Raw genomic sequence first — 57,671 nt, 5'->3', positions numbered from 1 at the left:
TCCTTTTCTTCAGTTCCCGGACCTCTTCGGCCAGTTTCGGCAGCCGCCGGTACCACACCGTCGAGCGCTTTTCCGCCGCAATTTCCTGCGCCGGAGTTCCCCAGACCTGACAGCCCGGTGCAACATCTTCAATAACAACTGCGGCCGCTCCGACTATCGCTCCGGACCCCACCGTAATATGGTCTGCGACCCCCGACCCTCCGGCCATCACAACCCCATCCCCGAGCACCGCACTGCCCGCCAGCCCGACCTGTCCGGCCAGCAGACACATCCGGCCGATGCGCACATTATGCCCGACCTGCACCAAATTATCAATCTTTGTACCGGCCCCGACAACGGTCTGGCCGAATTTCGCCCGGTCCACACAGCTGTTGGCCCCGATTTCCACCCCATCCTCCAGAATCACCCCGCCGTTGTGCGGAATCAGCTGATGCCGGCCGTCCACAAACGCATACCCAAACCCCGTCGCCCCTATCGTGCAGTGCGACTGCAGGATGCAGAAGTTCCCGATGCGGCAGTCGTGATACACCACCACATTGCTGTCCAGCCGGCAGCGTGAACCGATTTGCGTCCGCTCTCCGATGCTGCAGTTGGCCCCGATAACCGTATAGGCCCCGATGCGGACCTGATGACCGATATAGGTATTCGGACCGATGCCGACCCCCTCTTCGAGAACCGCATCCGGTTCCACAACCGCCGTCGGGTGCACTCCCTTCCAGACCGTCAGCGGCGGAGCAAACAGTTTCAGCGCCTCAATCAGCGCCTTCTGCACGCTGCCGACTACAATCTGCGCCGCACGGCAGCCCGCTGCCTCCTGCGAAACCAAAACCGCCGCCGCCCGGCAGTCCGCCAGCAGCGGACGCTGCTTTTCCTCCGTCAGGAAACTCACTTCCTCCGGCGACGCATCCCGAAGCGTATTGACGCCGCAGACAATCGGATGCCCCGGACCGCACAGCCGCCCCCCCAGCCGTTCGGTCAGCTCTGCAACGGTCATTTTCCGAACCGAAGCCCCGTTTGCTTCCATCCGCAAAGCCCCATCCCATCCGGTTAATTGCTCAGCTTATCCAGCGCTGCCAGCACCTCATCCGTAATATCCAGCTCCTGCCGGCTGTACAGCACCTTCTGCGTCTTGACGCTCAGCATAAAATCCCGCAGCGTCGGCGCCGGCATCTCCAGACTTTCCTTGCCCAGCACAATATCCAGACCCTTTTCCTGGGCCACCATCGCTGTCACCTTCACAAAATCGCTGTACAGCGCCTCCATCCACTGCTGCATCTCCTGGGTGAATTTGTTCTCATAAAACGAATTGCGTCCCTCCATCAGGGCCCGCTTTTCCTCATACTCACCCATCAGCGCAAAATAATCGCTGCTGCCGGGCCGGCGCTGCTTGATATTGGCCTGCAGGGCCTCCAGCTCTCGCCGCATCTGCTGAAACTCCGCCTGCACCCGGCTGCGGTCCGCCTCCGCCTTCTCCTGCCACTGTTTATTCTTTTTGCAGTTTTCCAGAATCTTCGTCACATCCACAATCCCGACCCGAACCGGAGCATATCTCTCCTGAGCCGCCGCAAATCCCTGCTGATAAATCAGCCACGCCGCTCCGCACGCCAGCACTGCCGGCACAATCCATCCGTGTCTTTTCTGTCCGTTCATTTCATTCGCCTTTCCGAATCTTAAAAAAGTGCTCTTTCCGTTATGCATCTTCCCGGCTAAAACAGCGCACCAACCGAGAAACTGAAGGCCTGCGTCTTATCGTCATCATCTTTCGTAATCGGAGCCCCCAGTTCAAACCGCATCGGAACCGGTCCGAAAATCTGCGGAATCAAAATCTGAATCCCTGTGCCGACTGACGTGCGTATCGGCCCGCTGTCAAAAAAGCCGGCATCCGTAAACAGCAGCCACGAAAATGTCTCGCTGCCCAGCGGAATCGCCACCTCCGCGCTGGCCTGTGCCATCCAGTCGCTGCCGATGGGATCGCCGTTTTCTCCGCGGGGACTGATGCCGCGATACCGAAAGCCCCGAATCGACCCGATGCCGCCGCCGTAGAACCGGTCATACATAGGAGCACTGCCGACGACTGTTCCGCCGAACAATTTGGTCTCCAAAATCGTTTTGTGTTCCGCCAAATCCTCATACAGCGTCTTGTACCACCGCTGCGTGGCCGTCAGAAGACCGTACGTATGGTCCCCCAGCACCTGTTCATAGCCCGCATCAAAATTATACCCCTTGCTGGGCCGAAACCGGCTGTCCGTCTTGTCCAGTCCGACCCAGAACCGCGTCCCCAGCCGCAGATTGTCGCCCGCCACATCCCGGACGTCCGACGGCACAACCGGGTCCAGATTCTCAATGCTCACATTTTCAAAGCGGAATGAAATGCCTCTCCGCCAGTGATCCGGATAGCGCCGCGTCAGGCCCAGACTCGGTCCGGTCCGCTTTTCATCATACGATTCCCGAAGCCGCGTAAAGCCGGCAAATCCTGCATCCAGCGCCAGCGGCCGGTCATACAGATACGGCTCCGTAAAACTGACCGAATAGCTCGTCCACCGGCGGCCCGGACTGTACATCGCCCGAAACCGCTGCCCGGCCCCGCGAAACGCCCTGCCCGACAGCAAATCCGAAAAACTCGTCGGCCAGTCCGTGATATCAAAGTTTCGCTGGTCCAGCGAAATCTGACCGATCAGACCGCTGTCGCTGGCAATTCCCGCCCCCAGCATAATCGTGCCCGTCTGGCCTTCAGCAATCTGCACCAGCGCATCCCGCCGCTGCGGCTCCGTACCGCTGGGCACAATCGTCACCGACTGCGCCGCCGTCGTCTGCTGGACAATCCGCTCCAGCTCCCCTTTGCCGTCCCCCTGAGCCGCCGCTCCGTCATACCAGGCCCCCGGACGGAAGCCCTCCTCATCCAGCACACGACGGATGGCGGTATCTTTGATCATCCGGTTGCCGGTAATCGTCACCTCGCCGATACGGTAGCGCGGCCCTTCCGCAATTTTCTGCTCCACAGCCACTCGGTGTCCATCCAGCTCCCGCCGAACCGTCTCCACCTGCACATCCAGATACCCTTCCGATCGATATCGGCTGCGAATCTTCTTGACGTCATACTCCAGACGGTCCGGACTGAACGGCGCATCGGGCTTAAGCTTCAGCTCCGACCGAAGGGCCTCTTCGTCCTCAAACAAATAGCCGCTCAGGGTCATCGAATCGACCGTATACTGCGGCCCTTCCGTCACCCGAAATGTCACCTCCGCCGTTTTGCGGTCTTCGCTGAACGAAACCGAAGACTCCGCCTTGATATCCAGATACCCCTGCCGGCGGTAAAAATCCAGCAGCTGCTGCTGATCCTTCGTCATCTGCTCCTGGTCCCAGTACACCGGAAAAATCAGAAACTTCCTCGGACGCGTCTTGACGGCCCTGAGCAGCTGCTCATCCGAAAACGCCTGATTGTTTTCAAAAATCACTTTCCGAACCTTGGTCCGCGGCCCCTCGTCAATCGCAAAAATCACCTGGCCGACAATCAGACGGCTTTCATCCAGGGTAATTTTCGCCTGCGAATAGCCCTTCTTCCGGTAGTACTCCTTCAGCTTCTCCACCCCCGCTTTGACCTGAAACTGGTCCAGATAATCCCCCTGCTTGATTCCCAGCTCATTGAGCAGACGTGAATCGCTGACCTTCTTGTTGCCCTGAAGAACAATCGAACGGATCAGGTTCTTTTCGACAATCACATAGGTGAGTACGACCTTGCCGTCAACAACCTTTGCGTTGTAATAGGCCGTATCCACGCCCTCCAGGGCGGCCAGACGCTTGACGTCTTCGGCGGCCTGTTCCGCCCGAAAGACATGCCCGACGCGGGTCCGCACCGTGGACAGCACCTGCGCACGCGTAATCGTCACGGTGCCGGCCGTCTCAATCGAACCGATGACAAGTCCCTCCGGCTGCTCCTCCTGCGCCTGCACGAAGGAAACCGCCGTCAGCCATCCCGCCAAAACCATCCCGATCAGCCATCCTGTTCTCATTCGGCAACCTCCTGTCTGGTCTCCCGTGGGTCTGTCCTCAAATCGGCGGCTCGCGATAGTCTTCCGGCACGAAGCCCCGATGTTTGTTCCGAAACCGCGTACAGGCCCCGTCAAACACCAGTTCCACTGTGCCGGTCGGCCCGTTGCGCTGCTTGGCCACAATCACTTCAGCGGTATTGTCCTCGGCGGCATCCTCCCCGTCCGAACGCCGATAATACGACTCCCGATGCAGCAGCAGAATCACATCCGCATCCTGCTCGATGCTGCCGCTTTCCCGCAGGTCGCTCATCCGCGGACGATGGTCCTCGCGCCCTTCCGGAGCCCGGTTCAGCTGGCTGAGCACCACCACCGGCACCGCCAGTTCACGGGCCAGCGACTTGATATACCGCGAGATGGTGCTGATTTCCTGCTGGCGTGATTCCACCTTGCCCCCCAGACTCATCAGCTGCAGGTAATCAATAAACACTGCCTGAATCTGATACTGACTTTTCAGCCGACGGCACTTGGCCCGAATCATCAGCGGCGTCAGACCCGGCGTGTCATCAATAAAAATCGGTTTTTCCGACAGCCGAGCCCCTTCCTCCACCAGCTGCTGATGCTGCTCGGTGCTGATTAACCCCTTGCGGAGCATCTGCAGATTCAGGCCCGTCCGGCTGCACAAAAACCGCTCCGTCAGCTGCTGCTTGCTCATTTCCAGAGAAAAAATCACCACCGGAAGGTCCGCATCCGCCCCGATGTATTCGGCGATATTCAGCGCAAAACTGGTCTTGCCCATGCTCGGACGGCCCGCCACGACTATCATATCGCCGTACTGAAGCCCCCCGAGCAGATCATCCAGCTCCCGAAACCCCGTCGGCACTCCCGTGACGCCGGTTCCCCCTTTGCGGGCGTCAATCGCCTCAAACGCCTGATAAATCAGATTGCGAATCGGCTCGGCTGTGCCGCTGATTTTCCGCTCCGTCACCTGGAAAATCTTCTTTTCCGCCTCATCCAGCTTTTCATCGCTTTCCCCCGTCGGGTCGCAGACCTCCTGCAGAATCTCCTGGCAGACATACGCCAAATCCCGCAGGATCGACTTCTGCTGGACAATCTGCATATAGTATTCATAGTTGGCGGCGGTCGGCACCGACTCCGTCAGCCGAATCAGATACTCCACGCCCCCCACGGCCGCCAGATGCCCCCGCTTTTCCAGCTCATCCTTGAGCGTCACCAAATCGACTTCCCGCCGCTCTTCAAACAGGCGCACCAGCGCTTCAAACACCAGCTGATGCTCCGGCAGCGAAAACGATTCCGCCTTCAGATGCTCCACCACCCGGCCGATGCACAGCGGGTCCAGAATCATCGAACCGAGCAGAGCCGCCTCCGCCTCCGGAGAAGCCGGAATCTTCCGAATCCCCAGCCCCTCCGCAGCTTCCTTCGGGCGGCCCTCGGAACGGCTATTGGCTGCTGGTTTCTTCGTCTGCGCCAAGGACGGTTCCCTCTGCGGCCACGATGACACGCACCGTCGCCCTCAAATCCGACGCCGCCTTGATGACGACATCGCGCGTCCCCACTTCCTTGATATGGGCTTCCAGATGCACCATCTCCGCCGTCACGGCAAACCCTTTCCGCTGCAGCGCCTCGGCAATGTCCGATTCCGTCACCGAACCGAACAGATGCCCCTGCTCGTTCGCCTTGGCTGTCAGGGAGATTTCCACCCCTTCCAGCGAAGCGCTCAGCCGCTCTTTTTCCTGGCGGGCCAGACGACGCGCTTCCGCACGCCGCGCCTTTTCCTCCGCCAGCGACCGAATCGCCGCTTCCGTCGGTATCACCGCCAGGCCCTGCGGAAGCAGATAATTCCGGGCATATCCGTCTTTGACCTCCACAATATCGCCCAGCCACCCCAGTTTGGCTACATCTTCACACAATAACACTTTCATCGATTGACTCCTGTCATTCTGCTGGTTGACACTCTCTCAAACAGACCGCTTTCGTCCGGCGGAGGTGCTCCTTAGGCCGTAAACGGAAGCAGCGCCATAAACCGGGCCCGCTTAATCGCCAGCTTGACCTTCCGCTGACAGCCGGCACAGTTGCCGCTGCGCTTCCGCGAGAAAATCTTGCCCCGATTGGTCAGCAGCTTCTGCAGCGCCTCCACATCTTTGTAGTCGATGTACCGCCGGCCTTCCCGGCAGAACCGGCACTGCGTCTGTTCCCGAAGAGTGGTCAGAAATTTCTTTTTCTTCTTGCTGGGTCCTGTTTCTTTCGCCATCGTTTGGGTTCCTGATTTCAAAAGTTCTTAAAACGGTATATCATCGCTCGGCGGCGGGGAAAACGCATCCGGCATATCCGGCAGGTCCGTCTCCTCGACTCCGCCGGCGCCGGCCGCACCTCCGCCCCGGCCGATAAACTCAAAATTCTCCACAAACACCCGCAGCCGGCTGCGCTTGCTGCCGTCCTGGGCCTGCCACTGGTCCAGCTTCAGACGCCCCTCCACAAACAGCGGGTCGCCTTTTTTGACATACTTGGCCAGCGCCTCCGCACGTCGCCCGAACATCTGGCAGTCCACAAAGCAGGTTTCTTTGCCCTCTGTGCCGTCCTGCTTTTTGAACACCCGATTGACCGCCAGACCAAACTCCGCCACCGCCGTCTGACTGGGCAGATACGTCACCTGAGGGTCCCGCGTCAGATTCCCCATCAGCAGCACCTTATTCAAATTGGCCATGGTTCGTTCTCCTGTCCCGAGTGCCGAAACCGGCCCGAACGGCCGCTTCTGCACAGCCGGGCTTTATTCAGAGGCCGCCGCTTCCTCATCCGCCGCCTCGACGGCCGACGCATCCGCCACGCTGTCTTCCGGCTCCGACGGTTCCGTGACCGGCATCGAGCTGCCTTCCGGGTGCAGTTCCGCCGGTGTGGGCTTTTCCATGTCCTCCCGGCTCATCCGGTCCGCACGGAGAATCAGCACACGCAGCACCCGCTCCGACAGATTCACATCCCGCTCGATTCCGTGCACCCGCGACGGCTCGCAGTGGAAGTACGTCAAAATGTACGTCCCGCGGCTTTTGCCGTCCACCTCATAGGCCAGCCGGCGGTCATCCCATTTCCTCAGACTCACAATGTCCGCTCCGGCCCGTTCCAGAAACTTGCGAATGGTGCCCAGCACACCGTCCCAGTCCGACGCCGCCAGCGCCGAATCCACCAGGAACAACCCTTCATACAATCGTTTGACTGCTGTCTTCAAATTCAGACCTCCCATGACTTAAGGATTTTTCATTTCGTCCGGCTTTGTCTGTCCGTTCGTCTTCGGGGCCGCTTCATTCGGCGAACCGCTCCGGTCCCGACTGTTGTATCGAGTCATCGCGGCGTCTATCCCGTCCCGAACCCAGCAGAGCACCGCTTCCGCCGCCAGCTTCACCGCCTGCTCCAGCAGGGCCTGCTCCCCGGCCGACGGACGAGACAGAACATAATCCGCCATCACAGCACCCGGGCAGGAACCGATTCCCACCCGAAGCCGGGCAAATGCTTCACTGTTCACTTTTTCTATAATATCCGCCAGGCCCTTATGCCCGCCCGACGAGCCTTTCGCCCGAAGCCGAATCCGTCCCGGCTCCAGCGCCGCATCATCCGTGACCACCAGCAGCCGCTCCAGACCCAGCCGATAAAACCCCAGCACCGTCGCCACCGCCTGACCGCTGCGGTTCATAAAGGTCTGCGGCTTGACCAGCAGAAGCTTTCGGCCTTCCGCCTGCGCCTCCCGGACCAGCGAACCGAACTTCTTCTTTTCCGCCGAGGCCCCCAGCATCTCCGCCAGCCGGTCAATCACCTCAAAGCCCACATTATGCCGCGTCTTTTCGTAAGCCGCTCCCGGATTGCCCAGACCCGCCACCACATACAGCTCCGTACCCGACGGCTCGTCCGTCCGTCCGTCCGCGGTTCCCAGACAATTCCGCAACCTCTTCCAGACTCCATCCGACACGGCGGTCTCCGAGGCCGTACATCAGGCCGATTCGCCTTCTTCTTCCGTCGGCTTGCGCTCCGTAATAACTTCCGGCTCCTGAATCCCTTCCGCCGGGGCGGCCGCTTCTTCCGCTTCCTTGACCTTCGGCAGATGGCACAGGCAAATCAGGGCATCCGGATTGGTCTTCAAAACCACTCCCGCCGGCAGCGCCACATCCCGGGCATGAATCATCTGACCCAGACCCAGCTCCTTGATGGACACCCCAATCACCTCCGGAATGTCCGTAACGGCGCACTCCACTTCCAGATGGTCCAGCATCTGGTCCACAATCCCGCCCTCGTGCGAGCCCTTGGCCGTCCCGCGAAGCTCCAGCGGCACCGTCACCGTCACCCGCTCGCTCAAATCCACACGCATCAGGTCCGCATGGATAATCTGCTTGCCCAGATGGTCATACTGCAAGTCCTTCACCAGAAGGGTCTGTTTTCCTTCGGGCAGCTTCACTTCAAAAATCCGGTGCCCGTGATGCAGGGCCTCCACAAAATCGTGCGCATTGAGCGAAATACAGACCGGCTCCTGTCCGTGCCCGTACACAATCGCCGGCAGTTTGCCGACCTTCCGGTCCCGAAGCCGTCGGGCTGCTTTGCTGCCTTTCTGCTGCCGAATTTCCGCCTCTAACGTCATCAACTCTGCCATACATGTCCTCTCTGTCTTTGCCGGCAGGCAGGATCGCTTTGCCGCTTCCCGCCCGCCTCTGTCTTACTCGATTCCGTTAAACAAACCGCTGACGGACAGATTCAGATGAATTCGCCGGACCGCTTCCCCCAGCAGGTCCGCCACACTCAGCACCGTCAGATTCTTCAGCACACTTCCTTTGGTCCCCAGCGGAACGCTGTCGGTCACAATCACCTCATCCAGCGGCGCCTTCGGCAGACGCTCCATCGCCGGCTCCGCCAGAACTCCATGCGTCGCCCCGGCGATAATCCGGCAGGCCCCGCGCTGCTTAAGCAGCTCCGCCGCCCCGCAAATCGTTCCGCCCGTTGTAATCATATCATCGCACATCACAATATTCCGCCCTTCCACCTCCCCGATAATCTCCCCGCAGACAATCTCCGAACCGCTCACGCGGCGCTTGTGAATAATCGCCAAATCCGCCCCCAGCTTCTGAGCATACCGCGCCGCTTTCTTCATATTTCCCACATCCGGTGCTACAACCGTCAGGTTGTCCAGCTGCTTGCCCTTAAGATATTTGGCAATCACCGGCTCGGCCGTCAGATGGTCCACCGGAATATCAAAAAACCCCTGCAGCTGGGCCGCATGCAGGTCCAGCGTCAGCACGCGGTTGGCCCCGGCGGCCACAATCAGATTGGCCACCAGTTTGGCCGTAATCGGTACGCGCCCTTCATCTTTGCGGTCCTGACGGGCGTATCCGAAATACGGTATCACCGCCGTCACACGGGCCGCACTGGCCCGGCGCAGGCAGTCCAGAAAAATCAGCAGCTCCATCAGATTCTCATCCACCGGCTTGCAGACTGACTGCACCACAAAACAGTCCGTCCCCCGAACATCCGTTTCCAGCTTGATAATCTTTTCGCTGTCCGGAAACCGCCAGATGCGCGCCCTGCCCGGCTCCTGCTGAAGATACCGGCAAATCCCTTCCGTCAATTCCGGATGACTGGTCCCGCCGAAAACAAGCAGCGGATGATGAATCATCTCTGTCCCTCCATGGCCGCACACCGATTGACCTGACCCAACGTGGTAAAAGCTTCCACCCGCTCCCCGTCGCCCACCTGAGCGCCTTCGCCCACAAACGCAAACGGCCCAATCCGGCAGCCCGACCCAATCCGAACCGCCCCGCGGATACACGTAAACGGCTCAATCACCGTATCCTGACCGATCTGCGCCCGGTCATCAATCCACGTATTCGGCGGGTCCACAATCGTCACCCCCGAGGCCATCAGCCGATTCTGAATCCGCTGCTGCATAATCTTGCCCACAACGGCCAGCTGGGCACGGCTGTTGACGCCCATTGCATCTTCTTCCGCCACCGCCGTCACCGCCGTCGCCTTGTACCCTTCCGCCAGCAGAACATGCAGCACATCCGTCAGGTAATACTCCCCTTTGACGTTGTTCGGGCGAATCTTCTCCAGTCCCTTCAGCAGCAGCGGCGTCTGATAGCAGAAATACCCGGTGTTCACTTCCTGAATCTTCCGCTGCTCTTCGGTGCAGTCATTGTGCTCCACAATCCCCTGAATATTCCCGTAGGCATCCCGCACAATCCGTCCGTAGCCGCTCGGGTCCTTCAGAACCGCCGTCGCCACCGTCACCGCCGACTTCTCCGAGAGGTGCTTGTTCAGCAGAATCTCCAGCGTCTCTTTGCGAATCAGCGGCGCATCCCCGCACAGGACCAGCGTATGCCCGTTAAAGCCCTCCAGATGCTTCCGGCAGCACATCACCGCATGCCCCGTTCCGCGCTGCTCGGGCTGCTCGACAAACTCCAAATCCGCCTGTCCCTGATACCGACGGAGAATCTGTTCCTTTCCGTAGCCGACTACGACATAAATCCGGCGCACCCCCACGCCGCGGCAGGCGTCCAGCACATAATCCAGCATCGGACGTCCGCACACCTCATGCAGCACCTTCGGCAGACGGGTGTTCATCCGGGTGCTCTGCCCCGCCGCCAAAATTATCGCCGCATATTCCGCTTTCTGGTTCACTTTTTGTTCAGCCTTCTCTCTATTACTAACAAATTCCCTTCTCATCCCCGGGCAGCTCTTGTCATTCTCGCGCAAACCCGTCATTCCCGCACAAACGCGTCATTCCCGCACAAACCCGTGTCATTCCCGCGCAGGCGGGAATCCATCCCCCCCGCGACCTGTCCTTCGAAGCTTTTCGCGAAGGAGAAAGGCGGGACTCCATAATCATCTTGTCCGTCACTGTTGCCTTTCCAACCTACCCGGCCTGGACTCGAACCAGGAATAAGAGGACCAAAACCTCTTGTGTTACCGATTACACCACCGGGTATCGCCCGCACACGGCAAAATTATACCTCGCCTGCCGTTTCGAAAAAAGAAAAGTCCTCTTCAGACACCGAAGCCGTTCATGTAAGTCGCAGTATCCGCCTTCGAAGCGGACCGACCGGACCCTGCCACGGGCTTGAGCTGACCATGCTGCGAACCTGTCAGCCCCACGTTTCCGCCTTCCGGCCTTTCGGGAAAGACCTTCCCAGGCGGTTCTACCTACCCACCAGGCAGGGCATTAAAGAAAAACACTATACATTTCCTTTTCTTTTTTTCAAGACCAAAGAGAAAAATTTTTCTATACTATATAGACACAGAATGTCTTGTGTTTCCATCTCAAGATTATCACGACTGGTTATCAAAAGGGTTCACAACGTAAGAAAAACAGAACCCGTCCCTCTGGGCAGACTTTTATCAGACGTTCCAATATTTCTGCAATAAACCCCCCTTCAAAAACATCTATGGAGATGTCGGAATGGAAACCAACATCGAAAATTTTTTTGAAAGGAACTGTTTTATGAAAAAAACACTCACAGCCCTGACACTTCTAACAATTGTTGCCCTTTTTGCCGTCCCGTCTTTTTCCCAGCAGGGTCAAGGCCAGGGGCCGGAAGGCAGAGGCCAGCGCCGAGGCGGTCCGGCAGGCCAGATGGAAGCCGGCCCGGCGGGCGGCCCCGGACAGCAGATGGGAGCCAGAGACCCCGAACAGATGCGCCAGATGCTCCAGGAAAGACAAATGCAGCGCGTCAGACAAGCCCTCAATCCAACCGATGAACAGTGGGCCAAAATTGAACCCCCGCTCAAGAAAGTCATTACGCTCACCCAGCAAACCAACATGGCTGGGTTCCCCGGACAGGCCTTCGGCAGAGCCCAGCGGCAGGAAGGACAAGCCGAGCAGGAAGAAGACCAGACCGCCCTTGCCAAGGCCCGTCGGGAACTCCGCACCGCAATTAACAGCGGAAATGCCGACACAATCAAGGCCAAACTCGAGGCCTTCCGCAAAGCCCGTGAAGAAGTCCTCAAGCAGCTGGCCGATGCCAAAAAAGAGCTGAAGGCTCAACTGACAACCCCTCAGCAGGAAGCTGAATTAGCTCTGATGGGCTACATAGACTAAACCCCTTCGGCAGGATGCCGAAAACGGCAGGCGGTTTTTTCCCGTCTGCCGTTTTTTTTAACAGCACTTTTTCCCTCTCGAAACGTATTTTTGTTTCATAACGGAAGCATTCAAAAACAACTTTCTTTTAGAAAGGAACAGCAATGAAAACCTTACTGAAGAAACTGGCGGTACTTTGTCTGGTATTGGCCCTTACTTCAGCCGGCTGGGCTGGCTCCTGCAAGAGCAAATCAGAAGGTGCAGCCTGCGGAGATAATAAAAAGGCCTGTGAAAACAAGGACAAAGAAAGAAAATGTGAAAATAAAGAAAATGATTCCGGCTGCCAAAAGAATAAGGGAGAAAACAAATCCTGCGATAAAGCCGCTTAAACCACAACTTCTGCCGCAAAGATTTAAGACAGCAGTCAATCCTGCAATCCCTGCAGGGTTGACTGTTGTTTTTTAGGGATAAAATTCACAAAAAACCCGCTGTACCTGTTCCAAAGTCTTGGCCTGCATCATCGCCATCATCACCTGCTTTCGCTGCGGATGGCGTTTGCAGTAGCCCGCCGCAAACTTCCGGAAATAGGGGATCGCCTTCCTGGCGGGCCAGAATTCCAGAATCATCCTCAGGTGCTCCTGCATCACAGCCTTCTGCTCAGCCGGCGTCGGCGGTTCCGGAAGCGGACGACCTTCCCATAAGGCCCGGATTTCCTGAAATATCCACGGATTGCCGATAGCCCCACGGGCCACAATCACCCCGTCAATTCCGCTGCTGTGCAGCCGTTCGACTGCTGTTGGCGCCTTGAGAATATCGCCGCTGCCGAATACACACAGCGAAGGAAACCTTTTCTTTACTTCGGTAATTCGCTCCCAGTCCGCTAGCCCTTTATATTTCTGTTCAACGGTACGCCCGTGAATCGCCAGCATCTGCACACCGTCCCTCGCTGCATTCTCGCAGATGGTCCAGAAATCCTCCTGTGATGCCTCCGAAGAATCAAATCCGATCCGAATCTTCATAAACACAGGACACCGTACCGCCTCCCGCGTCCGCAGATACGCCTCCCGAACCACAGCGGGCCTCTGCATCAGATACCCGCCGCGCTCCCGACGCAGCACCTTCGGAACCGGGCAGGCAAAGTTCAAATCGATTCCGTCGTACCCGGCCCGCTCAAAAACCGCCGCCGATTGCGCCATTACTTCCGGTTCATTCCCCATAATCTGCGCAATAACCGGATGTTCCTCTTGCGAAAACGGATAAAACTGCTTTTGCCGGCTGGCCTTCGGGTGCAGCGCTATCCGGTCCAGCATCACTCCGGTAAACACCAGCGGGCAGCCGAACCGCCGCGCCAGAATCCGCATCGGATGGTCCGTATAACCCGACAGCGCCGCCTGAACAAACGGCATATCCAGTTTGATGGAACCGATTTGAAGCATAAATGGACGGCTTCCTCTTATCTGATTCTCTTAAAAAGACTTATACACATTCCGCCGTCCCGCATCCATCCGAAATAATCCAAAAAAATTCCTTCTCCTTGTTGACGGGAGACGTTTTTGCCGATACTATCCCTGTTTTGTGTTGGCCCGTAGTGTAATGGTAGCACAAATGACTCTGGATCATTTAGTCGGGGTTCGAGTCCCTGCGGGCCAGTTGACGGGGCTGCTTATTCCAAATACACCGTATCTCCCGGCCGGATAGGCGGGACTTTATGAATGTTGGCCTTTACATCCTCCGCCGTTAAAGCAAACGAAGGAGCCATCTCGATCACACAATCCAACCGCCCGTCTGCTGTACGCGGTACTTTTACGCCGGCCTTCTCCAGCCACGCTGCCGCTCGTTCCATCATCATCCGCTCCGTCACCGCCGGACTGTCTTCTCCGGAGGCATTCTTCACAGGAGCAAACTCTTCGCTGCGAATCGTCTGAAGAATCACAGATTTTTCCGACAGCGGCAGTGCATCAAAAATAAAGGTTTCCAATTTAATCCCGCAGGGTTTATCCGGATTCACTTTTTTGCCCGTTGTCAAATCAATGTGGGGTATCTTCTTAACCGCTCGATGCAGCGGCAGAGCAAAATTCCCGTCCGCATTCAGCCGCTCGACAAACTCCCGGCTGAGGATATGAATCGCTATCGAACCCAGCTCAAAGACCAGGGAGCCGTCCGGATTCCTCCGATGGGCCTGCTCATCCGGCAAATCGCTGTATTCAATCACCGTGACCCGGCCGTTTACCAGACAGAAATTGCCCACTTTCTCCAGCGGATGCGCTTTGATAAGGGCCTTCGAGGACATCCCGGCCCCTTCCATCACATGCAGACCGAGGAAAAGCGGGTCAAACAGCTGCACCAGCGGATTGTCAATCTGCCAATAACTTAAATACTCCACACCCCGCTTTTTCATTTCCGCCAGCACTCCGGAGCTGTACAGGGCCTTCAGACTGCCCCCATGCCCATCCGGACTGACGGCAATCGTGTCTTTCTCCGCCAAGAATATCCGACCTTCAAAGTCGAAATTTGGCAGCGTCCCCTGCTGAAACAGAAAGACGGTGTCCTTCCCGAGCCCGAAGTAATTGTTGGCTTCAAATGTGTTGACCGTTTCCTCATGATTGAGCGGGCTGGTCATAATCAGCCACGGCAGGACCGTCCCATATTTCTTTCGCGCCGCGGCTACTGATTCGGCAAAAATGCGGAACAATGTCTTTTTCTTGATAGGAGATACCGGGTAATTCCCTTTCGGCCCGTCATAACCCAGACGCGTGCCCTGCCCGCCGGCGACTACAAAGCCAGCCACCTTCCCTTCTCGAAGCAGTTTTTCCCCAATCTGCCGCGCCTGAGCGTATTTTTTTTCCTGTTCGGGGCTCTGCGGAACGGGCGGATATGACGGTGCCGGCTCAAACTCCGTCGGCACCACCAACGGTTTTTCATTTTTGACCGTCTCCCGTACCCATCGCGGTATATTCCGGACATCCAGCTGCTGGATTTGCTCCAGCAGCCGCCCCCGCTGCTCCGGCGTCAGGTCCCCCCAGAACGTCAGCAAATGCCCCTGTTCAATTTCTTCTAAAAGTCGCCTGGCTTTGTCGATATCTATTGTTTTCATAAAAATTCCTTCAATCATAGATGTCCGAAAACGGCGTATTATAAGAATGGAAGGCCTGTTTTCAAGAAAAGATTGGAACCGGGCTCAAGTGAAATCAAAAAAAATTCGAAAATAAAAAATTTTTTATTGACAATTTTTTCATACGTCCGGTATTATACCTATAGATGGGTAAGTAGGCAGAAAGGTATAATAGTTAACAGCCATCATTTTTTATTATTTGTTGTTATATTTTTCACTCCTTTCTACCTGCCCCCTGAAAAGAAATACACTTTTAGGTTTGGCAGCGTCGGAAAAGCACCCTTTTAACAACTTTCCAATTTCGTGCGCAATCCGGTCTGAAAAAACCGGTAAGATTTGCTCACAGAAAAGTGAAAAAACGTCCCTGCGTAGGGGAAAAACTGCACTTATCGTAAGTGTTTTACCGGATGCGCTCTGTCGAGCAAATCTTCAACAGTTAAGGAGTAAAAACGATGAAAAAGAGAGGTTTTACACTCATTGAGCTCTTGGTGGTCATCGCCATCATTGCGATGCTGCTGGCCATCCTGATGCCCGCTCTCAACAAGGTCAAAAAGATCGCTCAGCGGGTGGTCTGCGGCACCAACCTCAAGGGCCTGGGCAACGCCATGACCGTTTATGCCAACGACTTTCAGGGCCAGTTCCCCTGCCAAGGCGGAGGCGCCCAGCATATTTGGGCAGATAACACGGCAGGTTGGCAGAACCCTCAAAAAGACTGGAGGGCTTCCCCTGGAAACATCACTGTCGGGGCAAGTTTGTATCTCTTGGTCAGACTGGCTGACGTCAGTCCAAAATCCTTTGTCTGTCCGGCCAGTGACCAGAAAGAATTTTCCGGGAAAAATGGCGGAAACTATGACATTGTAGAACTCTGGGATTTTGGTACAATAAACTCTGGTTCAGGCTGGGATGCAGAAGGTGCTCCCCGCTGTGTCAGCTATGCCTACCATCAGCCCTATATGGGAACTGCCAGCACCGGCAGTCCGGGGCGGTTCCGTGCTGATGATACGCGTTCGGCGGCCTTTGCCATTCTGGCGGACAAAAATCCCTGGTATGATCCTAAATTGCCAACCGCAATAGCAGCCTTTACAAGTTTAACAGCTTATACACCGGAAACCGTCGCGCCTATAGCCGGCCATTGGGAGACTTCACCTACCCTGCCTCCCAACGTCAATCTTCGCCAGTGTATTATGGTAGCCAACGCGCAGGCCCATGAACGGGAAGGGCAAAACGTTACCTTTGCGGATGGGCACAATGAATTTGTAAGAACGTCCGACGTGGGTGTTAAGAATGACAACGTGTATACACGCCACAACCCGTCAAACACCGGCACGAATCCATTCCACTGGAGACGCGGGGTCCCGCCGGACGGCGGAAACCCGAACCGTACCGGCACCGATGAAGCACCGATGTCTGGAGAAGATTCATTCCTTGTCAATGACTTCATTGGCGGTTCAGTACGATAAGGAAAAAGTTGACTTAGAAAAAAGCCCCCTTGCAAAAGGGGGCTTTTTTTTCTCAACCCCGAATATACACCTCAATTCGTCTGTTCTTCCAGAAAAAAATCGACCGGCATTATCATCTGACTGACCGAAGACAAACGGCGGTAACAGATAGAATAACCCATCGGTTTCGTTCCGCAGAGATGGCCGAATCGCTCATTAAAGATTCAGAAAAATCTCCTCCAGCTGATGATTCAAACTTCGAATATCATAACCGGCCTCTGCATGACGGCGTCCTTTTTGTCCCATTTCCCGGCAAACTTCCGGATGTTCAAGTAAAAATTGAATCTTCTCCGCCAGCGCCCGGCTGTCCCGCTCCGGAACCAAAAAACCTGTTTGGCCGTCCAAGACCGTCTCCGGAAAAGCTCCATGCCGTGTAGCAATTACCGCCAGCGCATAGGCCTGTGCCTCCACGAGTACCACCCCCTGTCCCTCCTGATTGCCGTCCGAATCCGTCACGCTCGGATGCAGAAAAATATGACACATCCGATACAGCCGGTCCAGTTCTTCATCCGAAACCCATCCTAAAATCCGAATCTTTTCTCCAAATCCGCTGCGGTCAATCTGCTCCTGCAAAGCAGACCGAAGCGGGCCGTCCCCGACAATCCAATATTCCAGATTCGGATACCGCTTCATTACTTCAGCAACCGCCTCAATCGCATAAGCCCTGCCTTTCATCTCCACCAGACGGCCGACACTTAAAATCCGAACCGGTTCTTCGGCGGAAAACCGTTTCTCCTCGAACGGGATTTTTTCAACCTCGACCCCCATCGGCAGTTTGACCATCCTTTCATCCGGCGCCCCCAAGGCCAAGAGATGCTGTCTGGTGCTTTCACTATTGTAGGTAAACAGGTCCCCCTCCTCCAGCAGCTGCCGATACACCTGCGGCCCGAATTTCTGCACATAGGCCGTCACATCAAACCCGTGAAACGTCGTCACCGCCCGCCTGCAGATTCCCGCCTTTCGCAAAAACAGTGCCGCCTCCCCCATCGGTCCAAAATGTCCATGAGCGATATCATACCGGCGTCCCAGGCAGCACAACCCATAATAAAAACACACATAATCAAACCCACGCTGCCTCCCTAAATTCGCCTTTAGAACGCGGAACAAATCCAGAGGATGCCGAGCGAGATTCAGCAGAATCAGCCCCGCCGTTTTCAGCCGGCATTTCCACTTCCCCGCCGGAACCGTCGGCAAATACCGCGTTCGGTTCAGCAACCCATACTGCTCAATCTCCGCATGGAGAACCGGGCTTTCTTCCGGTCGCTGAGCCACAATCTCCACCTGATGCCCCCGCTCGAGCATCCCGACAATCTGACGAAGCACAAACCGCTCCGACATCGACGGGAAAATCCGGACCAGATAAACAATCCGCAGCGGCCGCCACTCAGATGCCATTTGAATGGCCTTTCCGAAGACGATTTTTCATTTTAAAATACCAATCAATCACCGGAGGCATCATTCGCGGAAAGCGGCACCGAAGCCACGCCTCTGCCCGAAGCCGTACTGGAAGAAAACGCCTGAAATGTTTTGTCATCTTCAGCACCTGCGCATTCGGTTCCTCCGCCAGAAGGTCCCGAATCCACTTCTGCAGCAAGGCGGCGGCACAAATCTCGAATGCTTTCCGTTTCCCGAAACGTGCTGACAAGTCCAGATGACGCAGCAGAAAGGCCGTCTTTTCTTCCGCCATCCGCCAATGCCGCTGGGTAATCCCCTCTGCTCGACCGAAATAATGAATCGCCAGCGGTTCCGGACTGTACCCGACCCCCGGATACTGATAGGCCAGACGCAGCGCCACATCCGGGTCATGATTGAGAATCTGACCCGGCAGAAACATCCCGACCTGCATCAAGGCATCCCTGCGAATCAGCATGGTTATCGTATGAACCGGAATATCCTGAGCATAGGCCTCCAAAAAATCCGGAAAATAATCCCCCTGCCCCAGCAGCTTTCGGGCGGTTTCTCGGTCATGGGCTTCCTGACAGCTCCCATCCGGCTTGCGAACATGATAATTCCCGTATGCCCAAACCAGATGCGGATTTCTTTCCAGCAAAGAATGCTGCACCTCTAATTTTTTCGGCAGCCACTCATCATCGGCATCCAGCAGGGCAATCCAGTTTCCCTGTGCCTGTTCAATCGCGCAATTTCTCGCCTCATTGGCCCCACGATGCTCCTGAAACAGGTATCGAACACGACCCCCGTACTGCTGCACCTTCTCCGCCGTGCGGTCTGTCGAGCCGTCATCGACCACAATAATCTCCTCCGGCGGCCGCGTCTGATGCAGGACGCTTTCAATCGCCCGCTCAATCGTGGCTTCCGCGTTATAAGCCGGGATCACAACACTGACTGAAAAGGATTGATTTTGACTCATCTTTCCTGTCGTCGGCAATTTTGCAGAATTTCTGAATAGATTCTGATGAGTTTGTCATTCAAAACATCCACATCGTATCGCTCCTCCACATACTTTCGTCCCTCCCGCCCCATTTGTATTCTTCTTTGCGGGTCTTTCAGCAGTTCGGCCATGGCCCTGGCCGCCGCTTCCGCATCGCCGGCAGGCACCAGAATCGCCGACCGCCCCGGCAGCACCGCTTCCGGAATCCCGTCTACATTTGTCGCCACAATCGGGACTTCCATTGCCTGTGCCTCCAGCAGCACCACTCCCAGTCCTTCATGAACGCTCATCAGAAGAAACAGGTCCGCCTGACGAAGCTGCTCCACTACACCGCTCTGATTTAGAGCTCCGAGAAAAATAATTTGTTCATGGAGCCCTGTCTGTTCGGCCAACTGCTTCAGCGGTTTCTCGAGAGGACCGTCTCCGACAATTCTGTATTCCAGAGGCAGGTCCGGAAGCAGCGTTTTCAAATGCGCAACCGCACGGATGGCACAATCCACCCCTTTATCTTCATGAAGCCGGCTGATCGTTAAAATTCTCGCCGGCGTTTCGGAAGACCTGGGAGTTCTTCCGCAAAACCGAAATCGTTTCAAACAAATCCCAACCGGATGAACCATGGTTTTCTGCGGAACAGCCCCCTGGTTGAGCAATGCACAACGCGTATGCTCTGAATTAGTCAAAATTAAGTCGGCAATTCGGAACAGCTCTTTATAATACCCCGGACCTCCTTCTTTTCCCAGATGAATATCGTGTCCATGAAACATTGTTAAAAACGCCGAAGTCGGCACGATTTGTTTGAGCGGAAGAAACTGATTGCCGTTATGCCCATAATGCACATGAATCACATCCGGGTGAAACGACAAAATCGGCAGGGAATGAAAGAAGAGAAGATAGGAAAAGGGCTCCTTGCGGCACAGGAGAAAACGAAGCACTCGAAACAGAACCGCCGGATGGGTAAACAAAAACCGCAGCAGCCAGCCGACCGCCTTCAGACGGCAGGCCCATTTGGACGTCGGAACCGCCGGCAGATACACCGTCCGTTTCAGAAGTCTATATTCAGTCACCTCCGGATGAAACACTTTCTCTTCGGGGTGAAACCGGCTGAAAATCCGCACCGTATGCCCCCGTTTCAGCAGCCCCGTTATCTGGTTGAGGATAAACGTCTCAGAGAGCTTCGGAAATGTACTAACAATCACGGCGATTTTCATCCGGCCGGCTCCTTTGTGGTTTTCTCCAACGACTTCCCTGCAGGCTTAATAGACAGATACTCCCCGGGGCTGAGCAGAAGAAATGATTCAACAAAACCCGGTGTCCCCGTATAACACCAGGAGCTGTACGCATGTCTCCACAGGCAGGAATCCATATAATCGACCGGTTTCATCCCGGTCTGGTAGAAAAATAAAAGACGCTCCTTGCGGTCCATGAAGCTGTCGATGGGCAGATAAACATTCGCCGGCAGCAATTCATCAACTTCATACTGAATCACAGCGCCCGCACTCTGATATCCAAGAATGCGCCTCAGAGAGTCCTGAAGCAGATGATTGCAGGTTTGATGATCCGGATGGGGGTCATTGATAAACGGAACCAGAATCCATTCCGGTTTCACATTTTCCAGCAAGGCACAGAGCTTCTGTGTGTATTCCGGGGCGGGCCGAAGTTCCTTTTCCGGAATCCCCCACAGACAGCATTCCGCCCCCATGGCCTCGGCCGCCTGCTGTGCCTCATCCAGCCGGATTCGATTTCGGTAGGCCTTCGGTTTAGTCCGCAGGGAATGACACTGGGAACCGTCTGTCAGATGAACAACGACGACACGATGCCCCCTTTCCGTCAAATTTAAAATCAGTCCGCCGCAGCCAATCACCTCATCATCCGGATGAGGCGAAAGAACCAAAATGTTCGTACGGCTCTCGGGAATCCTCAGCAAAACCGGCCTTTCCTTCCCATACTGCGGATACGTCTGCTGCCATTGTCTCCGCTCCCGGAGAGTCCGGCTGTAGTGTTTCTCAAAAAGAACTGAAAAATCAGAGCGAATGCAGATTCGCTCTCGAAAAAATTCCGTCCTGCTTTTGGGCTTGACGGCATGATAAAAAATCGGCGTTTTTTGCGTCAGTAATATCCATCGATTGAACCATTTCTGAAGAAAACCAACACGGCCCTCCTTATCGGGAAAACGCTGTACGGCCGCCTTGAAAGGCTCAACCCGGCGGATTTCAAGACCCAAAAAAGAAAACCAGGCCTTTACACGGTACCACGGATAAGGAACCGCCGGAAAACAGGCCTTTTTCGCCTGATGAAAATCAGCCGTGCAGGAATCCGCCGCATCGTAGGGCTGACGAAACGGACCCGTTTGTGTCTTCCAATCCTCTTTCGGGGGCCATGAACCCCATCGAACCGGCGTATTTTTTACCAGCATCAGAATATGCCCCCCCGGCTTCAGCAGAAAAAACAGCTTCTGCAGACCCCAGCGGGGCCAGGTGCAGTACTCCAGCCAATCCAGAACCAGAATGAAATCATAACATGCCGGAGCCGTCGGCAATTCATCCTCAAGGTCCAGCCGGACCGCCTCATCCGGTGATTGGACGGCATTCCGACCGAAAAAAACGCTTCCGGGCGTGAGAATCTCCACCCGCGGCTCGGCCGGAAACTCCTCCCGCCAGGGCGACAAATCCAGGCAGCTTACAAAAAGAACCTTCATCCCCGGGGAAAGCGGCAATGTATGAAGATACGAAAGCAAAAAGCGAATTTGTTCGTGTTCCTCACTTTTCGCAGACGTGTTTTCGTTGTGCCTCATCGAATCCTGGCAACTCCTTCACATTCGGTCTTTCCCGCTTTATTGAATCCCGGCGATTCCAACAAAGGTCTTTTCACTCCAAAAACGTATGCTATCCGAACCATAGAAAAAACGCAAGAACACCAAGGGTGAATATTGAACCCGGCGTCCGGTTTTTGTTATAATCCTTTCGATGCCTTCAGACGGCAAATTCCGGGACACGCAAAAAGGAACATGGAGCTGCTGAGCGCTTTGCCCATAGAAATCCGGCAAAAAGTCAATCGGATTCTGAACAAAATAGAATCCAGAACCCCCGTCTGCATCCGAAATCTCGGAGCCAGACTGCATCCGGACACCATCTTCATCTGCGGCAACTACAAGACCGGCTCATCGGCCATCGCCGCTCTGCTGGCTATCGCAACACGCCAAAAGAGAACCATCGATTTGTTCTGGCGAACTCCCGGAACCATTCCATTCAAGCTGCTCCGGAAAGAACTGCCGCTGGAGTGGTACATCCAGCGATACCGCTATCTGTTTTCCAGAAAAATTGTCAAAGAACCGGACCTGATTTTCTATATGGACCAACTGACGGTCCTGTTTCCCCAGGCCCGTTATGTCTTTCTTCTGCGGGACCCGCGCGACAACATCCGCAGCATCCTGAGTTTTTTGAAACTGCCCGGCAACGCCGAAGACCTGACGGCTGAGCAGATTCAGCAAACCCCCGGCAGCGTCTGGAAACTGGCTCTGGACGGCACCCTGTTCGGCACGAAAGGAAACAACTATATTGCAACCCAGGCCCTTCGCTGGAACCGCATCCTCGAGATTTATGAACAATACAAAGACCGAATGCTCCTGCTGAAATACGAAACCTTCCTCCAGGACAAAATCCAGGCCATCCGAGACCTTGCCTCCCGACTCGGCCTTCCGGTCAAACGCGACATTCGGCCCTATCTGAACCGCCAATATCAGCCGAAGGGCAATTATGAAACCGACTGGCTGAGCTTTTACGGCCCCGAAAATCTGTCTCTCATCGAAACCCTCTGCCGGGGAAAAATGCTCCAATACGGCTATCCGCTGTCTGCAGTTTCGCCTCAAGATACAGCAAGGATTTAATCTACTCGATATACCCAAGGTCCCGAAGACGCTTTTCAATCTGCGCCGCCTCCTCGTCGGAATAAACCCCTTCTTCCCGAACCGCAGGATTTGGTGGTTGAGAGCCGGCGGTCCTTGCCGAGTCCTCCAGTCCGCAAAACAGCTCCGTCAAAACCCGTCCCTCCATCTCCGCCGGAACCGCTGTTCCCAGCAACGCCAGTATCGTCGGAGCCAAATCAATCAGACGGACTCCCTGCAATGATATCCCTTGTTTGACTGAATCGCCAAAAACCGCCAATATTCCTTCGGGATGATGCATCCCGATATGAAAATCACGGCCGAGCTGAACGGGCCGAAAGAGCTCTTTCTGGGAAGCCGCATAATCTCCGGTAAACGAATAGCCGTCAATCGGCTGCAGGACCCAGTCCGGCATCCGGTCCGCATACTTCCCCCGATACAGCTCTTCCCGTCGCCAGATGTGCCGGACTACTTTTTGGCCTGTCTCCGGGTCGCTCAGCGAGTCAAGACTTCTTCTCAATTCCTCTTCAGTTCGAAGGCGGGCAGACTGATTCTCTTCCAGAAAATAAAGAAAGCCGTCATTGCCCTGACTGAAGGAAAACACACGGCTCCTCTCCCAGTCAAAATCCGGTCGGGAGGGAATCCTCCTGCCTGTCAAACAGCTCATCCAATTCTTCATCCGAGCAGAAAAATCCGGCTGTTTCACCCGCAGGAACCCTTTTTCAACCAAGAAATACCCCAGGTGAACTCTTTTTCTGTGCGTCTGAAATCCATGATCCGAAAGCACGAACGTCACGGTCGGACCGATAGAACGCTTCTGAAAAAGCTCCAGGGTATGCTGAATTTCTTCATCAAGTTTCCGATAGAACCGCTCAAAAGCAAGCCGGCAGACCGCTTCGTTGTAATCCGGATGGTCGGGACTCAAAAATCCCCAAAGGCCGTGCTGGACGACATCACTGGCCTGAAAATGAACCATAAAAACATCAAAGGGCTCCTGCTCGAGCAAAAAACGAGCTGCTTTTCCGCGTTTGTCCACGGCATCCGACATCATTGACAAAAACAGCTCCGGGTTCTTTTGAACCTCCCGAAACGGCATATCGTCCAGATTAAAAATATGATACCCGGGCACTGCCTTCAGCAGCTCCGATTTCAAAGAAGGCGGATAGGTCCATTCCGAATCCATCGAAGGGGTCAGAAGTCCGCAAACCACCATTCCCGGAATCGGACGGGGCGGATAGGTCATGGGAACATTCAGAAGCCCAACACGCCTGCCGGCCCGACCGGCAATCTCCCAAATTGTTTCTTCCAGCGAGGCGGCGCTGGCACATCGGGTCTGCCGAGAAGCCCGATCCCACCAGGCAAAATCAAAAACTCCATTCGCTCCCGGATTCCTGCCGGTTTGAAAAGCCCCCCAGGCGGCAGGCGTTTTCGGCGGAATTGTTGACAAAAGATTCCCCCAGGACCCCTGTTCCCGCAAGGCCTTCAAACACGGCATCGCGCCTGCGTCTATGGCCCGATTCAGAAGAGACCAGCACCCGCCGTCAATCCCGATCAGCAAAACCCTTCTGGAACCCGTCGAAGTGGACATAATGCACTGCGGCCCTTTTCAAAAAAAGAATCTGTTCGTGAAAAAATTGATAAAACTGTCTCTCGGACAGAGCATCCGCCAGCCAGAGGCATCCGGCAAAACAAACCGTCGAACCCAATCCAACCGCCGCCAATCGGATGCCGGACGGGTCGTTTCCGAACAGGACCGTCAGCAAAGCCCCGCCCGCGAACATCCCGATTAAACCCGCCGATGGAACCCACAGGGCTCTCAAAAGACGCCCGCTCGAGCATTGAAGCAGCTGAGCCAAAAGCCAAAGAACAGGAATCTGCACAAAAACTGCACTCAGCAGCACCGCCATTCCTGTCCCGGTAAAACCGTACATTCGGGTCAGCGGATAAATCAGGGCCGCCATTAAAATTAACTTGACTGCCTGCGTCCAGCCCTGATACGACGGTTTGCCCCGACTTAAGAAAACAGACCCCGAAGTCGCCCCCAAAGGCCGAACACAGCCCCACAGCGACAACACCCGAATACACGGGATAATCGGCCTCCACTTTTCACCGAGCAAAAGAAGCACAATATCCTCTGCACACAGAAAAATCAGCCCCGAAAACCAGAAGGTCGCCGCCGCCGCCACAGAAACCATCTTGAAATAAGCCTGCTGAAGCCGCACCGGGTCATCCTGAAGTTTCGAATACGCCGGAAAAGCCACCTGAAGGAGAACATTGGTAATTTCCGTCGTCGGCAGATTGGAAATCTTGTAGGCCATCCCGTAAAAGCCCAGCGCCGCAACCCCCAGCATCTTCCCGACAACCAAATCATCCCCATGCGACAGAAGAAAGCCGAGTATTCCGGATAAAGTAATCCATTTGCCGAATGTCCACAGCGGTTTGAGCTTTTCCAAATCCAGCTCGAACTGCGGGCGGTACGGATAAACCCAGTATCCCAAAAGCAGCCGGCAGAGAACATCCGCCGCCTGGCCGCCCAGCAGAGCCCAGACGCTTCGGGTCCAAATGGCCAAACAGATTGCCGACAGACTGGAGGCCAGCGAAGCCGTGCTTTGAAGCCAAAACAATCTCGAAAATCGAAGTTCTTTCTGGAAAAAAAGCAGACAGATATTTTCAAAAGTCCCGACAAACAGCAGAATTCCAAATACTCGAATCAGCCAAATCACCTCAGGACGGTCAACAATTTTCCGCTGAAAAAAAGACGGATATGCGTCCTCCAGCAGCAGGCGGTTGACTCGATAGAGCCCCTCTGCCTCCAGCTGCTTGCCAAAGAAACTCCGTGCATAAGATGACCAGTGAATGGAAGAGGCCTCCGCGGCCGCGCGCAAATCACTCGTACGGCATATCTCCGTCAAAATCTGTGCCGCTGTCCGCGAATCCAAATCCAAAGTCCCGATGCGGCTTGCCAAATCCTCATCCAGCGGAGTTCGCCCCTCCCGGATGGTTTTAAGAAACCCCTTCGGCTCCAGAATCTCCTTTTCCGACCATTCCCATCGCCCCTCAAAGAAACTCACCCACCCCGGAGCCGCCGCCCAAAGAATTAAACAAAGAATCAGCCCCCGAAGAATCCCGAATGTCCAAACAGAATTCAAATAGGGATGAATTGACTCCTTTTTCTGGATTAAAGACGAATGAAAACCCGGCTGGGTAAATGTATTGAAAATTTCCGTCAGCAGCATAACCAGCCCGAAACTGCCGAAGTCCCTCGGATGAAGAAAGCGGGCCAGAACAATCCATTTCAAATAACCAAGCAGCTGCTGAAAGAGCCGACCGGAAAAAAGCCAAAATGTTCCCTTGACCGTTCTTTTATATAAATCTGGATGGGCTTTTAATTCCATCTACCAAAACCTGTTTTCTTTCGGATTTTGAGGGTCATTGTATTTGCTCCTTCCCTGAATAACAAGCCAAAAGAAACTGTTCGTTGCCGCCGGAATGCGAAAACCATATACTTTCCTTATGCAAAAACGAGTTTTCCTTTTTTTTGCGGCGGGTGTCTTTGCCGGGGCGTTCCTGCTTTTTCAGGTGCAGCCGCTGTTTGGGCGCTTTCTGACCCCCTGGTTCGGCGGCACACCCGAAGTGTGGACCGCCTGCATGCTCTTTTTCCAGCTGCTCCTGCTGGCCGGCTACGCCTATGCCCACGCCCTTCGCCGCCTGCCCGCCCGCCTGCAGGCCGTCCTGCATCTGCTCCTGCTCCTTGCCGCCGCCGTACTGGCCTTTCGAATCATCCCGCCGGCACAGCTGAAACCGACGCCCGAAACCAACCCGATTATTCAAATATTATGGATATGCCTTGTCTGCATCGGCCTTCCTTATTTTCTCCTTTCTTCCACAGGCCCGCTTCTCCAATCCTGGATTTGCCGAATCGACCCCGCTTTTATTCCCTACCGTCTTTATGCCCTCAGCAACATCGGCTCGTTATTAGCCCTTATTTCCTATCCGTTTATCTTTGAACCCCTTTTGACCCGTCAGCAGCAGGCCCTGTTTTGGTCTTCCTTATTTCTTTTTTATGCTGTCACTTGTGCTGTTTGTGCAATCAACCTCTTTTTAAACACCCCATCCTCCCCATCATCCCAAAAAAAAGAGAATTCAGCAGGACCTTTGAAGGGTTCATCCTGCCTTCTCTGGCTTTCTTTGCCCGCGGTCGCTTCCACGCTCCTGCTGGCCGTCACCGAAAAAATTACCCAGGATATTGCCGTCGTACCCTTTTTATGGATTCTCCCATTAAGCTTATATCTCCTGTCTTTTATAATCTGTTTTGACAGCCCTCGCTGGTACAAACGCCCCCTTTTCCTGACCCTGTTTATTGTGAGCATTTTAGGCATCATCATGGCCCGCATTATTGAAGAAAAAAGGCCTAATATCACACTGATTATCGGACTTTACAGTTTTCTTCTCTTCTGCTGCTGTATGGTCTGCCATGGGGAACTGTATGCCCTCCGCCCGCATCCCCGCCATTTGACCGCCTATTATCTGCTTATTGCCGCCGGCGGTGCACTCGGCGGCATCTTTGTCTCCATCCTGGCCCCATTGCTCTTTAAAACCTATGTGGAACTCCACTTAGCCGTCCTTTTGGCCGTGATTCTCGTCGTCCTGACCGACCGCCGGTATATCCAGGGCCGCCGGCGAAAAATTGCCTATATTGCCGCCCTTGCCGTCGTCGGACTTACGGGCATCTTCCTCGTCGGCCGCCGCACCACCCAAAACCAGCGGGCCATCGATCACGCCCGCAACTTCTTCGGCGTTCTGACCGTCTGGGAAGATGATTGGGACAACCCCCTCCTGCACAAACGGCTCCTCCAGCACGGCACGACCTTCCACGGTCTTCAGTTCCAGCATCCGGACAAACGGCATCTCCCAACCGCCTATTACGGGTTCAACAGCGGCATCGGTCTGCTCATCCGCTCCAATCCTCAGCATCCGCCTCGCCGCATCGGCGTCATCGGGCTGGGCGTGGGCACCATCGCCTATTATGGACGGAAAGGCGATGTCATCCGCTTTTATGAAATCAACCCCGCCGTCGAACGGCTGGCGAGAAAGTATTTCACCTACCTGTCCGACAGCCAAGCCGACATCCAGATTGTTTTGGGCGACGGCCGGCTGTCCCTCGAACGGGAATCTCCGCAAAACTTCGACATCCTTGTCCTTGACGCCTTCAGCAGCGATGCCGTGCCCGTCCACCTGCTCACCAGCCAGGCGATGGAAATCTACCTCAAACACATCAAACCCGACGGCGTCCTGGCCTTTCACCTGTCCTCCATTCATCTGGACCTGATTCAGGTCGTCCGCAAACTGGCCGAACACTTCCAGCTTCACTGCCTTTGGCTGGAAACCTATCCCGATGAGCAGTTCGGCGCCCTTTCCTCCGATTGGCTCCTGCTCTCTCCCGCCAAAGAACCGCTCGAAAACCCGCTCCTTCAGTCCGCCGCCAGCCCCCTGCCCGAATCCGCCGCCTCTGTCGATCTGTGGACTGATGACCACATCCGCCTCCTCCAAATCCTCAAACCCTCCCCCCGCCGATAAGCCGCTGAAGAGGTCTCCAAAACCCTCAAATCCCTTGCTTTTTCCGGAGGAAATATTTGTATGTCCAACAAACCTACGGTCCTTCCTGCGGCCTGTCCTTCGAAGCTTCCGCGAAGGAGGAAGGCGGGAATCCAGAGCGGCACCGCTTTGTTAAAACCTTTAAAAGACTGTTGCATCCGGCGACCCTATCCAGTATAGAAAAAAGTATGCGGATAATACACAGCGCTGGAAAAGCGGCGTTTGCCGTTGTCCTGTGGACAACCATGGCCGGTCTGCTTTCGGCTCAGGTTTCTCCGGAAGAGCGCCGGCGGATTTCGGAGCTCAGCGCCGCCGACCACAAACAAATGATGGAACAGCTGGGCATTGCCTCGCTCCGCCCGGGTCCTTCCGGCGACCCCAAGGCCCCCAACGCCGCCAACGCCGATGAGGCAAAAGTTCCGCCCTACTTCCTTCCTGACCCTCTCGAATTTAACAACGGCACTCGAGTAACCCGCCCCGACCAATGGCCGGCTCGGCGGGCCGAAATCCTCGAACTGTTTGACCGCGAAATCTACGGACGCGTTCCCGCCAATGTCCCGTCCGTCCAATGGAAAGTCACGGACGTCAAAGAAGACAAAGACGGCGATTTTCCCGTCAAAATCAAGCAGCTGGAAGGCATCGTTGACAACTCCTCCTATCCGGCCGTCGAAGTCATCATCCGGCTGACACTCGGTACCCCCGCCGGCGCAGACAAACCCGTCCCCGTCATCCTCGAATTCGGCTTTCCCGGCTGGGTCGAAAGACCGCGTGCGGGCGAGCTCACCTGGAAGCAGCAGCTTCTTAAAGAGGGCTGGGGCTGGGCCGTTCTCAATCCCGTCAGTATCCAGGCCGATAATGGCGCCGGCCTGCGCGAGGGCATCATCGGCCTGGTCAACAAAGGTCAACCCCGAAAACCTGACGACTGGGGCTGTCTGCGGGCCTGGGCGTGGGGAGCAAGCCGGGTCCTCGATTATTTCGAAACCGACCCGGATGTCGACGCCAGGCGTGTAGGAATCGAGGGCCTGTCCCGCTACGGAAAGGCCGCCGCCGTTGCGATGGCCTACGATACGCGGTTCGCCATCGCCTTTATCGGCTCCTCCGGCGCCGGCGGCGTCAAACTCCTGCATCGTATCTTCGGCGAACAGGTGGAAAACCTCGCCTCGCCCGCCGAATACCACTGGTTTGCCGGCAATTTTCTCAAATACGCCGGTCCGCTCACCCAGGAAGACCTGCCCGTGGACGGCCATCATCTTGTCGCCCTTTGTGCCCCGCGGCCCGTCTTCATCAGCGCCGGTTCCTCCCCGGTGGAAGGCCCCTGGATTGACGCTAAAGGGATGTTCCTCGGCGGGGCGATGGCCGGCCCCGTTTATGAGCTGCTCGGCAAAAAAAGTATGAGGACGACCGTCTTTCCGCCGGAGGGCACGCTCATCGACGGCGACATCGCCTTCCGTCAGCACGAAGGCGGACACACCACCGGCCCCAACTGGCCGTACTTTATCCAGTTTGCCAAACGCTATTTCTCCCAATAACCCAATTGTCTGGGACCGCTTATGGACAAGCCGCAGATTGCAGTCATCGGAGGAACGGGGCTCGGCGACGCCTTTGCCGCCCGTCTTGCCGACATCGAAGAAGTGTTTCCGGATACCCCCTTCGGCAAGCCCAGCGCCCCCATCCAAATCGGCACCTTTGCCGGCCGCCGCATCGCCTTTCTGAACCGCCACGGCCGGGGACATTGCCTGAGCCCTTCCTGCATCCCGTATGCCGCCAACATCTTCGCCCTCAAATCTCTCGGCGTCCGCGTCATCCTTGCCAGCGGAGCCGTCGGCTCTCTTCGAGAGGAATACGCCCCCAAAGAAGTCGTTTTGGCGGACCAGTTTATCGACAAGACCTTCCGCCGGCGGTCCAGTTTTTTTGATGTCCTCGGTGCCGTTCATGTTGAGTTTGCCCAGCCCTGCTGCACCCGGCTTCGTCAGCAGCTCCTCACCGTCAGCCGCCGGCTGCCCTTTCGGGTCCATTCGTCGGGCACCTATGTCTGCATGGAAGGGCCCCAGTTTTCCACCCGCGCCGAATCTCAGATGCACCGCCAATGGGGGGCTGACCTGATTGGAATGACCGCCCTGCCCGAGGCCAAACTCGCCCGCGAAGCCCAGATGTGCTATGCCCTGCTGGCCCTGATTACCGATTACGACTGCTGGCGGCCCCACGACCCCAACCAGTCCCAGCAGTCTCTTCTGCAGGAAATTATCGGCAATCTTCACACCGCTACGGACAATGCCGTCCATCTGCTTGAAGAACTGCTGGCAGGCAGCGAACCGCTTGCCGATGACCGCTGCCCCTGCCGGCATGCCCTCGAGCTGGCTGTCTGGACAAGACCCGAAGCCCAAAATGCCGACGAACGCAAACGCCTAAGCCCTCTCTGGGAATAAAATTGCGTAAAACAGTTGCTTCTTTCTGCCGATAATTTACAATGGCCTTACGCAATCATCTGAAACCAAATGCAAGGGCCGAAGAATGCAGATGGAAGAACGAAGAAAAAGCGTCCGCTACAAAGCCCGCGAAGATGTCCGGGCGGCCATCAGCGCCGAAGATTCCGACTTGTACACCGAAGGATTTGTTCTGAACATCAGCCAAAGCGGGGCCTACATCTTTGCCAACGCCATTCCCTTTCAAAACGGCATCCTGACCTTCCGCCTGCCGGACGGGCGCACCATTCAGCGCCGCTGCCGCCGAATCGACCCCTACCAGCCCCGTGCCCGCGGCCAGGCCGTCGCCTTCACGGATGCCCTCACCGCGGAGGAACTGGAAGCCCTCAAGACCCCCATCATTGAATAATCCGCTCGGCTTTATAAAGATGCCGCATCGGCCAGCGCAACCGCTGAGGCAATCGCAAATCGGTCTGTATGCGTGATGCTCAGCGTGATTTGCTCGATTCCCTGTTTGTCTGCCAGCTCCTTCAGGCGTCCGGTCAGATTCACCACAGGCCGGCCGGCCGCATCATTGACCACCTCCACATCCGTCCAGGCCACGCCGTCCCGCCAGCCGCTGCCGACCAGCTTCATCACCGCCTCCTTGGCGGCAAACCGCCCCGCCAGCCGTTCCAGACGATTGCGTAGGCCCTGGGCATCCGCCTGCTCGCGCGCCGTAAAAATCCGCTCCATCGCCCGCGCACCGTGCCGCTGAAGCAGCTGTTCGAGCCGGCCGAACTCCACCAAATCAATCCCGTGAGCCAGAATCTTCATAAAATCCCGAAGGCTTCCCGGTGAGCCCATTTACGATTCCGAACCCGCCGCTTCTTCCAGTTCTTTGAGCCGCTTGCGGGCGCGAAGTTTGGCCGCCGCGCTCAGCCGGTCTTTAATCAGAATCCCCTCCAGATGGTCGTACTCATGCTGAAAAGCCCGTGCCAAAAGCCCCTCGCCTTCCTCCGTAAACCGCCGACCCTCCAAATCCGTCGCCGTCACCGTGCATTTTTTGTAGCGGCGGACTTTGCCCCAGATGCCCGGCAGCGACAGACATCCTTCCTCGTGTTCCTCGAGCCCGCCGCTGACCTGAATCTCCGGATTGATATAGACCTTGGCGTGTTCTTTCGTGCCGTCCACCGAGACGACAAAAATCCGCAAATCCACCCCCGCCTGCGGGCCGGCCAGCCCCACTCCCTTGTGCTCAACCATCAGGTCTTTCATCCGCTCCGCCAGGGCCCGAATGGAGTCATCAATCTTTTCCACCGGCCGTGCCTTTTTCGCCAGCACCCCCGCCGGATACCGCGTCATTCTGCATTCCATCTCCGCCATAGGTTTTCAAATCCCTATTCTTTTGCATAAATAACCGAAAGAGGTATTCTTTCTTTTTGCCGTCTCCAACGAATAATTCTTGAGAATCTCTGTTCGGAAATCTATAGGAGAACGCCCTTTAGGAACTAACTTGTCAAAAGACTCCTTTGTGAGACTATCCGTTGACGAAAGTGAAACTTTAGAACGTCTGCATAGATCTTCACTCATTCCGGCCAAATACCACCCTTCGATTTCTCGAACTACCACAATCATCCTGTCTTCAAGAGAGGCAACCTCCCATTTCTCACAGAGTTCCCTTTTTTTACTTGTTTTACAAACCGCACTGTTTATATCAGTCAGAATAAAAAAATCTGCCCCCATTGAACGGATAGACGAAATGAACTTCCTGATTTCCTGAGGCGACTTTTTTGAATATTCCCACCCCTGAATATGGTCATATCGCCCGGCAAGCAAACTGCGAAAAACTTCTTCGACAAATTTTTTGTCTGTATACCCCTCAACCAGAAAATAAAGACGACGGTAACCCATTTGAGTTAGGTTGTCAGCAAATCCTGAATAAAAAGTTCATCCAGACCGATTTCATTTTTCAAAAACGTTTGAACGCCTTCTTTATCCGCCGGCCTTGTAATTTCGGAAAAACCTTCTTCATTGCGAGATACCAGAAGAAGATTCTCAACCCCTACATATTTCACAAGCTGTGGGCTATGGGTCGTTACAATAATCTGCTTCTTTTTGGAAACTTCTTTGAACATCTCCGCCAGCCCGCCTACCAAATGAGGATGAAGGTTTTTCTCGGGCTCCTCTAAAATAATGATCTCTTTTCGCTCAAAATAAAGCGCAATCAATAAAGCCATAACTTCTAATGTTCCATCCGATATCATATCCGCCCGAAGGGGCCGTTGATAATATTTCTCTCGCAAGGAAACCATCAATGATTTTTCAGCAAACTTTTCCGTATCTGCCTCAACGGCAAATGATAAAAGCGAATTAAGCAGGTTGTTGAGTTTGTCTTTTTCTTCTCCTTCACGAATATTGTGAAGAATCAAAGCCAAATTTTTCCCATCCTCCTCCAATTCCGCCCTGCCCGCAATCGGAACCGGATTTTTCGCCAAATGAGGCGCAAAATTGTAAATCCCTATATTCCGAAATAATCCTGCACGAATAGGCAGAAAAGGTAAAGGATCCTGAAACAAAAGTCTCATCTGGTCTTTCACAAGTCGCTTGCTAATGATTTCAAATAATTCATCCGGTGGAAAAAACCTAATTTCCTCCAGTGCTTTCTTAAAACTTTCCGGATTCACCTCAAGATAAGGTTTTTTTGACCGAAAGGTTAAAATGCCTTTCTTTTCTTTGGGAAGACAGAACCAATCCTCTTTTTGACGTTGCGATTCTCGAGGATTATCAATCTCAATATGCTGTGAATATTCATTGTCCTCGATTCTGTATCCTTCTGTGGCAGATGAATCAGAAACAAGAGAGAAAAAGGCGTCTGTCTCAAGAATATTCAAGGTACCTTTACGGCTTCTAACTTCAAAGAAATCTGTGCAACAAAAGCGTATTGACAACTTCTCATCACATTTCTGAATATTACACAAAGAACCTATTCCTCCGTTCATTGAAACAGCATTTCTAAGATCATTCTGCTCAATATCCCGAAGAAACTTGAAAATCTGCACAAAATTGGACTTCCCTGAAGCATTTGCCCCAATTATCACATTCAGGTTTCCCAATTCCAAATCCAATTCTCGGAAGCTCTTAAAGTTCCTCACATGAACTCTTTTTATCTTCATAGTCTTCCCTCCAAAAGGGATTCTTTCACCCCACCCACGGGCTGGACGGTTTATCAAACTCATCCATTCGAAACGACTGCCCCAGATAGCTGCGCCGCACCAGTTCGTTGCGCACAATCTCCTTCGGCGTGCCTTCCGCAATCACCTTCCCGTGGTCGATAATGTACGCCTTGTCCACCACCTCCAGCGTCCGTTCGACGTTGTGGTCCGTAATCAGCACGCTCACGCCGCCGGCCGCCAGCCGCCGAATCTCTCCCTGCAGCTCTTCGACCCCAATCGGGTCCACCCCGCTGAACGGCTCATCCAGCAGCAGCAGGGCCGGGCGCAGCGCCATCGCCCGTGCAATTTCCAGCCGCCTGCGCTCTCCGCCCGACAGCATTCGTGCCTGCGTATGCCGCACCTCCGTGAGGGCATACCGGCCCAGCAGTTCCTCCGTCCGCTCCCGCACCTGCCGGCGGCCCGCCGTCGTCATCTCCAGAATCGCCGCCAGATTTTCCTCCGCCGTCATTCGCCCGAAGACGCTGGGCTCCTGCGACAGATAGCCCATCCCCATCCGGGCCCGACGGTACATCGGCATCCGCGTCACATCCACCCCCTCAAAAAGCACCCGCCCCCCGTCCGGCTCAATCATCCCCATCACCATCCGGAATGTGGTGGTCTTGCCCGCCCCGTTGCGTCCCAAAAGGCCCACAATCGAACGCTGCGGCACCGTAAGATGAATCTGATCCACAACCGTCCGGCCGGAATATTTCTTCACAAGCCCTTCGGCTTCCAGCAATGTCATCTGAACCAACGGCTTCTCTCCCGAAAAAGTTTCTTTTCGAATGAAAAACCCATTATACCAGCCCTGCCTGCCCCTGCCAAATCCCTTTTTGCATGCACCCGTTAAACCATTTTAACGGGAACACATCATTTTTTATTTGGAAAAACAGCACTTTTTCTGATACAAACGAATCCGTCATAGAAGAAATCTTTCGGTCATTCCCGCGCCGGCGGGAATCCAGTTGTTCATGATCGATTTTGTTAAACGCCCGGACCATGACCAAAATAAGCCCGTTTCATCAAATCCATCAGACACTCGGAGCCGCCTTCGCGGAGTTCGACGGCTGGCGCTTGCCCTGCGACTTCGGCAGCCCGCAAAATGAGCAAATCGCCATCCTCAATCACTGCGCCGCCGTGGACTTAAGCAGCTTCGGCAGAATCTCCGTCAAAGGCGACTGGCAGCCCCTCCTGGACAAAGCCGATATCCGCCTGTCGGCCCCGCTCGCCGAAGGCCGCTGGTGTTGGGCCGCTCAAAACGGACAACCCCGCCTGCGCATCGGGAAAATCGGTTCAGAAGTGCTGATTTTGACCCTCCCGGGCCGCGACAAGGCCCTCTTGGCCCGCCTGCAGCAGCTCGCCGCTGACCTGAACCCGCCGCCGGCCGTCCTCGACCTGTCGGACTCTACCGGAATGCTCGGCCTCTACGGCCCCAACGCCTTCCGCTCCGCTGCCCGGATTGTCCCGTTTGACCTGGAGGACCTCCAGTCGGAAGGACTGATGAAAATCTCCCTGTTTATGTTCAACCTGTTTGTCCTGCGGGGCAGCTGGCTGGATTCCGATGGGCTGGAGCTGCTCTGTCCCGCCTCGGCAGGCACGCTGGCCGCCGGCTCTATCGCCAAAGCCGGACAGAAATACAACATCACACCCGCCGGAATGACCGCCTTCCGGGAGCTGCTGGCCCGGAAAAACCTGCTCTAACCCGACCGCCGGCCTCCTGAATTCCGATTTCAAAAGTTCCGAAGGGGTTTTTCTGGAAAACCTTTCCGAAGTATGCTATAAGAGCAGTCTTGTAAACGTTCCCGTGTAAAAAAGACAGATATTGTCATAAAATAACCGATATGTTTGCCATTATCAGCGACATTCATTCGAATCTGGAGGCCCTCTCTGTTGTCCTCAAGGACATCGAAGAGCGGGGCATCAAGACGATTTACTGTCTGGGCGATGTCGTCGGCTACGGGGCCAACCCCAAAGAATGTCTCGACCTGGTCATCGAAAAGACCCAAAACAGCGTGATGGGCAACCACGACTACGCGGTTCTCTTCGAGCCGACCAACTTCAACACCGGCGCCGAATCCGCCACCTACTGGACCCGACGGGTCCTCGAAGAAGAACCCGACCCGGAAAAACGCGCCCGCCGCTGGCAATACCTCGGCCGCCAGCGGATGCGCTGGACGATGAAACTCCCTCTGGACGGCTTTGAGGCACAGCTGGATTTCGTCCATGCCTCTCCTCGCCGCCCCATTAATGAATACATCTTCCCGGACGACGTCTATACGACCTCCTCGAAAATCACCACACTGTTCGACCGGACGCCGCACATCTGCTTTGTCGGACATACCCACCTGCCCGGCGTCTTTCTCGAAGACCCGGACTTTTACAGCCCCGATGAGCTGGGCGGCAAATACCCGATTATTCCCAATGAAAAAGCCATCATCAATGTCGGCTCCGTCGGGCAGCCCCGAGACCGCGACAACCGCGCTGCGTATGTTTATATCCAGGACAACGAAGTCCACTTTGTACGGCTGGAATATGATTACAAAACCGCCGCAGAAAAGATTTACGCCGTCCCGGAACTGGACAACTTCGAGGGCGACCGGCTGGCCGACGGACGATAAGGGCGGCTGTCAATTCCTTCAGAAAGGAACGCAATCACCGTGAACGGCAGAACCAATATGAGGAAATGGCCTTTACTCATCTGGACGCTCACAATTGTTTTTGTCGGCCTGTGCGCCCTGCTGGTTTACAAGGCGGGCCTTTGCCCGGCAGGCCGCTGTGAACTTCGCAATCCCATTGCCCCCCTGGCCGCCGCTGTGCAGCCGCCGTCCGATGCACAACCCGCTGCCTCATCCGAACAGACCGCCGATGCGCCGCCGGTGCCTGCGGAGCCCGAAGAACCCGTCGTTTCTTTTGAAAATCTGTCCGCCGTCAGCGGCCCTGAACAGACCGTCACGCTCGGAGCCCTGTACGACGTCTGCCGGCGCACGAATGACCCGTCCCGATACAAATTTCAAATCGAGCTGACCACCCGCGGCGCCGCCGTCAAAACCGTCACGCTTTCTGAATTCGACGACCGAAACAAGGACAATCCGAAGCCCTTTGTTCTGCTCAAACCTATCGATGCAGGCGAACGGCCCATCTATACGCTGGCCAACACCTCCCTGTCGCTGACTGGCAATAAGGACTCCTCGAACACACTTGTTTTTCCCCTCGAGCGGCTGAACTGGACCGTGGCCGAACAATCCGCTGACAAAGCCGTCTTTGAAGCCCTTCTGGGGCAGGTCGAAACCCGCGATGGCCAGCGCACCCTGACCGTGCCGCAGATTCGCCTGCGCAAAACCTACCGCATCGAGCCGGGCCGTTATGACCTGACGTGCGAACTGACCATTGAAAACCTCACGGAAGGCACCGTCCGCCAGCAGCTCGGAATCCAGGGCACCGCCGCCGTTCTGGCGGAAGACATCCGAACCGATGAACGCAATATCATCGCCGCCTACCGCACCCCCAACAACGCCGTCGAAACCCGGCTGCTGGAGTACCCCAGAATCCGCTCCTATGTGAAAGAATTGTCCTGCCCCGAAAAACCGGGCGCTTTTACGGTGATGTTCGGTCCGCTTATCAGCGGATTCAAAAAAATCTTCGGCTCTTCCGACCCCCAGGGCATCCTACGGATGAAGGCGGACAAATCGGCTGCATTTCTGTGGGCCGCCTCCACCAACAAATATTTCGCCGCCGTCATCCGTCCTGAGTCCGCTGCTCCAATCGCCTTCACCGGCGCCCAATATTACGACCCGCAGCTCTGCCAGCCGGAGGGCTCTCCGGACTCCGGCGCTACGTACCGCCTCCAGACCGAACCCCTTTCGCTGGCCCCCGCCGGACGCCCCAACAGCACCCAGACCCTCACCTTTGAATGCTTCCTCGGACCGAAAGATAAACGGCTTTTCGACAAAAACCCGACCTATCGGGCCTATGCTTATTACCAGACCTTTGCGATGCGAAGCTGCTGCTGCTGTCCGGCATTCCTGACTCAGCCGCTGGCCTTTGCGATTATGTGGCTGATGACCGCCCTCTATCACCTGATGGGCCCCTGGGGCAACTACGGTGTGGTCATTATGGTCCTGGTCTTCCTGATGCGGCTGGTTCTTCACCCCGTCACCAAAAAAAGCCAGGTCACAATGATGAAGGTCCAGAAGCTCGGGCCTCAGCTGCAGGAAGTCCAGCAGAAATACAAAGGCAATCCGCAGGAAATGCAGCGGAAGATGGCCGAAGTCTATCACCAGGCGGGCATGACCCAGTTCAGCCCCATGGTCGGGATGATGCCGATGTTTTTGCAGATGCCCATCTGGATTGCCCTCTGGACCGCCGTCTATACGAGCATCGACCTGCGGGGCGCCGGCTTCCTGCCGTTCTGGATTACCGACCTGTCCGCCCCGGATGCCCTGATTCACTTCGGCCGGTTTGCCTTTACCATCCCCCTCATCGGCCTGCATATTGAATCGCTCAATCTGCTGCCGATTCTGATGGGGGTTGTAATGTATCTCCAGCAGAAGCTCACCCCCCAGACTCAGCCCGCCGAGACCGCCCGGCCCGAAGTCGTCCAGCAGCAGAAAATTATGATGATTCTCTTCCCCCTGCTGTTTCCGCTGATGCTCTACAACGGCCCGTCGGGCGTGAATCTCTACATTATGGCCAGCATCGGCGCCGGCGTCATTGAACAGTACGTCATCCGCAAACACCTCCAGCAGCAGGAGGCCGAGAAGGAAAAACGCCTCGTGCCCGCCACCGCCAAAACCGGCGGGAAACCCAAAAAGAAAAAACCCAAACCCTTGTTCCGCGAATACAAATAAAATGAACAGCCAAACGCGCCGCCGACGGCGGATTCGTTCAGTTTGCTTTTTGACGGGTTCTTTTGGGTTTTCCAGGCACAACGGCTCTTCGATTCATGCGGAATTGCTATGGTAACCGACGATACCATTGCCGCCCTCAGCAGCCCGCCGCCGGCAGTCGGCAGGCCCTGTGTGTCTATCCTGCGTCTGAGCGGCCCGCAAACCTTTTCTGTTCTTGAGGAGCTGCTCGGCTCTTCCATTCCGCGGCGTCGAGGTCTTTTTCACATCGAACTGCCCGTCGAAGACATTCCTGTCCCCGCCGTGGTCTATATTTTCACCGCCCCCCATTCCTACACCGGCCAGGATATGGCGGAGCTGCATGTATTCGCCGCCGCTGCGGTTGTGGAGCGGATTCTTTCCTGCATCCTCGGACGCACCCGTCAGGCCCGTCCGGGCGAGTTCACCCTCCGCGCCTACCTGAACGGCAAACTCGACCTCACTCAGGCCGAGGCCGTCGCCCAAATCGTCAGCGGCTCCAACACCGCTCAGGTGCTGGCCGCCGAAAAACTCCTCGCCGGACGCCTGGCCCAAACCATCGCCCAAATCCGCTCCGCCCTGCTCGACTGGCTCAGCCGCCTCGAGGCCGGCCTGGATTTTGCCGAAGAAGACATCGAAATCCTGCCGGCCGCTCAGGCCGCCCAAATCCTTCAGTCGCTCCGTTCGCAAATCGAGCAGCTCCTGACCGGTGCCCTCCGGTACGAACGGATGATTGACCTGCCCTCCGTGGGCATCGCCGGGGCCGTCAACGCCGGCAAAAGCATGCTCCTGAATGCCCTGCTCGGCCGTCCCCGCAGCATTGTCTCCGATGCCCGCGCCGTCACCCGCGATGTCCTTGCGGAAATCCTGCCGCTGGGCGGCATCGACTGTGTCCTGTTTGACTGTGCGGGCCTGAGCACACAGCCCCCGCTGGATGCCCTCGACGCCCTCGCCCAGCAGGCCGCCCGCTCCGCCCTGCAGAAAGCCGACCTGATTCTGTTCTGCATCGACATCGCCAAACCCGACCGCACGGAAGACCACGGCATCTTCACCCTCCTCGGGTCCAGGCCGCTGCTGGCCCTGGCGACACAATCCGACCGGCTTGCCCCCGCAGAGATACCCGCCCGACTGGCGCAGCTGAACGCCGAGTTTGGGTTGGAGTTTCTGCCTGTCAGCGCCCTGCGGGGCGACGGCCTGGAGGCCCTCAAAGAACGGATTCGCAAAACTCTCCTGCAGCAGCGAACCGCCGCCTCCGAAACCGACACCGCCCTGATGCTCAATCAGCGGCACCGGCAGATTTTGTCGGAGACCTCCGCCGCCCTCACCGAAGCCGCCAGCCAGGTCGAACAGGGCCGCGAGGAAATTGCCGCGATGCTCGTCCGCTCCGCCTGGGAGCAGCTGGGCGGCTTCGAACGCGAAAACCTCTCTGAAGCCGTCCTCGAACAAATCTTCTCCCGCTTCTGCATCGGAAAATAACCCTGCCTTTCCGCCCCCGCCGCAGGAAACCCGTTGCACCCGCCGCATCGGCCGGTACAATACCCCTTATGGCCAAACTGACGATACTGACCGGACCGCTGCGCAGACAGTCCTTCGAGCTGGACCCGAAGGACTGGCCCAAAATCATCGGCCGCACCCGGGACAAAGCCCATTTTTTTCTGCCCGACCCGGCCGTTTCCCGTCAGCACGCCGAGCTGTCCTTCCGCGACGGCCAGTGGCTCATCTGCGACCTGAACTCCTCCAACGGCACCTTCCTGAATGAGCAGCGCATCACGCACCCCGTCCAGCTGCACAATCAGGACCAAATCCGCTGCGGCGGCACCGTTCTGCTTTTTGAAACGGGCGAGCCGCCTGCCGCCGCCGAGGCCGCCCGGCTGGCCGACGACCAGCGCATTGAGCTGGTTTTCGACCCGGGCGAAACGATGGTCGCCGTCGCCTTCAATTCCCTCCAGAGCAAGCAGGCCGCCGCCCGCCGACAGCGCATGCTCGAAGCCGCTCAGGCCGCCATGAACCTCTCTCACGGCATCAAAAACATCCTCCAGGCCCTCCGTACCGGCATCGACGTGATGGACCAGAGCTTCCGGCAGGATAACCTCGAGCAGGCCCGAAAAAGCTGGGCCATCCTGCGGCGCAATCTGGGCACCCTCGAAAAATTCGTCCTCGATATGCTCAAATTCACGCAGGATGAAAAGCCGCGCCTGCAGCCCTGCCAGATTAATCGGCTGGCCGAAACCGTCATCGAGCTGCTCCGCCCGCAGGCCCAGCAGCGCAGCGTCGCCCTCATCGCCCAGCTGGATGACCAAATCGGACTGGTGCCCCTCGACCCGGACCGGATGCAGGATGTGCTCATGAACCTGCTCCTGAATGCCCTCGAGGCCGTGCCGCCGCAAACCGGCCAGGTCACGCTGACTACCGAGCTGGATGCCGCCGGCCACCTGCTCATCCGGGTGCAGGACAACGGCCCGGGCATCGAAAATCCTGAGATGCTCTTTCGCCCCTTCCACTCCACCAAAGGGCATATGGGCACCGGTTTGGGCCTGGCCATCGCCAAAAAGGTCGTTTCCGCCCACAACGGCACCATCGACGTCCAAACCCTCCGCGGCGAAGGCACCGTCTTTACCGTCCACATCCCCCTAAACACCGCACCGAAAAAAGACGGATAACTAAAACCCTCCGCCGTTCCGCTACGGTCCCTTTTTCTCCCCGCATTTTTTTCATTTTCCCGTAAACACCCGGCGGGCTATAATGCTCTATCTTCTCAGAAACAGTCGTTTTTTCAGTCAAAACAGCGAAAACACGGACGGCAGGTCAAGTGGGCGACGAACAGTTTCAGCAATTGGCGGCCGAATACAGCGGCACAGTCCTGGCCATTGCCCGGCGGGTCTGCGGCAGCGCCGAGGCCGCCCTCGACGTCCATCAGGAGGTCTTTCTGGCCCTCTGGAAACGCCGCCGCAGCTTCACCGCCCCGGTCAACTGGAACGCCTATCTCTACCGCACCACCGTCCGAAAGGCCCTCGAGTATGTCCACAAACAGCGAAAGGAAAAAAATCTGGACCCTGAATACGAAAAGACCCTGTCCGCCGGCGACAATCCGGACAACAACGCCCGGGCCGCCGAACTGCTGGGCCGACTTCGAGAAGCCCTCCGCAAACTCCCGCATCATCAGGCCCAGGTCTTCATCCTGGCCCGGCTCGAAGGAATGGACTACCCCCAAATCGCCGAAATCGTCGGCTGTTCCGAATCCACAGCGCGAGTGCATCTGCATCGGGCCCTCCGCCATCTGGCCCGTCTGATGCGCGATGTTTTAGAGCGAGAACCCGTATGAACCATAAACACATTCAGGACAATCTGGCTGCGTATGTCTTGGGCGAACTGGACAGCGCCGCCGCCGAACCAATCCGCACCCATCTGTCCGACTGCGCCGACTGCCGCCGAGCCGTCGAGCAGATGCAGAACGTCCTCCGCACCGCCGAACAGCTGAAATCCGAGCCCCTTGATGCATCGCTTCCCGCCCTGGCCCGCCGCCGTCTGGATGAAACCCTCCGCCGCCTTCCGTCCTCCACCTTGTCCGGCCGGCTGTCCCATCCCCTCCTCCGCTATGCGGCGGCGGCCGTCATTTTAGCCGGCGCCCTGCTGGCCCTGCATATCCTCGGTCCTCAAACGCTGCCCGACCGCCGCACAATGACCGTCGATGCGCAGCGGACCGCCGGCGCGGAAGAGTCCGCCAGCACCCTCCGGACTGAACTCGAACAAGCCGCACAGGCCTTTCAAAAACGCGACATCCGGACGCTGGCCCGGCTCCTCGAGTCTGAACATGAGCCGACCCGCCTGGCCGCCGCCGACTACCTGGCCCAAATCGGCGATGCCTCCGTCCTGCCCGCTCTCGATACCCTTGCCCGCCGATGGACCGGCCCCGGCGAAAATCCCTACGCCAAAGCCGCCCAGACAATCCGAAGCCGCCCGGCCGAGCCGACCGACTGAACCGGCTTTGTCGTTGACAAACCGCCCCTGCCCCGATAGGGTACAAGAAACAAAACTTGATTCTTTTTATCAGGAACAGACACCATGATTATTGTAACAGGCGGGGCGGGCTTTATCGGCTCGGCCATTGTAGCCGCTCTCAATCAGCGCGGCATCGAAGATATCCTCATCGTCGATGAGCTCGGCAATGATGAAAAGTGGAAAAACCTCCGCAATCTCCGCTTTGCCGACTACCTCGAACTGGATGACTTCAGCGACACCGTTACCAACTCCGACGAGCCCTGGCAGGTGGAGGCCGTTTTTCATATGGGCGCCTGCTCCGACACCACCGAAACCGACGCCACCTACCTGGTCAAAAACAACTACGAATTCTCCAAGCTCCTGTGCAACTGGGCCCTGTCCATCAACACCCGCTTTATCTACGCCTCCAGCGCCGCCACCTACGGCGACGGCTCGCAGGGCTTTTCCGACGACGAAGACAAAATCGAGCTCCTCCGCCCGCTGAACATGTACGGCTACAGCAAGCAGATGTTTGACCTCTGGCTGAAGCGTCAGGGGCTGCTTGATCAGGTCGTCGGCCTCAAATACTTCAACGTCTTCGGCCCCAACGAATACCACAAGGGCGATATGCGCAGCTTCGTCCATAAGGCCTTCGAGCAGATTCGCGACACCGGCAGGGTCAAACTCTTCAAATCCCACCGGCCCGATTACGGCGACGGCCAGCAGCAGCGCGACTTCATCTATATCAAGGACGCCGTCGAAATGACCCTCTTTTTCGCCGAGCACCCCGAAGCCAACGGCCTCTACAACATCGGCACCGGCCGAGCCCGCACCTGGAACGACCTGGCCCGCGCCGTCTTCGACGCCATGGGCAAAGAAGTCCGCATCGACTACATCCCGATGCCCGAATTGCTCCAGCCCAAATACCAGTACTTCACACAGGCCGATATTTCCAAACTCCGCGCCGCCGGCTGCAAAACCCCCATTACACCGCTCGAAGAAGCCGTCCGCGAATACGTTCAGGATTATCTGCTCAAAGACCGCTACCTCGGCGCCTGACCGAACCGCTTATGCCGTACACGCCCTATCATTTCGGCCTGAATGGTTTTGTCGGTCTGCTGTTCCGCCGCCGGATGGATGTGCCGATGATTCTGCTGGCCAATGTCCTGCTCGATGTGGAAGTCCTGGCCGCCGGCTGGTTCGCCTATGAGGGACACGTCCACCAGTTCCTCCGCCTTCACACCCTGCTGGTCGGCGGGGCCGCCGGCGCTGCAATGGGGGCGGCGGTGTACTATCTGAAACCCCTGCGGAGGGTATGCGAATTGGCTATGGCTCTTGTCGGCCTGCCTTACCGGGCCACGCTTCTGTCAATGACGGTCGGCGGTCTGCTCGGCGCCTGGCTCCACGTGCTCATCGACGCCCTCTATCACCTCGACGTCCAGCCCCTTTGGCCCTATACCCGCAATCCCTTCATCCGAAACTTCATCGGCCCCTTCGGCCTTTACTACCCCACGATTCAGCGCTATGTCCGAACCCTCTGCATCGCCTTCTGGGGCCTTTTTCTCGCCCTTTACCTCTGGCTCATCCTCAAAAAAATCTACAAGGCCTGGCGCTCCCCCGCCTGACACAATACAATTTGAAACCTCTGACTTTGTACAGTACAATGCGGTTTCGAGAGAGTTCGGCGGCAAAACACCAACCCAGCAATAAGGAACCGCATCATGAAACAGCAAAAAACGCAGATTCGGCTCTTGGCTTTCGCATCGGTACTCTTTTTGACTGTCGGTACCGCACTTTATGCGCAGGAACCCGAACAAAAGGATGTCAATCTCGAATCCGCCAAGCGATGGCAGGAGACGATGGAGCAGTTCCGCCGTCAGGATGCCCTCAATTCTTTTCCCTCCGATGCCGTGCTCTTTGTCGGCAGCTCCAGCATCGCCCGCTGGCCGACGCATACCTGCTTCCCCGAATTTCCCGTCATCAACCGCGGCTTCGGCGGCTCCATTTATTCCGACATTACCCACCACGCCCAGACCGTGATTTTTCCGTACAATCCGCGTCTGCTGGTCCTCTACTCCGGCGACAATGACCCGTTCTGGGGCAAGACCCCCGAACAAATCTTTGAGGATGTCCGACAGCTGCTGGCCCTGATTCGAACACGTCTGCCGCAAAACCCCGTCATCCTGATGGCCGTCAAACTCAGCCCCGCCCGCATCGAACGCGCCGCCGACTATCTCCGCTTCAATGCCATGCTCCGCACGCTCGCCCAGTCCGATGAGCGGCTTTTCTTTTTTGATTCGGCCTCGGTTCTGCTCAACAGCGAAGGCCAACCCGACCCGCAATACTTCACCGATGATAACCTGCACTTAAATGAAAAAGGATATCAGGTTTGGTCGGATGCCCTTCGGCCGCTCATCGCCCATTTGCTCACGCGGCCAAACGAACAAACCCTGTACGTCTCGCCGACCGGCAATGACACGGCGCCGGGCACCTTCGAGGCACCGGTGCGGACCCTCGAACGCGCCCTCGAATGGCTTCGTCAAACCCCGAAAAATCGGCCCCGGACCGTCATCCTGCGCGGCGGACAATATCCCCGCACCCAGCCGCTGGTCCTCAAGCCCGACCACTCCGGAACAGCCGACAGCCCCGTCACATTTCGCGCTTATGAAAACGAAAAACCCCTCCTGACCGGCGGCCGTCCGATTGTCGGCTGGCAGCCGCACAACGAACGCATCTGGAAGGCGGAAATCCCCGAAGTCAAGGCAGGCAAGTGGTCCTTCACCCAGCTGTTTGTCAACGGCCGCCGACGGATGCGGGCCCGCACCCCCAACGAAGGCTTCTTCCGCGTGGCCGGCTTTCCCGACGAGGGCCATCAGAAACCCTACAATACCCCTTCGCGCTGCTTTGCCTTTCGGCCCGGCGATCTCGACCCCACCTGGACAAACCTGAAAGATGTTGAAGTCATCGTCTTTCACTTTTGGACCGACACCCACCTGCCGATTGAATCCATCGACGCCGACAAACATATCGTGACCTTTTCGTTCCCCTCCGGAAAACGCTTCACGGATGATTTCACGCAGGAAGGGGCCCGCTACATCGTCGAAAACGTCCGGGAAGCCCTCGATGCCCCCGGCGAATGGTACCTGGACCGCACAACCGGCACGCTGTATTATTGGCCGATGCCGGATGAGAACCTGCCCGAGGCTCAGGTGATTGCACCGGCGGCGCCGGCCCTGCTGCGGCTCGAAGGAGACCCCCTCGCCCGCCGATATGTCGAACACATCCGCTTCGAGGGGCTTCATTTTGCCCACACCCAGTGGTCCCTGCCGCCCGGTAACTGCAACAACGATCAGGCCTCCGCCTCTGTTCCGGCCGCCGTATCCTTAACCGGCGCCCAACACATCCGGTTTGAACGCTGCACGTTCGGACGGCTGGGAACCTATGCCGTCGAATTCCTCGACGGCTGCCGGAACAACTCCTTTACGCAAAACCGGATTTTTGATGTCGCCGCCGGCGGAATCCGCATCACCGGCGGAGAGGCACACGCCCACCCGCTCCTGCGCACCGGCGGCCATACCATCGCCGACAACCGAATCGGCCCCTACGGGCTGGGCTTTTATTCGGCCGTCGGCATCCTCCTGATGCATACCGACAACAACACCGTCGAGCACAACGAAATTCATCACGGCTATTATACCGGCATCTCCGTCGGCTGGAGCTGGGGCTATCAGCGCAGCGTCAGCCGCGACAACCGCATCGCTTACAACCACATCCACCACATCGGCCAGGGCCTCCTGTCCGACATGGGCGGCATCTACACCCTCGGCGTCTCGCCGGGCACCGTCCTGCTCGGCAACCGCATCCACGACATCGACGCCAACCGATACGGCGGATGGGGCATTTACAATGACGAGGGCTCCAGCCACATCCTCATCGAGGACAATCTCGTCTATAACACCGAGTTCGCCGGCTACAACATCCACTACGCCAAGGAAATCACCGTCCGCAACAACATCTTTGCTTTCGGACGGCTTCACCAGCTCAGCCGCGGCGTCGTCGAGCCCCACATCAGCTGCTTTTTTGAACGCAATATCGTCTATTATGAAACCGGGACTCTTTTCGACGGAAACTGGAACGACAAACCCTACGAATTTTATTATCGCCCCAGTGCGCCGGCGGAAAAAACAGACAGTACCTTTGAGATGGACTGGAATCTCTATTTCAATCCGAACCAGCCTCTTGAGCAGGTGCAATTCGGCGGCCGAACCTTTGAAGAATGGAAAAAGGCCGGCAAAGACCTCCATTCCCGCTGGGCCGACCCGCTGTTTGTTGATGCCAAAGCCGGAGATTTCCGCCTGCGTCCGGACTGTCCGGCCTTTGAACTCGGATTTCGGCCGATTGACCCCGACCGCGCCGGCCCGCGCCGCAGCGTCCCTGAGGCGGACTAACCCCCCGGATTAATCTGGGCTATGACGACAGGCCCAAGTCCTTAACAGCCGGAGGCAAGATAAAAAAACGGGGCGGAGACCCGTCGTCGGACCGCCGCCCCGCCGGAGCGTCCATGCCATGGAAAAGACAGGAGAGGAGATTGCTTATCAAAACCCCGACTTGGGGAACTGCACATCTCTCTACATAGAAATTATACGAAATAAAAGCCCGCGATGACGGCAAAAAATCTTTTTGCCATTTCCGGCCGAAACCGGTATTTTACGGCCGGTTTGACCCTATTTTTCACCCTGGGAACTATGGTATGGACAAAAAACTGATTCAAAATCGTCTCAAACAGCTTCGCACGTTTCTGCGGGAGAAGAACCTGGATGCTTTGGTCCTGACCAAGGTCGAGAACGTCCGATATATCACCAATTTTTCCGGACACGACAGCTGGGTTTTGGTCACGGACAGGGCCCCGATTCTGCTGACCGACAGCCGCTATACGGAGCAGGCAATCGGGGAATGTCTGGGCTGCCGAATTGTCGAGCGGAAAAAGACCATCACGGAGGCCCTGGCCGAGGAGGTCAAGCGGCACGGCAAAATCCGCCGGCTGGCCGTGGAAAAAACCATTTCCGTCGGGACGCTGCTGCGCATCCGCAAGGCGCTTCATCCGCTCGGGGCCGCTGTGGTCTGCGCCGACGGCGCCGTCGAGCAGATTCGCCTGACAAAAACGCCCGCCGAAATCCAAACCATCCGCAGGGCCGCACAAATCGCCTGGGAGTGCCTCGATGCGGCCCTCAGGGCCCTGCGAACGGGAATGACCGAACAGCAGCTGACGGCGCATCTGGAATACGAAATGCGCATGCGCGGCGTCCGGCCCGGTTTTGACACCATCATTGCCTTCGGCCCCAACGGCTCCCGCAACCATCACCAGCCCACCGGACGCAAACTCCGTGCACAGGATACCATCCTGATTGACTTCGGCGTCAGCGTCAGCGGCTACACCTGCGACATCACCCGCAGTTTCGGCTGGGGCGGGGTTTCCGGTGCGTATCGGCGGGCCTGGGAGGCCGTCTATGCCGCCCAGCAGGCCGCCATCGCCAAACTTCGTGACGGCGTCCCGGCGGTGGAGGTAGATGCCGCCGCTCGGGAGGCGATTCAGCAGTCCGGCTTCCCTGTGTACGGCCACGGTACCGGCCACGGACTGGGGCTGGAGGTGCACGAGATGCCGTATCTGACGCCGCTGGACAAGAAAACACGCCTCAAAGCCGGACAGGTCATCACGATTGAACCCGGCATTTATCTGCCCGGACGGTTCGGCATTCGTCTGGAGGATGATGTGCTGATTACCAAGACCGGCGCGGAAGTCCTCACCACGGACCGAAAAACCGGATACAGCTGCGGCTCGCTGCAGATTCTGAAAGGCCGACCGTGACCGCTCAGGATTCCAAACCCTACGAGCGTATCCTTGTCTCCGCCGAACAGCTGGCCCATACTGTCGAGCGTCTGGCCTCCGAGTTAAATGCCGCCTTTACGGATACCGACGAGGTTTTGGCTCTGGTGATTCTCGAAGGGGCTCGAATCTTTGCTTCGGATTTGCTGGGGCAGGTTCGTTTTCCCGTGCAGGTGGAGTACCTCAGCGCCTCCAGTTATCGGGGCACCACGCAGTCCAGCGGCAGTGTCCGGCTGAAGGGGCATCTGGAACTGGCCGACAAACTTTGCGGCAGAAAGGTTCTTCTGATTGATGACATTTACGACACGGGTCTGACGCTGGCGGCTGTTCAGGAGTGGCTGGGCACCTGCGGGCCCGCCGATGTGAAAACCTGTGTCCTCCTCGAAAAGCAAATCGCCCATACCAAACAGATACCGATTGATTTTCTCGGTTTGACAATTGAGGACTGTTTTGTCATCGGCTACGGGCTGGACTATCAGGGCCGCTTCCGCGACCTGCCCTTCATCGCCGTCCTGGCTCTTTAAGCCGATTGACGCGCCGAAGATTTCTCACAACAAAAAAACCGGCAGGTCCGCTTCGACAGACCTGCCGGCAAAGTCGGATTTTACCTTACCGAGACCGCGTTCGGGCTGATGCCTGATTGGAAGGCGGAGACTGACCATACGCATTATTCGCCCGGACCACATAATAATAGGTCGTCGAGGCGCTTAATCCGGTGTTGCTGAAACTGGTTTGGGTCGTCGTGGCAATCGCCGTATAGGGACCGCCGCTGGTGAGAGAACGATAGACCGTGTAGTTACTGGCACCCTGGGAGGCATTCCAGGCAAGGTTAATCTGGCTTCGACTCACAGCCGTTGCCGTCAGATTAGTTGGTGCGGCGGGAGCGGAAGGAGCCGGCCCGAAAATCTGACACTCCCAGAAACCCGCCCATCCGCCGGAAGGACTGACCCCGGTAACTGTGACCCGAACATACCGGGCATTTGCACTGAATGTATCGATACTCGTTCCGACGGCTGTTCGTGCTGTCTGGTCCACCAGAGTGCTGTAATTCACATTGTCATTGCTGATTTCGATGCGGTATTTATACGAACGGCTTGTCCCTCCATACCAGTGAATAACAGCCTTCCGAATCGGCTGAACGCTGCCCAGGTCCACAGACCACCATTGCGGATAGGCGGCGTCCGCCGCCGTCCAGCGTGTGCCTAATACATCTCCGTCATTTGCATTGGCAGGAAGATTCCCCGTCTGGTACGAGCCGGCAGACGTCGGCTGCCCATGTGACAAAAGCGGCTCTGGATAATACCGGTTATTCATCAGGTCCGAAATCTGTGCAGCGCTCAGAGCCGAATCCAGAAAGTAAACTTCGTCAATTTGTCCGGCAAACAGCGGGTCGGCGCTGAACTGGCTTTTGCCGATATAGTTGCACCGGGGTGCAAAAGCGGACGGTGCAATGGTTACGGAAGCATTCGAGGCGACAGCTGTACCGTTTATATACAGCACGGCCGTTGTTCCGCTGAGGGTCACGGCTACATGGGTCCACTGCCCGACTGGAAGAGCGGAACTTTGGACAATCTGTTCGCTGCCTCCGTTCTTGATGGCAAATCGAAAGGTGCCGCTGCCGGAGGAGGGCGTCAGAAACATATATTGATTCGTATCATTCCCGAAATCAAAAATGCGCTGCCAGGCCCCGCCGCCGTCCCAGAAAACCCAGGCCGCAAACGTAAAGTTCGTGCATTGGCCCAGGTTGGTCGGAAGCATCAGATAATCATCAACCCCGTCCAGCCACAAACTGTTCCCGTTGTACCCCGCTATCCGTTTGGGGGCTCCGTACACCAGAGGGTTGTTCCCGTTGCCGGATGTATCCCGGAAGTTATCCTGAAACTTATAGAGGGCAATGGCACACTTGCCGGAGCCGGGCACTTCCTGCCGATAGCCGATGGAAGAGGGCTTATCCCGATATACCGTGCCGGCTTGGGTGAGGGAACCGTCATCCCACTCAACCCGCCGGACGTCTTCCACCCAGTTATAAAGGGCATACCGTTCCACAAACGGGGCATTTTCCAGCATATCCACCATCGCCGAAACCGCCGCCGCCTGCTGGGCATAGGTGGGGTCGGCACAGCCGGTCCAGTTGGCTCCGTTATTCCATTCCGTCACCCAAATCGGCCTGCCCGTCCGGTCATACACCTCTTTGAGAAAATTATACATCTGATTGGCCGCCCCCGTCGGATTGGCCGGGTCATAGCACCAGTAATAGTGAATCGCCACAAAATCCACACGAAGGTCCGAAGCATCCGCCTGCTGAATAAACGGATACAGCCAGCTGCTGCGTCCGCCGTCTGTCGTCGCCGGAGAACCGACCCGAAGCCCCGTCGCCAGCAAATCCGGCCAGGACCAGATCGCATCCCCCACCGCAATATTCGACTGGCTGGCGCTGTCCGGTTCATTGTATCCGAGCAGATGACAGGCTCCGCGGGCCTGCCAGTCCTGAGACAATCCCGGCCACCAGCGGGTTTGACGAATCGGAACATATTCCTTGTCCAGGGTAGAGTTCTGGTCAATATTCCAGTTGTACCACCATTTGATATTCAGATTGGAGCCGATGTTGCCGGCAATTCCTTTTTTGCTGACCCATCGCCATGGGAACACCCGTACAAAATTGATGCGGTCTTTCAGTTTGGTCGGCAGAACTCCAATTTCCAAATCACAGTCCTGCGCCACATAATTCTTGCTGTAGCCCGTTCCGTTTTCATTCTGCGCGAACGTCACCATATACCCCCTCTTCAGAATGAACGAACGAATCGAAGAGGCCATCGGCCCCAGCAGAGCGGTATTGTAGGCAGTATATTGACTCAAATAGGCGGAATTGCCGGTAAAGTTTTCGCCCGTAAAGACCTGCAGCGGCTGAAAAGCAGACGAATGAGGGATAATCACCGCTCCGTCCGCATATTGAACCACGCGGACATTCGTATTCAGAACGGCCGGCTGACCGTTCACACGAATTTGGCTCAGATAATTCGAAACCGCGGCAGAAGGTTTAATCCTGTGCAGAAACAAAAAAGAATTGACGGAGTTCAGATGAACGGTGCAGTTGACCAGAGGCGCCGACGCGTCCGTCAGATGCAGTTCCGAAACCCCTCCCATCGTAACAACCGTATTGCTCAGAGACGTGTAGCGCTGCACGCCATCCACAATCGTAAGGTCCCCGACAGCCAGGAGAGAAAACACCAAAAGAAAAGAACAAAAACACAATCCAACCTTTCGTCTCACACCGGGGGACATACCAGACCTCCTTTCTTAAAAACAGTTTCCTTCCTGAAAGAGACGTTGAAGTCTCTATACACACTTGCCCTGAGGTCCTGGGGATTCACACTCCTCGGCTGTTTGTCCCTCTTAGCCCATTTCCTCTTCTCTTCAGCAGGATGCCCTTCTTCACCCCCCCCTTCGGTGCGGAACAGATGTTCCCTCCTCGGACATCCGATTTCTTTAAGTGCCTATCCGAATGTCCTTCTTTTTTACAAAAAAATTCTGAATTTTTTGAAAATTAATTCATCAATCGCGGGGCCGGTTCAAACTCAAACCGCTGTCCGCCGATAGACACATCCACCATCAGCCCCGTATCGGCCAGCACAAAGACCGCCATCCCGTCCTGATAGTCCGCTTTGGCCGCCGCCCCGACCGAAACCGCCGTGGCCGTCGCCTGCGCCGACAGAGTAAAATTGCCCTGCGTAAAAATCCGCAAATCCTGCGGAGACCGGAAAAAGATGATTTCCCGAAAATATTCTCCCCCGAATGAAAACCCCAGTGTCGCCTGCTTCATATCGCAGTAGCCGAGGAAACGTCCGCCTCTTTCAAACACCATCCCGCGTCCGTAGGCCCCGCCCACCAGAAAGGCCCCTTTGAAAACCTTCGGCAGAACGGCATAGCCCGCCGAACGGTCAAAATAACTTTGCAACGTCGGGTCGGCCCGCTTGAAATCGGCTATCGCCATCTGGACATCCAGCATCAGGGTTTCCCGCTGACCGGGCTGGCGAGGGCTGGCTGAACATCCTGCCAGAAAAGTCGCCGCTAACAAACAAATGCAATGCTGCATCCTCATTTTTGGGCTCCTTTCTTGCTTTCTGTTCTACAATCCAACTACCCGAACCGGAAAAAATTCTATCACGACAACGCCGGTTGACAATAGGAATCCAAAAATCTTTTTTTTGACCTTTGTGGTCCTCATTCGTATAATACTACAGTTCGCTGGGGGTGGTCATAAAAAAAAAGAGATGACCTGAGAAAAACCCTTCGAACCTGATCAGGCAAACCGCCGACGGCGGAGACCTGCGTAGGGAAGCGGCCTTTCAGAAGTCCCCTTCTGTGTTCGTTTCCCGCAAAAAAGAATCGAAAAATCGGAGCAGATATGGCCACACAATTGCAAGAAGCACGGGCGGGTCGGATTACCGAGGCGATGAAAATTGTCGCACAAAAAGAGGGATTGCGTCCGGAGATAGTCCGCGAGGAGGCCGCCGCCGGTCGGCTGGTAATTCCGGCCAACCGGATACATTTGTCGCGCAACCTCATCCCCGCCGGCATCGGTCGGACCGTCAGCACCAAAATCAACGCCAACATCGGATGCAGCAGCGTCCGCTCCGATTTGCAGCAGGAACTGGAGAAACTGAAGATTGCCCTCGAGGCCGGCGCTGATGCGATTATGGATTTGAGCACCGGCGGCGATTTGGATGAAATCCGCACGCGTCTTCTGGCCGAATGCCCCGTGCCGTTCGGAACCGTCCCCATTTATGAGGTTATCGTCGGCCGCGATGTGGAAGACATTACGCCCGACACCATCCTGAAGGTCATCGAAAAGCAGGCCGCCCAGGGCGTCGATTTTTTCACCATCCACGCGGGTGTCCTTCGCGAACACCTCGAACTGCTGGGCTCGCGGGTGTGCGGCATCGTCAGCCGCGGCGGAGCCCTGCTGGCCAAATGGATGCTCTATCACAACCGGCAAAATCCGCTCTATGAGATGTTTGACGAGCTGTGTGCAATCATGCGGGAGTATGATGTCAGCTTTTCGCTGGGCGACGGCCTTCGTCCGGGCTGTGGGGCCGACGCCACCGATGCGGCCCAGATTGCCGAGCTGCGGACGCTGGGCGAGCTGACCCAGCGGGCCTGGGAAAATGGCTGTCAGGTGATGGTTGAAGGGCCCGGCCACGTCCCCTTCAATCAAATCCAGTACAATATGGAGCTCCAGCAGCAGCTCTGCAAAGGGGCTCCGTTCTATGTGCTCGGCCCGCTGGTGACCGACAGTGCCCCCGGCTATGACCACATCACCAGCGCCATCGGCGGCACGGCAGCGGCCTATTACGGTGCTTCGTTTTTGTGCTACGTGACGCCGCGGGAGCATCTGGGGCTGCCGGACGTGAACGATGTGCGGCAGGGTGTCATCGCCGCCAAAATCGCCGCCCACGCCGCGGATGTGGCACGCGGGCTGCCCGCCGCCGTCCAGCGCGACCGCCGGCTCAGCGAGGCCCGCGCCGCTCTCAACTGGAAGGAGCATCTGGACAACGCCCTCGACCCCAAAACCGCACGGGCGATGTACGAGGAGGCCTGCGCTCACAGCCGCATCGGTCAGGAGGCCACGCAGGACGACTACTGCACGATGTGCGGCAAGCCCTGGTGCTCCCTGCGAATCAATAAAGAAATCCGGCAGCTTCAATTGGGAAAAAAATAGCCAAAGGCCCCCTCAAATCCCTCCGGCAATTTTGCAAACGGCCTGCCCTGCGGCGTATCCGCCCTCCTCTCGGCCGCGATGAAAATATTTGACAAAAAAGGCGCAAAAATCCTGTAATAGCCATAATAAGGAGAAGGAACATACTCTTTTTTCAAAAATCAGGAGGGTAAGTCATGAAAAAGAACGCCTTTTTTGTCCTCTCTGTCTTTACGGTTCTCTGCGGAATTTGCGCGGGCAGGGTTGCAGACGGCTGGAAAATCACGCAGATTACCAATCGTGATTTTATTGATTACTATTATCCGATAGTCATGTCAGGAAACAATCTGGCTTGGGTTGAATTTCATCCGGAGGGGTATCAGATTGTTTTCTCAGACAGAAGCTCTGTCATACAGGTTTCCAGTGGAAGCGGCATTGACCCTTGGAGGGGGTTTTCGCTTTCCGGCGGCAGTCTGGTTTGGGTGCAGAACAGTCAGATTATGTTCTGGAATGGGAGCGGTCCCGTACAGATTTCAAGCGGAACAGGTTTTTGCACCAACCCCAAAATCTCCGGAAATAACGTCGTTTGGGCGGAAACAGTTGACTTTCTGAATGCCCAGATTTTTTTCTGGAACGGCGGCACTCCGACACAGATTTCCAGCGGAAGCGGCATTTCTTATTATGAGTTCCTGGGCATTTCGGGCGGCAATGTGGTCTGGGTTCAAAACGGCCAAATTATGTTCTGGAATGGAGGGAGCCCCATGGCGATTTCCACCGGAGACGGGCCGAAAATCTCCGGCAGCCGCGTGGTCTGGCTGGAATCCGGACTGCTGATGTGCTGGAACGGCGTTTCGGCAGCCCCAATCCCGGAATCAGAGAATGCGTATCTGTACGATATTTCAGAAACCCTCGTCGTCTGGTGCAGCGACTGGCATGTGAAGGCATGGGACGGCAGTGAAACCCGCACGCTCTGGAAAGGGTATAAAAACAGAGAGCATCCGCCGGCTGTTTCAGGCAGCCAGCTTGTCTGGGAGGAATGGGCAAGCGATGTTCTTGAATCGTCCTATATGAGTCTTCATTACTCCGACTCTCACAACGGAATCCTCCTGACCGACATGCCGGGCTGCTCCCGGCCTGTGATATCCGGCACCGATGTTGCCTTTTTGGCCTTGGATGAGGACTACAAATGGCAGATTTTCCTCGCCCAGCCGGAAACAGCCGCGCCGTTTCAGCCCCTGTCAGCCGACATCAATAAAGACAACATTGTGGACCTGGCGGACCTGAGCATCCTGGCCTCGCAATGGCTCGGAGTCAGCAAAGAAAGGTTCCTCTACTTTTCCCTGAATACCAATCCGGGATGGACCTGTCAGGGCCAGTGGGCCTTCGGCAGACCTCTCGGGGGCGGCGGAACCCGGCACGGCTTTCCGGACCCTGTCAAAGGAAACACCGGCTCCAGTGTTTACGGCGTCAACCTCAGCGGAGATTATTCGGTTGCCGTGGGCGGACCGTATTATCTGACAGCGGGTCCGTTTGACTGCAGCGCGTATGAAAAAACAGAACTCCAGTTTGCCCGCTGGCTCAATTCGGATGAGGCCGGCTATGTCCGATGCACCGTGGAGGTCTCGACGAACGGAACCGACTGGTTTGTCATCTGGACCAACGCGGAGGGGCAGGAACATACAGAGAACCAGTGGCAAACCGTCGCCTATGACATCAGCTCCATCGCTGACGGCCAGTCTGCGGTTTTGATTCGATGGGGATATCAGATTCGAGACAAGCGAGCGTGGCCGTATTCCGGCTGGAACATTGATGACATCGCCCTGTACGGACAGAAAACCCTGTAGCCGGAACTCCGACAACATCCTGTCTTTGACGGCTTGTTCTTCCGTTTACCCTGTCCGCCTGCCGTCTCCCGGTTTGAATAATCGGTTTTGTTTATCAAAAAAACCGGGCTGCGGTTCTCTCTTCGAATTTCGAATTTTGGATTTCGGATTTTTTCCTCTTCGGATATAATCTTTCTGCCCGATGTTTTTGGTTTTGGGAGGATTCGATGGTTGCCTCAATCAGTACCGGTCTGGCCGGTCTGGATGAAATCCTTTGCGGTCTTCGCTGGGGCGACAACGTCGTCTGGCAGGTGGACCGCATCGAGGACTACCGCCGCTATGCCGCCGCCTTTGTCGAAAAGGCCCTGGCCGACGGATACCGCGTACTTTACATCCGCTTTGCCGACCACGAACCGCTTCTGCCCGAGCATCCCGGCATTCAAATCATCCGGCTGGATGCCGAAGGCGGATTTGAGAGTTTCTCCAGCCGCATTCATCAGATTATCTCCGAAGCCGGCCGACTGGCCTGCTACGTCTTCGACTGTCTGTCGGACCTGCTCAGCGCCTGGGCCACGGATCTGATGATCGGCAACTTCTTTATGGTCACCTGCCCCTACCTGTACGAATGGGACACGCTGGCCTACTTCGGCATCCTCCGCAACCATCATTCCTTCCATACTGTTGCCCGCATCCGCGAAACCACCCAGCTGCTTCTGGATGTCTATCATCTGCAGGGTCAGGATTATGTCCATCCGCTGAAGGTCTGGCGGCGCTATTCGCCGACGATGTATCTGCCTCACATCCGTCAGGGAGAGAAGTTTGTCCCTCTCAGCAGCAGTCTGGACGCGGCTCGGCTGTTTTCGCATCTGTCCGAGCAGGGCCTGCAGCGCACCGAACGCATTCTGGATTATTGGGACCGACTTTTTCTGGAAGCGCAGGACCTGCGGGAGCTGCCGGCCGATGCTCCGCAGGTTCGACAAATGGTGGAACAAATCTGCCGCGTGATGGTCGGACGCGAAAAACGCATCGGACAGCTGGCCGGACTCTATCTGACCCTGGAAGACCTGCTGGCCGTCAAAAGCCGGCTGATCGGAAGCGGCTACATCGGCGGCAAGAGCGCCGGCATGCTCATCGCCCGACGCATCCTTCAGAACGACCCGTCAGAAAACTGGCAGGAACTGCTGGAACCGCACGATTCCTTCTATATCGGCTCCGACGTCTTCTATACCTACTACCGTTTCCATTAAATAAGTTTTAGTTTTGTTGAGTTTGTTTATTGCGAT

The 57,671-nt window shown here is 56.3% G+C and carries 50 protein-coding genes, 1 tRNA gene and 1 riboswitch (1 of these 52 running past the window's edge); of the genes, 24 read left to right on the top strand and 27 right to left on the bottom strand.

Annotated features, from left to right (window positions below):
* From lpxD to WHS88_00200, 12 genes are all read right to left on the bottom strand, one after another.
* Positions 1 to 1,024, bottom strand: partial view of a UDP-3-O-(3-hydroxymyristoyl)glucosamine N-acyltransferase gene (gene lpxD, locus WHS88_00255; protein MEJ5258604.1) — the 5' portion only. 44 nt of this gene lie to the left of the window's left edge; only the first 1,024 of its 1,068 coding nucleotides appear in the window; the start codon lies at positions 1,022 to 1,024; its stop codon lies beyond the left edge, outside the window.
* A 23-nt stretch (positions 1,025 to 1,047) separates the two neighbouring features.
* A complete protein-coding gene (locus WHS88_00250; protein MEJ5258603.1) occupies positions 1,048 to 1,650 on the bottom strand; it encodes an OmpH family outer membrane protein in 603 nt (200 codons plus the stop codon).
* A 56-nt stretch (positions 1,651 to 1,706) separates the two neighbouring features.
* Positions 1,707 to 4,010 (bottom strand): outer membrane protein assembly factor BamA, encoded by a 2,304-nt coding sequence (bamA, locus tag WHS88_00245; protein ID MEJ5258602.1) that lies wholly within the window; start codon positions 4,008 to 4,010, stop codon positions 1,707 to 1,709.
* Positions 4,011 to 4,047: 37 nt separating this feature from the next.
* Positions 4,048 to 5,478 carry a replicative DNA helicase gene (gene dnaB / locus WHS88_00240; GenBank protein MEJ5258601.1) on the bottom strand — a complete coding sequence of 477 codons (1,431 nt, stop codon included), beginning with the start codon at positions 5,476 to 5,478 and terminating at the stop codon, positions 4,048 to 4,050.
* Positions 5,447 to 5,929 carry a 50S ribosomal protein L9 gene (gene rplI, locus WHS88_00235; protein MEJ5258600.1) on the bottom strand — a complete coding sequence of 161 codons (483 nt, stop codon included), beginning with the start codon at positions 5,927 to 5,929 and terminating at the stop codon, positions 5,447 to 5,449. Before rplI ends, dnaB begins: the two co-directional genes overlap by 32 nt.
* 71 nt (positions 5,930 to 6,000) lie before the next feature.
* Positions 6,001 to 6,258, bottom strand: coding sequence for a 30S ribosomal protein S18 (gene rpsR, locus WHS88_00230; GenBank protein ID MEJ5258599.1), 258 nt, complete (start codon positions 6,256 to 6,258; stop codon positions 6,001 to 6,003).
* A gap of 27 nt (positions 6,259 to 6,285) precedes the next feature.
* A complete protein-coding gene (ssb, locus tag WHS88_00225) occupies positions 6,286 to 6,711 on the bottom strand; it encodes a single-stranded DNA-binding protein (protein ID MEJ5258598.1) in 426 nt (141 codons plus the stop codon).
* 63 nt (positions 6,712 to 6,774) lie between these two features.
* Positions 6,775 to 7,227 (bottom strand): 30S ribosomal protein S6, encoded by a 453-nt coding sequence (rpsF, locus tag WHS88_00220; protein MEJ5258597.1) that lies wholly within the window; start codon positions 7,225 to 7,227, stop codon positions 6,775 to 6,777.
* A gap of 18 nt (positions 7,228 to 7,245) precedes the next feature.
* Positions 7,246 to 7,938 (bottom strand): aminoacyl-tRNA hydrolase, encoded by a 693-nt coding sequence (pth, locus tag WHS88_00215; protein ID MEJ5258596.1) that lies wholly within the window; start codon positions 7,936 to 7,938, stop codon positions 7,246 to 7,248.
* 45 nt (positions 7,939 to 7,983) lie between these two features.
* A complete protein-coding gene (locus WHS88_00210) occupies positions 7,984 to 8,637 on the bottom strand; it encodes a 50S ribosomal protein L25 (protein MEJ5258595.1) in 654 nt (217 codons plus the stop codon).
* Positions 8,638 to 8,700: 63 nt separating this feature from the next.
* Positions 8,701 to 9,654 (bottom strand): ribose-phosphate pyrophosphokinase, encoded by a 954-nt coding sequence (locus WHS88_00205; GenBank protein ID MEJ5258594.1) that lies wholly within the window; start codon positions 9,652 to 9,654, stop codon positions 8,701 to 8,703.
* Entirely contained in the window at positions 9,651 to 10,658 is a 1,008-nt protein-coding gene (locus WHS88_00200) for an NTP transferase domain-containing protein (protein ID MEJ5258593.1), read from the bottom strand. The genes WHS88_00205 and WHS88_00200 overlap by 4 nt, the downstream gene beginning before the upstream one ends.
* 820 nt (positions 10,659 to 11,478) lie before the next feature.
* Between WHS88_00200 and WHS88_00195 the strand changes: the two genes are divergently transcribed.
* Positions 11,479 to 12,075: a hypothetical protein gene (locus WHS88_00195; GenBank protein ID MEJ5258592.1), complete on the top strand. Its 597-nt coding sequence runs from the start codon at positions 11,479 to 11,481 to the stop codon at positions 12,073 to 12,075.
* A 143-nt stretch (positions 12,076 to 12,218) separates the two neighbouring features.
* A complete protein-coding gene (locus WHS88_00190; protein ID MEJ5258591.1) occupies positions 12,219 to 12,443 on the top strand; it encodes a hypothetical protein in 225 nt (74 codons plus the stop codon).
* Positions 12,444 to 12,515: 72 nt separating this feature from the next.
* Here WHS88_00190 and WHS88_00185 read toward each other — a convergent pair whose 3' ends face one another.
* On the bottom strand, positions 12,516 to 13,490 hold the full coding sequence (locus WHS88_00185; protein ID MEJ5258590.1) for a tRNA-dihydrouridine synthase: 975 nt from the start codon (positions 13,488 to 13,490) through the stop codon (positions 12,516 to 12,518).
* A 143-nt stretch (positions 13,491 to 13,633) separates the two neighbouring features.
* Here WHS88_00185 and WHS88_00180 point away from each other — a divergent pair.
* Positions 13,634 to 13,704, top strand: a tRNA-Gln gene (locus tag WHS88_00180).
* Between the two features lie 13 nt (positions 13,705 to 13,717).
* Here WHS88_00180 and WHS88_00175 read toward each other — a convergent pair.
* Positions 13,718 to 15,148 (bottom strand): UDPGP type 1 family protein, encoded by a 1,431-nt coding sequence (locus WHS88_00175; GenBank protein ID MEJ5258589.1) that lies wholly within the window; start codon positions 15,146 to 15,148, stop codon positions 13,718 to 13,720.
* Between the two features lie 470 nt (positions 15,149 to 15,618).
* Here WHS88_00175 and WHS88_00170 point away from each other — a divergent pair, with 470 nt between their 5' ends.
* The gene (locus WHS88_00170; protein MEJ5258588.1) at positions 15,619 to 16,626 is read left to right on the top strand and encodes a type II secretion system protein; all 1,008 of its coding nucleotides are present in this window, start codon (positions 15,619 to 15,621) and stop codon (positions 16,624 to 16,626) included.
* Between the two features lie 195 nt (positions 16,627 to 16,821).
* On the opposite strand, the gene WHS88_00165 is transcribed toward WHS88_00170, so the two are convergent.
* Genes WHS88_00165 through WHS88_00150 form a run of 4 tightly spaced genes read right to left on the bottom strand, consistent with a single transcriptional unit; the run spans position 16,822 to position 21,845 of the window.
* Complete coding sequence (locus WHS88_00165) at positions 16,822 to 18,060, bottom strand: glycosyltransferase (GenBank protein ID MEJ5258587.1); 1,239 nt, start codon at positions 18,058 to 18,060, stop codon at positions 16,822 to 16,824.
* The gene (locus tag WHS88_00160; GenBank protein MEJ5258586.1) at positions 18,050 to 19,033 is read right to left on the bottom strand and encodes a glycosyltransferase family 2 protein; all 984 of its coding nucleotides are present in this window, start codon (positions 19,031 to 19,033) and stop codon (positions 18,050 to 18,052) included. The genes WHS88_00165 and WHS88_00160 overlap by 11 nt, the downstream gene beginning before the upstream one ends.
* Complete coding sequence (locus WHS88_00155; protein ID MEJ5258585.1) at positions 19,030 to 20,262, bottom strand: glycosyltransferase; 1,233 nt, start codon at positions 20,260 to 20,262, stop codon at positions 19,030 to 19,032. The genes WHS88_00160 and WHS88_00155 overlap by 4 nt, the downstream gene beginning before the upstream one ends.
* Positions 20,259 to 21,845, bottom strand: coding sequence for a PIG-L family deacetylase (locus WHS88_00150; GenBank protein ID MEJ5258584.1), 1,587 nt, complete (start codon positions 21,843 to 21,845; stop codon positions 20,259 to 20,261). Before WHS88_00150 ends, WHS88_00155 begins: the two co-directional genes overlap by 4 nt.
* 213 nt (positions 21,846 to 22,058) lie before the next feature.
* On the opposite strand from WHS88_00150, the gene WHS88_00145 reads away from it, so the two are divergent.
* Positions 22,059 to 22,937 carry a sulfotransferase gene (locus WHS88_00145; GenBank protein MEJ5258583.1) on the top strand — a complete coding sequence of 293 codons (879 nt, stop codon included), beginning with the start codon at positions 22,059 to 22,061 and terminating at the stop codon, positions 22,935 to 22,937.
* 1 nt (position 22,938) lies between these two features.
* Here the strand turns inward: WHS88_00145 and WHS88_00140 are convergent, their stop codons facing one another.
* Entirely contained in the window at positions 22,939 to 24,522 is a 1,584-nt protein-coding gene (locus tag WHS88_00140; protein ID MEJ5258582.1) for an alkaline phosphatase family protein, read from the bottom strand.
* Complete coding sequence (locus tag WHS88_00135) at positions 24,476 to 26,329, bottom strand: oligosaccharide flippase family protein (protein MEJ5258581.1); 1,854 nt, start codon at positions 26,327 to 26,329, stop codon at positions 24,476 to 24,478. The genes WHS88_00140 and WHS88_00135 overlap by 47 nt, the downstream gene beginning before the upstream one ends.
* Before the next feature lie 118 nt (positions 26,330 to 26,447).
* Here WHS88_00135 and WHS88_00130 point away from each other — a divergent pair, with 118 nt between their 5' ends.
* The 4 genes from WHS88_00130 to WHS88_00115 all read left to right on the top strand — a co-directional run bounded on the left by WHS88_00130 (position 26,448) and on the right by WHS88_00115 (position 31,361).
* The gene (locus tag WHS88_00130; GenBank protein ID MEJ5258580.1) at positions 26,448 to 28,511 is read left to right on the top strand and encodes a fused MFS/spermidine synthase; all 2,064 of its coding nucleotides are present in this window, start codon (positions 26,448 to 26,450) and stop codon (positions 28,509 to 28,511) included.
* Between the two features lie 206 nt (positions 28,512 to 28,717).
* Positions 28,718 to 30,058: a hypothetical protein gene (locus WHS88_00125; GenBank protein MEJ5258579.1), complete on the top strand. Its 1,341-nt coding sequence runs from the start codon at positions 28,718 to 28,720 to the stop codon at positions 30,056 to 30,058.
* Between the two features lie 21 nt (positions 30,059 to 30,079).
* Positions 30,080 to 30,955 (top strand): S-methyl-5'-thioadenosine phosphorylase, encoded by an 876-nt coding sequence (gene mtnP / locus WHS88_00120; GenBank protein ID MEJ5258578.1) that lies wholly within the window; start codon positions 30,080 to 30,082, stop codon positions 30,953 to 30,955.
* A 91-nt stretch (positions 30,956 to 31,046) separates the two neighbouring features.
* Positions 31,047 to 31,361, top strand: a complete 315-nt coding sequence (locus WHS88_00115; protein MEJ5258577.1) for a PilZ domain-containing protein — start codon at positions 31,047 to 31,049, stop codon at positions 31,359 to 31,361.
* Positions 31,362 to 31,372: 11 nt separating this feature from the next.
* On the opposite strand, the gene acpS is transcribed toward WHS88_00115, so the two are convergent.
* From acpS to lptB, 5 genes are read right to left on the bottom strand one after another with little or no spacing between them, the layout of a single operon-like run.
* The gene (gene acpS / locus WHS88_00110; GenBank protein ID MEJ5258576.1) at positions 31,373 to 31,798 is read right to left on the bottom strand and encodes a holo-ACP synthase; all 426 of its coding nucleotides are present in this window, start codon (positions 31,796 to 31,798) and stop codon (positions 31,373 to 31,375) included.
* Entirely contained in the window at positions 31,799 to 32,317 is a 519-nt protein-coding gene (def, locus tag WHS88_00105) for a peptide deformylase (protein MEJ5258575.1), read from the bottom strand.
* Between the two features lie 6 nt (positions 32,318 to 32,323).
* Positions 32,324 to 32,845 carry a hypothetical protein gene (locus WHS88_00100; GenBank protein MEJ5258574.1) on the bottom strand — a complete coding sequence of 174 codons (522 nt, stop codon included), beginning with the start codon at positions 32,843 to 32,845 and terminating at the stop codon, positions 32,324 to 32,326.
* Between the two features lie 5 nt (positions 32,846 to 32,850).
* Positions 32,851 to 34,107, bottom strand: a complete 1,257-nt coding sequence (locus WHS88_00095; GenBank protein MEJ5258573.1) for an AAA family ATPase — start codon at positions 34,105 to 34,107, stop codon at positions 32,851 to 32,853.
* Positions 34,108 to 34,132: 25 nt separating this feature from the next.
* A complete protein-coding gene (gene lptB, locus WHS88_00090; protein MEJ5258572.1) occupies positions 34,133 to 34,891 on the bottom strand; it encodes an LPS export ABC transporter ATP-binding protein in 759 nt (252 codons plus the stop codon).
* 254 nt (positions 34,892 to 35,145) lie between these two features.
* On the opposite strand from lptB, the gene WHS88_00085 reads away from it, so the two are divergent.
* The 12 genes from WHS88_00085 (at position 35,146) to hpt (ending at position 49,394) form a co-directional block, all read left to right on the top strand.
* The gene (locus tag WHS88_00085) at positions 35,146 to 35,847 is read left to right on the top strand and encodes a hypothetical protein (GenBank protein MEJ5258571.1); all 702 of its coding nucleotides are present in this window, start codon (positions 35,146 to 35,148) and stop codon (positions 35,845 to 35,847) included.
* A 140-nt stretch (positions 35,848 to 35,987) separates the two neighbouring features.
* The gene (locus WHS88_00080; protein ID MEJ5258570.1) at positions 35,988 to 36,764 is read left to right on the top strand and encodes a metallophosphoesterase family protein; all 777 of its coding nucleotides are present in this window, start codon (positions 35,988 to 35,990) and stop codon (positions 36,762 to 36,764) included.
* Positions 36,765 to 36,821: 57 nt separating this feature from the next.
* On the top strand, positions 36,822 to 38,993 hold the full coding sequence (locus WHS88_00075) for a YidC/Oxa1 family insertase periplasmic-domain containing protein (protein MEJ5258569.1): 2,172 nt from the start codon (positions 36,822 to 36,824) through the stop codon (positions 38,991 to 38,993).
* A 108-nt stretch (positions 38,994 to 39,101) separates the two neighbouring features.
* Positions 39,102 to 40,484 carry a GTPase gene (locus WHS88_00070; GenBank protein ID MEJ5258568.1) on the top strand — a complete coding sequence of 461 codons (1,383 nt, stop codon included), beginning with the start codon at positions 39,102 to 39,104 and terminating at the stop codon, positions 40,482 to 40,484.
* 68 nt (positions 40,485 to 40,552) lie between these two features.
* Positions 40,553 to 41,668, top strand: coding sequence for an ATP-binding protein (locus tag WHS88_00065; protein ID MEJ5258567.1), 1,116 nt, complete (start codon positions 40,553 to 40,555; stop codon positions 41,666 to 41,668).
* 149 nt (positions 41,669 to 41,817) lie between these two features.
* A complete protein-coding gene (locus WHS88_00060) occupies positions 41,818 to 42,330 on the top strand; it encodes a sigma-70 family RNA polymerase sigma factor (protein ID MEJ5258566.1) in 513 nt (170 codons plus the stop codon).
* Entirely contained in the window at positions 42,327 to 42,986 is a 660-nt protein-coding gene (locus WHS88_00055; GenBank protein MEJ5258565.1) for a zf-HC2 domain-containing protein, read from the top strand. The genes WHS88_00060 and WHS88_00055 overlap by 4 nt, the downstream gene beginning before the upstream one ends.
* Positions 42,987 to 43,070: 84 nt before the next feature.
* Positions 43,071 to 44,045 carry an ADP-glyceromanno-heptose 6-epimerase gene (gene rfaD, locus WHS88_00050; protein ID MEJ5258564.1) on the top strand — a complete coding sequence of 325 codons (975 nt, stop codon included), beginning with the start codon at positions 43,071 to 43,073 and terminating at the stop codon, positions 44,043 to 44,045.
* 11 nt (positions 44,046 to 44,056) lie between these two features.
* Entirely contained in the window at positions 44,057 to 44,611 is a 555-nt protein-coding gene (locus WHS88_00045) for a hypothetical protein (GenBank protein ID MEJ5258563.1), read from the top strand.
* Positions 44,612 to 44,707: 96 nt separating this feature from the next.
* Positions 44,708 to 47,434 carry a right-handed parallel beta-helix repeat-containing protein gene (locus WHS88_00040; GenBank protein MEJ5258562.1) on the top strand — a complete coding sequence of 909 codons (2,727 nt, stop codon included), beginning with the start codon at positions 44,708 to 44,710 and terminating at the stop codon, positions 47,432 to 47,434.
* Positions 47,435 to 47,736: 302 nt separating this feature from the next.
* A complete protein-coding gene (locus tag WHS88_00035) occupies positions 47,737 to 48,852 on the top strand; it encodes a Xaa-Pro peptidase family protein (protein ID MEJ5258561.1) in 1,116 nt (371 codons plus the stop codon).
* Positions 48,849 to 49,394 carry a hypoxanthine phosphoribosyltransferase gene (gene hpt / locus WHS88_00030; GenBank protein ID MEJ5258560.1) on the top strand — a complete coding sequence of 182 codons (546 nt, stop codon included), beginning with the start codon at positions 48,849 to 48,851 and terminating at the stop codon, positions 49,392 to 49,394. The genes WHS88_00035 and hpt overlap by 4 nt, the downstream gene beginning before the upstream one ends.
* 85 nt (positions 49,395 to 49,479) lie before the next feature.
* Here the strand turns inward: hpt and WHS88_00025 are convergent, their stop codons facing one another.
* Both WHS88_00025 and WHS88_00020 read right to left on the bottom strand, forming a co-directional pair.
* Positions 49,480 to 52,152 (bottom strand): glycosyl hydrolase, encoded by a 2,673-nt coding sequence (locus tag WHS88_00025; GenBank protein MEJ5258559.1) that lies wholly within the window; start codon positions 52,150 to 52,152, stop codon positions 49,480 to 49,482.
* Between the two features lie 262 nt (positions 52,153 to 52,414).
* Positions 52,415 to 52,969 carry a lipid-binding SYLF domain-containing protein gene (locus WHS88_00020; GenBank protein MEJ5258558.1) on the bottom strand — a complete coding sequence of 185 codons (555 nt, stop codon included), beginning with the start codon at positions 52,967 to 52,969 and terminating at the stop codon, positions 52,415 to 52,417.
* A gap of 138 nt (positions 52,970 to 53,107) precedes the next feature.
* Positions 53,108 to 53,224: riboswitch (TPP riboswitch) on the top strand.
* 51 nt (positions 53,225 to 53,275) lie between these two features.
* Between WHS88_00020 and thiC the strand changes: the two genes are divergently transcribed.
* From thiC to WHS88_00005, 3 genes are all read left to right on the top strand, one after another.
* Positions 53,276 to 54,589, top strand: coding sequence for a phosphomethylpyrimidine synthase ThiC (gene thiC / locus WHS88_00015; GenBank protein ID MEJ5258557.1), 1,314 nt, complete (start codon positions 53,276 to 53,278; stop codon positions 54,587 to 54,589).
* Between the two features lie 173 nt (positions 54,590 to 54,762).
* Positions 54,763 to 56,409, top strand: a complete 1,647-nt coding sequence (locus tag WHS88_00010) for a hypothetical protein (protein MEJ5258556.1) — start codon at positions 54,763 to 54,765, stop codon at positions 56,407 to 56,409.
* A gap of 206 nt (positions 56,410 to 56,615) precedes the next feature.
* Positions 56,616 to 57,635 (top strand): hypothetical protein, encoded by a 1,020-nt coding sequence (locus WHS88_00005; protein ID MEJ5258555.1) that lies wholly within the window; start codon positions 56,616 to 56,618, stop codon positions 57,633 to 57,635.
* Positions 57,636 to 57,671: the final 36 nt, after the last annotated feature.

The organism is Anaerohalosphaeraceae bacterium, assembly GCA_037479115.1.
In the GTDB taxonomy this organism is placed as follows: Bacteria; Planctomycetota; Phycisphaerae; order Sedimentisphaerales; family Anaerohalosphaeraceae; genus JAHDQI01.
This window is presented reverse-complemented; position numbering and strand designations above follow the sequence as displayed.

What these genes read in the sequence shown, in the direction of transcription:
- thiC (MEJ5258557.1), top strand. Translation starts at nt 53,276, where the DNA reads ATGGCCACACAATTGCAAGAAGCACGGGCGGGTCGGATTACCGAGGCG.
- WHS88_00010 (MEJ5258556.1), top strand. Translation starts at nt 54,763, where the DNA reads ATGAAAAAGAACGCCTTTTTTGTCCTCTCTGTCTTTACGGTTCTCTGC.
- rpsR (MEJ5258599.1), bottom strand. Translation starts at nt 6,258, where the DNA reads ATGGCGAAAGAAACAGGACCCAGCAAGAAGAAAAAGAAATTTCTGACC.
- acpS (MEJ5258576.1), bottom strand. Translation starts at nt 31,798, where the DNA reads ATGGGCTCACCGGGAAGCCTTCGGGATTTTATGAAGATTCTGGCTCAC.
- WHS88_00130 (MEJ5258580.1), top strand. Translation starts at nt 26,448, where the DNA reads ATGCAAAAACGAGTTTTCCTTTTTTTTGCGGCGGGTGTCTTTGCCGGG.
- WHS88_00020 (MEJ5258558.1), bottom strand. Translation starts at nt 52,969, where the DNA reads ATGAGGATGCAGCATTGCATTTGTTTGTTAGCGGCGACTTTTCTGGCA.
- WHS88_00150 (MEJ5258584.1), bottom strand. Translation starts at nt 21,845, where the DNA reads ATGAGGCACAACGAAAACACGTCTGCGAAAAGTGAGGAACACGAACAA.
- WHS88_00095 (MEJ5258573.1), bottom strand. Translation starts at nt 34,107, where the DNA reads ATGAAGATAAAAAGAGTTCATGTGAGGAACTTTAAGAGCTTCCGAGAA.
- WHS88_00140 (MEJ5258582.1), bottom strand. Translation starts at nt 24,522, where the DNA reads ATGTCCACTTCGACGGGTTCCAGAAGGGTTTTGCTGATCGGGATTGAC.
- WHS88_00165 (MEJ5258587.1), bottom strand. Translation starts at nt 18,060, where the DNA reads ATGGCATCTGAGTGGCGGCCGCTGCGGATTGTTTATCTGGTCCGGATT.
- WHS88_00145 (MEJ5258583.1), top strand. Translation starts at nt 22,059, where the DNA reads ATGGAGCTGCTGAGCGCTTTGCCCATAGAAATCCGGCAAAAAGTCAAT.
- WHS88_00170 (MEJ5258588.1), top strand. Translation starts at nt 15,619, where the DNA reads ATGAAAAAGAGAGGTTTTACACTCATTGAGCTCTTGGTGGTCATCGCC.
- WHS88_00190 (MEJ5258591.1), top strand. Translation starts at nt 12,219, where the DNA reads ATGAAAACCTTACTGAAGAAACTGGCGGTACTTTGTCTGGTATTGGCC.
- WHS88_00065 (MEJ5258567.1), top strand. Translation starts at nt 40,553, where the DNA reads ATGGCCAAACTGACGATACTGACCGGACCGCTGCGCAGACAGTCCTTC.
- WHS88_00100 (MEJ5258574.1), bottom strand. Translation starts at nt 32,845, where the DNA reads ATGGGTTACCGTCGTCTTTATTTTCTGGTTGAGGGGTATACAGACAAA.
- WHS88_00080 (MEJ5258570.1), top strand. Translation starts at nt 35,988, where the DNA reads ATGTTTGCCATTATCAGCGACATTCATTCGAATCTGGAGGCCCTCTCT.
- lptB (MEJ5258572.1), bottom strand. Translation starts at nt 34,891, where the DNA reads ATGACATTGCTGGAAGCCGAAGGGCTTGTGAAGAAATATTCCGGCCGG.
- WHS88_00070 (MEJ5258568.1), top strand. Translation starts at nt 39,102, where the DNA reads ATGGTAACCGACGATACCATTGCCGCCCTCAGCAGCCCGCCGCCGGCA.
- mtnP (MEJ5258578.1), top strand. Translation starts at nt 30,080, where the DNA reads ATGGACAAGCCGCAGATTGCAGTCATCGGAGGAACGGGGCTCGGCGAC.
- def (MEJ5258575.1), bottom strand. Translation starts at nt 32,317, where the DNA reads ATGGCGGAGATGGAATGCAGAATGACGCGGTATCCGGCGGGGGTGCTG.
- rplI (MEJ5258600.1), bottom strand. Translation starts at nt 5,929, where the DNA reads ATGAAAGTGTTATTGTGTGAAGATGTAGCCAAACTGGGGTGGCTGGGC.
- WHS88_00025 (MEJ5258559.1), bottom strand. Translation starts at nt 52,152, where the DNA reads ATGTCCCCCGGTGTGAGACGAAAGGTTGGATTGTGTTTTTGTTCTTTT.
- ssb (MEJ5258598.1), bottom strand. Translation starts at nt 6,711, where the DNA reads ATGGCCAATTTGAATAAGGTGCTGCTGATGGGGAATCTGACGCGGGAC.
- WHS88_00155 (MEJ5258585.1), bottom strand. Translation starts at nt 20,262, where the DNA reads ATGAAAATCGCCGTGATTGTTAGTACATTTCCGAAGCTCTCTGAGACG.
- WHS88_00005 (MEJ5258555.1), top strand. Translation starts at nt 56,616, where the DNA reads ATGGTTGCCTCAATCAGTACCGGTCTGGCCGGTCTGGATGAAATCCTT.
- WHS88_00045 (MEJ5258563.1), top strand. Translation starts at nt 44,057, where the DNA reads ATGCCGTACACGCCCTATCATTTCGGCCTGAATGGTTTTGTCGGTCTG.
- WHS88_00035 (MEJ5258561.1), top strand. Translation starts at nt 47,737, where the DNA reads ATGGACAAAAAACTGATTCAAAATCGTCTCAAACAGCTTCGCACGTTT.
- WHS88_00135 (MEJ5258581.1), bottom strand. Translation starts at nt 26,329, where the DNA reads ATGGAATTAAAAGCCCATCCAGATTTATATAAAAGAACGGTCAAGGGA.
- WHS88_00250 (MEJ5258603.1), bottom strand. Translation starts at nt 1,650, where the DNA reads ATGAACGGACAGAAAAGACACGGATGGATTGTGCCGGCAGTGCTGGCG.
- WHS88_00085 (MEJ5258571.1), top strand. Translation starts at nt 35,146, where the DNA reads ATGACCAAAATAAGCCCGTTTCATCAAATCCATCAGACACTCGGAGCC.
- WHS88_00210 (MEJ5258595.1), bottom strand. Translation starts at nt 8,637, where the DNA reads ATGGCAGAGTTGATGACGTTAGAGGCGGAAATTCGGCAGCAGAAAGGC.
- WHS88_00075 (MEJ5258569.1), top strand. Translation starts at nt 36,822, where the DNA reads ATGAGGAAATGGCCTTTACTCATCTGGACGCTCACAATTGTTTTTGTC.
- WHS88_00205 (MEJ5258594.1), bottom strand. Translation starts at nt 9,654, where the DNA reads ATGATTCATCATCCGCTGCTTGTTTTCGGCGGGACCAGTCATCCGGAA.
- WHS88_00115 (MEJ5258577.1), top strand. Translation starts at nt 31,047, where the DNA reads ATGGAAGAACGAAGAAAAAGCGTCCGCTACAAAGCCCGCGAAGATGTC.
- WHS88_00160 (MEJ5258586.1), bottom strand. Translation starts at nt 19,033, where the DNA reads ATGAGTCAAAATCAATCCTTTTCAGTCAGTGTTGTGATCCCGGCTTAT.
- bamA (MEJ5258602.1), bottom strand. Translation starts at nt 4,010, where the DNA reads ATGAGAACAGGATGGCTGATCGGGATGGTTTTGGCGGGATGGCTGACG.
- WHS88_00040 (MEJ5258562.1), top strand. Translation starts at nt 44,708, where the DNA reads ATGAAACAGCAAAAAACGCAGATTCGGCTCTTGGCTTTCGCATCGGTA.
- rfaD (MEJ5258564.1), top strand. Translation starts at nt 43,071, where the DNA reads ATGATTATTGTAACAGGCGGGGCGGGCTTTATCGGCTCGGCCATTGTA.
- WHS88_00185 (MEJ5258590.1), bottom strand. Translation starts at nt 13,490, where the DNA reads ATGCTTCAAATCGGTTCCATCAAACTGGATATGCCGTTTGTTCAGGCG.
- WHS88_00195 (MEJ5258592.1), top strand. Translation starts at nt 11,479, where the DNA reads ATGAAAAAAACACTCACAGCCCTGACACTTCTAACAATTGTTGCCCTT.
- WHS88_00175 (MEJ5258589.1), bottom strand. Translation starts at nt 15,148, where the DNA reads ATGAAAACAATAGATATCGACAAAGCCAGGCGACTTTTAGAAGAAATT.
- WHS88_00055 (MEJ5258565.1), top strand. Translation starts at nt 42,327, where the DNA reads ATGAACCATAAACACATTCAGGACAATCTGGCTGCGTATGTCTTGGGC.
- WHS88_00125 (MEJ5258579.1), top strand. Translation starts at nt 28,718, where the DNA reads ATGCGGATAATACACAGCGCTGGAAAAGCGGCGTTTGCCGTTGTCCTG.